General features: G+C 61.6%; 49 protein-coding genes, 1 pseudogene and 1 riboswitch (1 of these 51 cut by a window edge). Of the genes and pseudogenes, 19 read left to right on the top strand and 31 right to left on the bottom strand.

Going from position 1 to position 56,839, the window contains the following annotated elements; translation table 11 throughout:
• Positions 1-257: the 3' portion of a formyltetrahydrofolate deformylase gene (gene purU / locus BGO64_RS11240; protein WP_029313992.1), read on the top strand. The gene continues 580 nt to the left of window position 1, outside the view; only the last 257 of its 837 coding nucleotides appear in the window; its start codon lies beyond the left edge, outside the window; the stop codon is at positions 255-257.
• A gap of 57 nt (positions 258-314) precedes the next feature.
• Here purU and BGO64_RS11235 read toward each other — a convergent pair whose 3' ends face one another.
• Complete coding sequence (locus BGO64_RS11235; protein ID WP_286700676.1) at positions 315-1,583, bottom strand: DUF945 family protein; 1,269 nt, start codon at positions 1,581-1,583, stop codon at positions 315-317.
• A gap of 109 nt (positions 1,584-1,692) precedes the next feature.
• Positions 1,693-3,174, bottom strand: coding sequence for a cardiolipin synthase (cls, locus tag BGO64_RS11230; protein WP_010673520.1), 1,482 nt, complete (start codon positions 3,172-3,174; stop codon positions 1,693-1,695).
• A 96-nt stretch (positions 3,175-3,270) separates the two neighbouring features.
• On the opposite strand from cls, the gene BGO64_RS11225 reads away from it, so the two are divergent.
• The gene (locus tag BGO64_RS11225) at positions 3,271-3,813 is read left to right on the top strand and encodes a YceB family lipoprotein (protein WP_029313991.1); all 543 of its coding nucleotides are present in this window, start codon (positions 3,271-3,273) and stop codon (positions 3,811-3,813) included.
• 4 nt (positions 3,814-3,817) lie between these two features.
• On the opposite strand, the gene BGO64_RS11220 is transcribed toward BGO64_RS11225, so the two are convergent.
• The gene (locus tag BGO64_RS11220) at positions 3,818-4,258 is read right to left on the bottom strand and encodes a GNAT family N-acetyltransferase (RefSeq protein WP_010673518.1); all 441 of its coding nucleotides are present in this window, start codon (positions 4,256-4,258) and stop codon (positions 3,818-3,820) included.
• Positions 4,259-4,600: 342 nt separating this feature from the next.
• Here BGO64_RS11220 and BGO64_RS11215 point away from each other — a divergent pair, with 342 nt between their 5' ends.
• Positions 4,601-5,341, top strand: a complete 741-nt coding sequence (locus BGO64_RS11215) for a lytic transglycosylase domain-containing protein (RefSeq protein ID WP_286700680.1) — start codon at positions 4,601-4,603, stop codon at positions 5,339-5,341.
• 105 nt (positions 5,342-5,446) lie between these two features.
• On the opposite strand, the gene aqpZ is transcribed toward BGO64_RS11215, so the two are convergent.
• The 4 genes from aqpZ to BGO64_RS11195 all read right to left on the bottom strand — a co-directional run bounded on the left by aqpZ (position 5,447) and on the right by BGO64_RS11195 (position 8,608).
• Positions 5,447-6,133 (bottom strand): aquaporin Z, encoded by a 687-nt coding sequence (gene aqpZ, locus BGO64_RS11210; RefSeq protein WP_010673516.1) that lies wholly within the window; start codon positions 6,131-6,133, stop codon positions 5,447-5,449.
• Between the two features lie 300 nt (positions 6,134-6,433).
• Positions 6,434-6,955 (bottom strand): crossover junction endodeoxyribonuclease RuvC, encoded by a 522-nt coding sequence (ruvC, locus tag BGO64_RS11205; protein ID WP_010673515.1) that lies wholly within the window; start codon positions 6,953-6,955, stop codon positions 6,434-6,436.
• Between the two features lie 233 nt (positions 6,956-7,188).
• Entirely contained in the window at positions 7,189-8,097 is a 909-nt protein-coding gene (locus tag BGO64_RS11200) for a Gfo/Idh/MocA family protein (protein WP_286700675.1), read from the bottom strand.
• A 283-nt stretch (positions 8,098-8,380) separates the two neighbouring features.
• On the bottom strand, positions 8,381-8,608 hold the full coding sequence (locus tag BGO64_RS11195; RefSeq protein WP_053288171.1) for a hypothetical protein: 228 nt from the start codon (positions 8,606-8,608) through the stop codon (positions 8,381-8,383).
• A gap of 634 nt (positions 8,609-9,242) precedes the next feature.
• On the opposite strand from BGO64_RS11195, the gene BGO64_RS11190 reads away from it, so the two are divergent.
• From BGO64_RS11190 to BGO64_RS11180, 3 genes are read left to right on the top strand one after another with little or no spacing between them, the layout of a single operon-like run.
• A complete protein-coding gene (locus BGO64_RS11190; RefSeq protein ID WP_202044298.1) occupies positions 9,243-10,781 on the top strand; it encodes an OmpA family protein in 1,539 nt (512 codons plus the stop codon).
• 17 nt (positions 10,782-10,798) lie between these two features.
• On the top strand, positions 10,799-12,394 hold the full coding sequence (locus BGO64_RS11185) for a hypothetical protein (protein ID WP_161469719.1): 1,596 nt from the start codon (positions 10,799-10,801) through the stop codon (positions 12,392-12,394).
• Between the two features lie 2 nt (positions 12,395-12,396).
• Positions 12,397-13,230: a hypothetical protein gene (locus BGO64_RS11180; protein ID WP_104454538.1), complete on the top strand. Its 834-nt coding sequence runs from the start codon at positions 12,397-12,399 to the stop codon at positions 13,228-13,230.
• A 785-nt stretch (positions 13,231-14,015) separates the two neighbouring features.
• On the opposite strand, the gene BGO64_RS11175 is transcribed toward BGO64_RS11180, so the two are convergent.
• From BGO64_RS11175 to BGO64_RS11165, 3 genes are all read right to left on the bottom strand, one after another.
• Entirely contained in the window at positions 14,016-14,966 is a 951-nt protein-coding gene (locus BGO64_RS11175; RefSeq protein ID WP_286700674.1) for a transposase, read from the bottom strand.
• A 311-nt stretch (positions 14,967-15,277) separates the two neighbouring features.
• A complete protein-coding gene (locus BGO64_RS11170) occupies positions 15,278-15,751 on the bottom strand; it encodes a DMT family transporter (RefSeq protein ID WP_010675226.1) in 474 nt (157 codons plus the stop codon).
• Positions 15,752-15,765: 14 nt separating this feature from the next.
• Complete coding sequence (locus BGO64_RS11165) at positions 15,766-17,250, bottom strand: amidohydrolase family protein (RefSeq protein ID WP_261999804.1); 1,485 nt, start codon at positions 17,248-17,250, stop codon at positions 15,766-15,768.
• Between the two features lie 58 nt (positions 17,251-17,308).
• On the opposite strand from BGO64_RS11165, the gene BGO64_RS11160 reads away from it, so the two are divergent.
• Positions 17,309-18,214: a LysR family transcriptional regulator gene (locus tag BGO64_RS11160; protein ID WP_161469721.1), complete on the top strand. Its 906-nt coding sequence runs from the start codon at positions 17,309-17,311 to the stop codon at positions 18,212-18,214.
• Positions 18,215-18,303: 89 nt separating this feature from the next.
• Here BGO64_RS11160 and BGO64_RS11155 read toward each other — a convergent pair whose 3' ends face one another.
• The 3 genes from BGO64_RS11155 to BGO64_RS11145 all read right to left on the bottom strand — a co-directional run bounded on the left by BGO64_RS11155 (position 18,304) and on the right by BGO64_RS11145 (position 25,116).
• Positions 18,304-20,715, bottom strand: a complete 2,412-nt coding sequence (locus BGO64_RS11155; protein WP_286700673.1) for a YgiQ family radical SAM protein — start codon at positions 20,713-20,715, stop codon at positions 18,304-18,306.
• A gap of 196 nt (positions 20,716-20,911) precedes the next feature.
• Entirely contained in the window at positions 20,912-24,064 is a 3,153-nt protein-coding gene (locus tag BGO64_RS11150; protein ID WP_286700672.1) for an efflux RND transporter permease subunit, read from the bottom strand.
• Positions 24,064-25,116 carry an efflux RND transporter periplasmic adaptor subunit gene (locus tag BGO64_RS11145; protein ID WP_202015957.1) on the bottom strand — a complete coding sequence of 351 codons (1,053 nt, stop codon included), beginning with the start codon at positions 25,114-25,116 and terminating at the stop codon, positions 24,064-24,066. Before BGO64_RS11145 ends, BGO64_RS11150 begins: the two co-directional genes overlap by 1 nt.
• 210 nt (positions 25,117-25,326) lie before the next feature.
• Between BGO64_RS11145 and BGO64_RS11140 the strand changes: the two genes are divergently transcribed.
• Positions 25,327-26,883: a sensor domain-containing diguanylate cyclase gene (locus BGO64_RS11140; RefSeq protein WP_286700671.1), complete on the top strand. Its 1,557-nt coding sequence runs from the start codon at positions 25,327-25,329 to the stop codon at positions 26,881-26,883.
• Between the two features lie 34 nt (positions 26,884-26,917).
• Positions 26,918-27,787 carry a patatin-like phospholipase RssA gene (gene rssA / locus BGO64_RS11135; RefSeq protein ID WP_029313973.1) on the top strand — a complete coding sequence of 290 codons (870 nt, stop codon included), beginning with the start codon at positions 26,918-26,920 and terminating at the stop codon, positions 27,785-27,787.
• Positions 27,788-27,850: 63 nt separating this feature from the next.
• Here the strand turns inward: rssA and BGO64_RS11130 are convergent, their stop codons facing one another.
• Positions 27,851-29,212 carry a sodium-dependent transporter gene (locus BGO64_RS11130; RefSeq protein WP_286700670.1) on the bottom strand — a complete coding sequence of 454 codons (1,362 nt, stop codon included), beginning with the start codon at positions 29,210-29,212 and terminating at the stop codon, positions 27,851-27,853.
• A 195-nt stretch (positions 29,213-29,407) separates the two neighbouring features.
• The gene (locus tag BGO64_RS11125; protein ID WP_010673503.1) at positions 29,408-29,674 is read right to left on the bottom strand and encodes a helix-turn-helix domain-containing protein; all 267 of its coding nucleotides are present in this window, start codon (positions 29,672-29,674) and stop codon (positions 29,408-29,410) included.
• 258 nt (positions 29,675-29,932) lie between these two features.
• Here BGO64_RS11125 and BGO64_RS11120 point away from each other — a divergent pair, with 258 nt between their 5' ends.
• The 4 genes from BGO64_RS11120 (at position 29,933) to BGO64_RS11105 (ending at position 34,537) form a co-directional block, all read left to right on the top strand.
• Positions 29,933-30,520, top strand: a complete 588-nt coding sequence (locus tag BGO64_RS11120; RefSeq protein WP_286700669.1) for a hypothetical protein — start codon at positions 29,933-29,935, stop codon at positions 30,518-30,520.
• 305 nt (positions 30,521-30,825) lie between these two features.
• Positions 30,826-31,845, top strand: a complete 1,020-nt coding sequence (ompA, locus tag BGO64_RS11115) for a porin OmpA (RefSeq protein ID WP_010673501.1) — start codon at positions 30,826-30,828, stop codon at positions 31,843-31,845.
• 412 nt (positions 31,846-32,257) lie between these two features.
• Entirely contained in the window at positions 32,258-33,259 is a 1,002-nt protein-coding gene (gene ompA / locus BGO64_RS11110) for a porin OmpA (protein WP_039039303.1), read from the top strand.
• A gap of 219 nt (positions 33,260-33,478) precedes the next feature.
• Positions 33,479-34,537 carry an OmpA family protein gene (locus BGO64_RS11105; protein WP_286700668.1) on the top strand — a complete coding sequence of 353 codons (1,059 nt, stop codon included), beginning with the start codon at positions 33,479-33,481 and terminating at the stop codon, positions 34,535-34,537.
• Positions 34,538-34,611: 74 nt separating this feature from the next.
• On the opposite strand, the gene BGO64_RS11100 is transcribed toward BGO64_RS11105, so the two are convergent.
• A complete protein-coding gene (locus tag BGO64_RS11100) occupies positions 34,612-36,306 on the bottom strand; it encodes an NAD-dependent malic enzyme (RefSeq protein ID WP_039039301.1) in 1,695 nt (564 codons plus the stop codon).
• Between the two features lie 55 nt (positions 36,307-36,361).
• The gene (locus tag BGO64_RS11095; RefSeq protein WP_286700667.1) at positions 36,362-37,219 is read right to left on the bottom strand and encodes a helix-turn-helix transcriptional regulator; all 858 of its coding nucleotides are present in this window, start codon (positions 37,217-37,219) and stop codon (positions 36,362-36,364) included.
• 120 nt (positions 37,220-37,339) lie between these two features.
• Here BGO64_RS11095 and BGO64_RS11090 point away from each other — a divergent pair, with 120 nt between their 5' ends.
• Together BGO64_RS11090 and BGO64_RS11085 are read left to right on the top strand one after the other, a co-directional pair.
• Positions 37,340-38,719: an MATE family efflux transporter gene (locus tag BGO64_RS11090; protein ID WP_042015012.1), complete on the top strand. Its 1,380-nt coding sequence runs from the start codon at positions 37,340-37,342 to the stop codon at positions 38,717-38,719.
• Positions 38,720-38,870: 151 nt separating this feature from the next.
• Positions 38,871-39,119 carry a YciN family protein gene (locus BGO64_RS11085; protein ID WP_010673495.1) on the top strand — a complete coding sequence of 83 codons (249 nt, stop codon included), beginning with the start codon at positions 38,871-38,873 and terminating at the stop codon, positions 39,117-39,119.
• Positions 39,120-39,149: 30 nt separating this feature from the next.
• On the opposite strand, the gene BGO64_RS11080 is transcribed toward BGO64_RS11085, so the two are convergent.
• Complete coding sequence (locus BGO64_RS11080; RefSeq protein ID WP_010673494.1) at positions 39,150-40,289, bottom strand: GGDEF domain-containing protein; 1,140 nt, start codon at positions 40,287-40,289, stop codon at positions 39,150-39,152.
• Positions 40,290-40,532: 243 nt separating this feature from the next.
• Between BGO64_RS11080 and BGO64_RS11075 the strand changes: the two genes are divergently transcribed.
• A complete protein-coding gene (locus BGO64_RS11075; protein WP_286700666.1) occupies positions 40,533-41,930 on the top strand; it encodes a nucleobase:cation symporter-2 family protein in 1,398 nt (465 codons plus the stop codon).
• Positions 41,931-42,030: 100 nt separating this feature from the next.
• Positions 42,031-42,744, top strand: a complete 714-nt coding sequence (locus tag BGO64_RS11070) for a lipoyl protein ligase domain-containing protein (protein WP_286700665.1) — start codon at positions 42,031-42,033, stop codon at positions 42,742-42,744.
• Between the two features lie 200 nt (positions 42,745-42,944).
• On the opposite strand, the gene BGO64_RS11065 is transcribed toward BGO64_RS11070, so the two are convergent.
• On the bottom strand, positions 42,945-44,321 hold the full coding sequence (locus tag BGO64_RS11065) for an alanine/glycine:cation symporter family protein (RefSeq protein ID WP_053288163.1): 1,377 nt from the start codon (positions 44,319-44,321) through the stop codon (positions 42,945-42,947).
• Positions 44,322-44,428: 107 nt separating this feature from the next.
• A riboswitch (glycine riboswitch) is annotated at positions 44,429-44,539 on the bottom strand.
• Positions 44,540-45,045: 506 nt separating this feature from the next.
• On the opposite strand from BGO64_RS11065, the gene BGO64_RS11060 reads away from it, so the two are divergent.
• Positions 45,046-46,194, top strand: a complete 1,149-nt coding sequence (locus BGO64_RS11060) for a type III PLP-dependent enzyme (protein ID WP_010673490.1) — start codon at positions 45,046-45,048, stop codon at positions 46,192-46,194.
• Positions 46,195-46,259: 65 nt separating this feature from the next.
• Here BGO64_RS11060 and BGO64_RS11055 read toward each other — a convergent pair whose 3' ends face one another.
• The 3 genes from BGO64_RS11055 to yfcD form a co-directional block, all read right to left on the bottom strand.
• Positions 46,260-47,228: a calcium/sodium antiporter gene (locus BGO64_RS11055; protein ID WP_010673489.1), complete on the bottom strand. Its 969-nt coding sequence runs from the start codon at positions 47,226-47,228 to the stop codon at positions 46,260-46,262.
• A gap of 124 nt (positions 47,229-47,352) precedes the next feature.
• Entirely contained in the window at positions 47,353-47,823 is a 471-nt protein-coding gene (locus BGO64_RS11050; RefSeq protein ID WP_286700664.1) for a peroxiredoxin, read from the bottom strand.
• Between the two features lie 112 nt (positions 47,824-47,935).
• Positions 47,936-48,466 carry an NUDIX hydrolase YfcD gene (gene yfcD, locus BGO64_RS11045; protein ID WP_286700663.1) on the bottom strand — a complete coding sequence of 177 codons (531 nt, stop codon included), beginning with the start codon at positions 48,464-48,466 and terminating at the stop codon, positions 47,936-47,938.
• 177 nt (positions 48,467-48,643) lie between these two features.
• Between yfcD and BGO64_RS11040 the strand changes: the two genes are divergently transcribed.
• Complete coding sequence (locus tag BGO64_RS11040; protein WP_010673486.1) at positions 48,644-48,859, top strand: DUF1107 family protein; 216 nt, start codon at positions 48,644-48,646, stop codon at positions 48,857-48,859.
• 95 nt (positions 48,860-48,954) lie between these two features.
• On the opposite strand, the gene BGO64_RS11035 is transcribed toward BGO64_RS11040, so the two are convergent.
• The 9 genes and pseudogenes from BGO64_RS11035 to BGO64_RS10995 form a co-directional block, all read right to left on the bottom strand.
• A complete protein-coding gene (locus tag BGO64_RS11035) occupies positions 48,955-49,698 on the bottom strand; it encodes an amino acid ABC transporter ATP-binding protein (protein WP_010673485.1) in 744 nt (247 codons plus the stop codon).
• Between the two features lie 13 nt (positions 49,699-49,711).
• Positions 49,712-50,806 (bottom strand): amino acid ABC transporter permease, encoded by a 1,095-nt coding sequence (locus BGO64_RS11030; protein WP_010673484.1) that lies wholly within the window; start codon positions 50,804-50,806, stop codon positions 49,712-49,714.
• 9 nt (positions 50,807-50,815) lie between these two features.
• Entirely contained in the window at positions 50,816-52,003 is a 1,188-nt protein-coding gene (locus tag BGO64_RS11025; RefSeq protein ID WP_048208147.1) for an amino acid ABC transporter permease, read from the bottom strand.
• Between the two features lie 62 nt (positions 52,004-52,065).
• On the bottom strand, positions 52,066-53,085 hold the full coding sequence (locus tag BGO64_RS11020; protein WP_010673482.1) for an amino acid ABC transporter substrate-binding protein: 1,020 nt from the start codon (positions 53,083-53,085) through the stop codon (positions 52,066-52,068).
• A gap of 460 nt (positions 53,086-53,545) precedes the next feature.
• Positions 53,546-53,857 carry a DUF2845 domain-containing protein gene (locus BGO64_RS11015; RefSeq protein WP_029313965.1) on the bottom strand — a complete coding sequence of 104 codons (312 nt, stop codon included), beginning with the start codon at positions 53,855-53,857 and terminating at the stop codon, positions 53,546-53,548.
• The gene (locus BGO64_RS11010; protein ID WP_042015022.1) at positions 53,842-54,855 is read right to left on the bottom strand and encodes an ABC transporter permease; all 1,014 of its coding nucleotides are present in this window, start codon (positions 54,853-54,855) and stop codon (positions 53,842-53,844) included. Before BGO64_RS11010 ends, BGO64_RS11015 begins: the two co-directional genes overlap by 16 nt.
• Before the next feature lie 79 nt (positions 54,856-54,934).
• Positions 54,935-55,816, bottom strand: coding sequence for an ABC transporter ATP-binding protein (locus BGO64_RS11005; RefSeq protein WP_045523520.1), 882 nt, complete (start codon positions 55,814-55,816; stop codon positions 54,935-54,937).
• A gap of 137 nt (positions 55,817-55,953) precedes the next feature.
• On the bottom strand, positions 55,954-56,565 hold the full coding sequence (gene bamJ, locus BGO64_RS11000) for a BamJ family beta-barrel-assembly machinery protein (RefSeq protein WP_010673478.1): 612 nt from the start codon (positions 56,563-56,565) through the stop codon (positions 55,954-55,956).
• 191 nt (positions 56,566-56,756) lie between these two features.
• Positions 56,757-56,839, bottom strand: a pseudogene (locus BGO64_RS10995) (copper homeostasis protein CutC); the annotation flags it as partial.

The following is a 56,839-nucleotide window of genomic DNA, read 5'->3' as shown; positions in this document are numbered from 1 at the left end:
TCGGTGCCCGCCCCTATCGTCAGGCCTTCGACCGCGGGGTCAAGCTGATTGGTGCCACCGCCCACTTCGTCACCGACGATCTGGATGAAGGCCCCATCGTCGAGCAGGACGTGATCCACGTTGATCACACCTTCAGTGCCGATGACATGGCCAAGGCCGGACGCGACGTGGAGAAATCCGTGCTGAGCCGGGCGCTGGAACTGGTGCTGAACGAGCGGGTCTTCGTCTACGGCAACAAGACCGTCGTGTTCAAATAAGCGGCTGCGCGCCCCCAGAAAAAAGGCTCCCGAGGGAGCCTTTTCATTGCGCGGCACTCACGGGTGCAGCGGCAGACCATTGACGGTCACGGCCCCTTTGTCGAGCTTGAGCTCGGCCTGAAGCTGTGACTCCTGCGCCTTCAGATATCCCATGGCAGTGAATTGCTCCAGCATGGGGGCCAACTGGGGAACGGCCTGGCCCAGCTTCTCCCCAAGGTGGGCATGCAGCAGACCGGAGAGTGCCTGCATCCCCTCCTCGCTGCCCATCAACTGTGCCAGGGTGGTGGGCGCCAGCTTGGCCTCCCCTTGCAGACTGACAGGCTCACCGTTCAATCGCGCACTCAGATCCGCCAGTTCCAGCGTGGCCCCTCTCTGGAGCATCTTGTCCAGCGCTTCCTGGATGGCCGCTTCGTCCACCCGTTTGCTGCTGGCCTCTTGCAGCGTCTGATACCCCTCGAGATCCAGCCCCTTGAGGGAGAGATCCAGATTTCCCTGGGTCAGCGCGAGCCGGTCTTCCTCGCTCTCCATGTTGAGGGTCGCCACCTTCATCTGATAGCGAGTGGAGAGCGTCTGAAGATCGTCCCCCACCAGCTCGGTGGCCGTGGTCAGCCCCTCCAGCGTGATCTTGACGTTCCCCGGCTGGGTCAGGGAGAAAGCCGTGAGGGTCGCATCGCTGCGGGGAGAGAGCCAGAGTCCGCTGATCTCGGCCATGTCGGCACTGCCCTTGAGATCCGCCAAGGCCAGATCTGTCTTGCTCTGGGCATCGTGGACAGTCATCCCCAACCAGTGGGCGGTGAGATGGCCATTGCCGTCGAGATCCCCGCGATAGTCGCCGTTCAAGGGCAGGAAGGTGAACTCGTTGAGCCCCTCCTTGACCTTGAAGTCACTCACCCAGAAGCGGGAGCTGTTGCTCATGGTCCAGAGGCTGCTCGCCGATTCTGCCCCCAGTTGCCACTGCTGCATCCCCAGGGTGGTCAGGATGGGCGCCAGCGTGCCCTGTGCGGTATCAAGCTGGAGGTGACTCTTGATATAGAGCGGCAACAGGCGGCTGTTGAACGCGAACTGCATCTCGATGGGTTCGCTTCCCGCCAGTTGGGGATCAAAACTCGCCAGCGTCTGGGGCGGCACCACCACCTTGAGTACGCCGTCGCGGGTAAACAGATTCTCCGTCTCTGGGCTCCAGGTGACTTCGATCCCGCTCTCCTGCTGCGCCCTGGCGATCTGCTCGGCCAGGATCCGGTCGAACGTATTGCCCGTGTACCAGCAGGCGCCAAGCCCTCCCACCACCAACACGGCTCCGACGGCCAAGGCCACTTTTTTCTTCATCAGTTCTGTTTCTCCACAATCGTTCAATGGCGGGTGCATGGGCGCACTCTACGGGGAGGATGGGCATCAACACAAGCCAGACAACGGCTTGGGGCCCACGCTCTGGCTGTCACAGCAGGGGGCTGAACAGGTAGAAGATGTTCTCAAGCAATTTTTTGTACCAGGGGCGGGCACGCCACCTGGTCAGTGACATGGGGGTCGCCTCCAGCATGTAGCCCTGCACCAGCTGGTTCATCTCGGCGACAAACACCGGGTTGTCGATGAGCAGGGTGATCTCGAAATTGAGCCAGAGACTGCGCCGGTCGAGGTTGACCGTGCCCACCAGGGCGAAATCATCGTCCACCAGCACGCTCTTGGTGTGCAGCAGTCCGGCATCATAGCGGTATATCTCCACTCCTGCCGCCAGCAGATCCTCCATGAAGGAGTTGCTGGCGTGGTTGGCCATCAGGGAGTCGTTGCGCGCAGGCAGAACTAACTGCACCAGCACGCCGCGGGCCGCCGCCGAAGAGAGGGCCGCAGCCAGCGGATCGTCCGGCACGAAATAGGGGGTGGTCAGCACCAGATGGTGACGAGCCTGGTAGATGGCGAGCAGCAGGCTCTGCTGGATGCAGTCACCGCCGACGAAGGGGCCTGAGGGAATGAGCTGGGCCCGATAGTTGGTCTGTGGCCAGGCTTCCGGCTCATGTTGCAGACTGTCGAGCAGCCGTTCGCCGGTCTCCATCTCCCAGTCCCAGACGAAGGTGGACCACATCAACGGCACCACGGGGCCCTGCACCCGGATCATGATGTCGACCCACTGGCCGACCCCGGCATCCTGCTTGAAGAAACGCGGATCCACCATGTTCATGGAGCCGGTATAACCAACCTTGTCATCGATCACCACCAGCTTGCGGTGCATGCGCAAGTCCTGGCGCTGGAAGGGGATTCGCCAGGCGCCGACCGGCAACACTTCCACGACTTTGACGCCGGCGGCGCGCAAGGTTTTGGGCCAGGAGGAGCGGAAGAAGGTCTTGCTGCCGATGGAGTCGAGCAAGACACGACAATCCACGCCGCGTGCCGCCACCTCCATCAACGCCTCGCACACCTCGTCCACATCCCCGCCGGGGTGCCAGATGTAGAACTCCAGATAACAGGATTGGGAGGAGCCCCGGATGTCGCGCACTATCTCCTCTACGATGCTCTTGGGCTTGTGCAGCAGGGTCATCCGGTTGCCCGAGAGCATGGGCATGGCCAAGCGCCCCTGGATCAGATCGTGGAGCGGGCGTGCCTTGCTGCCCACCTCACAGCAGTGCTGGGGGAAGAGGCGCGCGAGCTGGCGGATCCAGATGGCGTAAGGACGGTACATGGCCTGGGCCCGCTCCGCCCGCTTGCGACCGAGACGAATCTCGCCAAACAGCACGTAGAAACCGACCCCGGCGAAGGGGATGGCATAGATGAGGGCCAACCAGGCGAGGGATACCCCGATGGGACGTCGCTTCATCACCACCCGCAGGGAGATCCCAGCCACGATCACGGTGTGAAACAACAGCAACAACCAGCCGAGAAAGCGGGAAAACAGCAACTGAATGTCGTATTCCAGACCGTCGAGCAAGGCGACTCCTTGGTGTATTGGACAGATGGCACGGGCAGACCCCACAGGGTCGGGATGGTATGCTATGGGGCACACCCATTCTATCAGGTCGTTAGCATGATCCTGCAATCTATGCTGCTGAGTCTGGCCATGCTAGGTCAAGGCTCATATGACATCAATGAGCAGCAGATAAATCAGTACCTGCAGTCCCAGGTGCAAGTGGACAAACAGCTGGAGTTGCCCGGCATCATCAAGGCCCATGTGCAACTCGAGCAGAGCGATGTGCAGATTGGTCGCCAGAGCCCGGATACCGCCAGGGTGTTTGGCAAAGGCAAGTTGAAAATCGCGCTCCCGGATCAGACCGAGTACGACGCGCGCCTCAACATGACCTATGAGGCGAGGCCCCGCTACGACAAGGCCAGGAGTGCGCTCTTCCTCGACAACATGAAGCTCATCGATTACAAGCTGGAGCCTGCCGCGGCGGAACAGAAGTTTGGTTTCATGCTGAGGATGCTGCTGCAGAGCATGGAGAAACGGCTGGAGACCCAGCCTGTCTACAAGCTGGATGACAAGGACCCCAATCAGGCCTGGCTCAAGGAAAATCTGCTGGGGCTGGAGCTGTCACCAGGCAAGATCCACCTGCTGACCAAACCCCAATAAGATCTCAGTTGAAAACAGGCGCCTTCGCCTGGCGCACCAGCAGCTCGATCTGGTAACCCTGTTCGTGCTGCTGGTGATAGAGGGAGTGAAGGGGCCCGTCGAGTTCATGCAGGGGAAGGTGGTCAAATCCCGCCTTGAGGTAGAAGGGTTTCTCGAACGGCAGGGCGTGACAGATCACGGGCTTGTCGGAAAGATCGCGGCAGGCATGCTGCAGCAGGCGGGACCCCAGCCCCAGGGACTGGTAGTGCGGGAGCAGACGAAAGCCGCACAAGTGGTAATAATCCTGTTCATCGCGCAAGCGCACCGCCCCCACCAGCCAGTGCGCGTCACGGACCACAAAAATCCGTTCTGCCAAATCCGGCACATAGTGGGAAAACGTCGTCTCGTAATAGTCTCTGATGAGGGAAAGATCCGCATCACAGTATTCTTCGAATCTGAGCTCCATCGCTCGCCTGCTTGTCATGCCCATTTCGCTCTGGCCATACCGGCCCTCTCCTGCTCGCTCGCTGGCTCCACGAAGAGATCAGACCAGAGTGGAGCAACAGCAAGATAACACGGCTTTAACTTACAAAAAAGCCAATAACTCGATGGAAAAGACGAGGTTGCGATCATCCGCCCCTTGACGCCATGAGCCGCGCCCCTTGTCCTGAGTGAGCACACAGGCGGGACGTCCCTCTGCCATCACATTTCCAGCCTCCCCTGTTCACGGGCACTTGTTCTGCGCCATCCCGAATGCTTTACTCAACGTGGCTAACGAGGCTTAAGGAGCAAGCCGTTGAAAGCATGGATGTTGCTGGGCATGATGCCGCTGTTTTCCCACGCAGCCCCGGCTCAGATACCGCCACCGGCAGAGGTGGTGATCCTGACCCCGGAGACGGCTGTCTCCTCCCTGGTTCCCACGCCGCGTACCGTGGCACTCACCACGGCGCCGCTCCCCTCCCCTGAACCCGCTAAGCCTGCAAGCCGTCAGATCCAGGTCTACAAGTCGGTACAAAAGAACGGGGTCATACGCTATTCCGACATGATGCCGGAGCAGGGTCACTACGAACTGCTGTTGTTCAACGACTGCTATGCCTGCGATCCGGCGTCCAAGGTCAACTGGCGCACGACAGGCCTCTTCCTCTATGACTACGCCAGCACCATACAGGCGGCAGCCAAGGCTTATCAGGTCGAGCCTGCCCTCATCCGGGCACTTATCCATGCCGAGTCCGCTTTCAATCCTCTGGCCGTCTCCCGCAAGGGCGCCATGGGACTGACCCAGCTGATGCCCGCCACGGCGCGCGAGCTCGGGGTCGGCAACGCCCTGCTGGCGGAGCAGAACATCTTTGGCGGGGTGAAATACCTGGCGGGTCTGCTCAAGCAGTATGACGGCAATGTGGCCCTGGCCACCGCCGCCTACAATGCAGGCGCCGGTGCGGTGCAAAAACACGGCGGCATACCGCCCTATGCCGAAACCCGGGCCTATGTGGAACGGGTCAAGCTGCTGCATCAGCGCTACAAAGAGATGCTGAGCGCCAAGGGACTGTGATCATGCCGCACCCTATCGTCAGCATGGCGCCCTGCCCGGTATTCCTTCAGGCATAAAAAAACACGCCCGGGGGCGTGTCGATACCACACGTTAACTAGCAACACATCACTCTTTCGTGGCGATCACACGATAGGCCAATGCACCCAGAATGGCACCGACAATGGGGGCAACCCAGAACAGCCAGAGCTGGCCCACGGCCCAGTCACCGACAAAAAGCGCCACGCCAGTGCTGCGCGCCGGGTTGACCGAGGTGTTGGTCACCGGAATGCTGATGAGGTGGATGAGGGTCAGGCACAGACCGATGGCGATGGGAGCAAACCCGGCCGGCGCACGGCTGTCGGTGGCACCCATGATGACAAACAGGAAGAAACCGGTCATCACCACTTCACACACCAGTGCGGCCAGCAGGCTGTAACCACCGGGGGAATGCTCGCCATAGCCGTTGGAAGCAAAGCCGGCGCTCACATCAAAACCCGCCTGTCCGCTGGCAATGACATAGAGCACGCCACCTGCCACGATCCCGCCAAGCACCTGGGCCACGATGTAGGGCAGCACGTTGGAGGCCGGGAAGCGGCCACCGGCCCAGAGCCCGACGGTCACGGCCGGGTTAAGGTGGCAACCCGAGATATGACCGATGGCATAGGCCATGGTCAGCACGGTCAGACCAAACGCCAGGGCGACGCCCAGCAGGCCGATCCCCACATTGGGGAAGGCGGCAGCCAGCACGGCGCTCCCGCAGCCTCCCAGTACCAGCCAGAAGGTTCCCATAAATTCAGCAGCGAAAGGTTTCACTCTTGTCTCTCCCATGATGATTAACACGAGAGCCAGAAAGGCTCATACGGACACTGTTATTGAACAGGCGCCATATTATGGGAGTGTGGCGGAGCAAGACGAAACCGACCCGGCTCATCGCGGATATGTGATGAAGGTCACAAGTTATTGATAAAGTAGAAAGATATCCCCCCGCCCGGTGCGCTTCTCCACGGGAGTCCTATGGAGGGACGCGACAGATTGTGACCCGACCAGCGATTTTGCCAGCAGCTCCGGCACCCGGCGCTCTCCTGACAACACCGGATAGCCCTCCTCCAGGGATCAGCGATAACGGCCGCGCACCGATCCGCTGGCCCGCCCGGCCATGCGAATGAGGCTCTGACGGGTGTGGAAGTGGCAGAGCGCCACCCCGAGGGCATCCGCCGCATCCGCCTGGGGGGTGGCAGAGAGTTTGAGCAGATGGGTCACCATGTGCTGCACCTGCTCCTTGGCGGCGCCACCGGTGCCCACCACCGCCTGCTTGATCTGGGTGGCAGAGTACTCGCTCACCGGCAGCAGGGCGTTGACCGCCGCGACGATGGCGCTGCCACGGGCCTGGCCGAGCTTCAGGGCCGAGTCCGCGTTGCGCGCCATGAAGACCCGCTCGATGGCGAACTCGTCCGGCTTGAACTGGGTGATGATCTCGCTCACCCCGTCATAGACCTGCTTCAGGCGAGACGGCAGCTCCCCCAGATCGGTGCGGATGCAGCCCGATCCCAGGTATTCCGCCTTGCCCGCGACGATGCGAATGACCCCGTAGCCGGTGATGCGCGAACCGGGATCGATCCCCAGAATGATGCTCATGAACGGAATACCCCGCCCACTGCGGTCAGCCATCTCATCTTCGACACCTTCTTCATTGCGATCTCTTGCCCTGCTGCTCTTGATGGCCGCCAAGATAACAAACCCGCCTTCGCTTGGCTCGCTCGCTGGCACCTTTCCCGGCTGACTGCGCAAGGAGCCACCATCTCATACAGTGCTCTGCCGCTTCTCTGGCAAGTGATGCCTGCCGGCGTCACCAGCCCCTTGCCTCCGGGTCATCCCTTTGCCAGGGCGACGAGGCGCTCTGCCAGTCGATGGCTTTTCAGGTAGCTTTCGACCAGCGCCCCGTCTGCCCGCCCGGCGTCAATCTGCCCATACCAGTGCTCGAGCATGGCGACAAAGCCTCGGCTCGCCAGCACGGGCTGCCAGTCGCCCGGTGCCAAGGTCTGCACTGTGTTGTCTCGCGCAAGCAGGCCACGGGTGCAGTTCTCGATATGCAATGAGAGGTTGTCGCCATAGGCATCGATGCGCTCCTCGGTCATGCCGGCGCTGCGATTCATGCTGCCGCTCACTGCCATCTGCCCGCTCTGCCAGGCGACGCTCACCCCGGCCAGCAACTCGGGCTGCTCACTGCTGCGTCGCAGCACCGCATGCAGCTCCCCGTCCGGCTCGCCGCCATAACAGCAGAGGCTGTCGAGCACATGGATACAGTCGTCGAACAGGAACTGGCGAGGCGCCCCCGGCAGGGCGTGCCTGTGCTTTTGCCAATGGAGCTCGGTCAGCGGCTGGCCGCGTGCGGCGGCCATGGCGGGCAGATAGCGACGGTTGAAGCCCACAAACAGCGGGCAGTCCCTGGCGATGGCGAGATTGGCGAGCGCATCCACCTCTCCTGCGTTGTCACACAGCGGCTTGTCCACAAAGGTGGGAATGCCGGCACGCAGGCACAGCTCCGCCAGTTTGCCGTGCACGGCGGTGGCAGCGTGGATCATCACCGCATCAGGTCGGCTCGCCAGCAGCGCATCGACCTCGGTAAAACACTCGCCAATCCGGTACTGGCGCGCCAGTTTGCCGAGCACCGAGGGACTCCGGGTACAGAGCAGCGGGGTGACTCGCTCGTCGTTTGCCAGCAGCGGCAGATAGGCCTTCCGGGCGATATCGCCAAGGCCAATCAGGGCAATGCGCATGGGCACTCCTCTCAAGGGGATAACCAGATAACTGCCTGCACGATCTCAGGATTTCCCTCGCAGATCCAGCCTTGGCGCCATCTCGCTCCAGGTGCCTTCTGATGCAATGCGGCATCGCCCCGCGACACCCTGGCCACCTTCCTCCATCGAAGCGCCCCCCGGCAGCGCGGCGCTTGAGCGGCAAACCGCGATAGCAAAACAGGCAGGGCGACAACTGTCGCCCTGCCTGTTACACCCGCACACACCGCCGCACTCGGGCGATTGGCGCTCTTCTCACGTCGAGTTACTCTGCCGACCTGGCCTGCTCTTTGGCATCCCGCCACTTGCCAATCCTGGCGCCCAGCTCGGCGCAAAGCATGGCGCTGACCATGGCACCTATCATCCGGGTCATATCCGACATCTCTGTTGCAACCGGAAGCAGGGGCACGATCAGGTTAAAGGCGATGAGCCCCATCACCAGCCCGAGCCCGCTGCCTACCTTCTCTCTTCGGGATCGCGTTGTTATCGCCATCTGATTGCTCCTGACCAAACCCTTTCGACAATATTATCAAGCAATGCGTTCAACAGAGGTCTTGCAATGCTTCGCACTGCCTGTGCCCCACTCTATAAACTGTTGTCAGACATATTTATCGACAATTAATCCATTATATAAACGGGCTGCCAGACGTTATTCTGCCCATGAACATTATTTCGCCAGCACTGTCAGTGGGGGCAACCACATACTTCCCCCAACAGCCCTCATCCTCAATAGCGATAATCGGCCTGCGCCTTTCACAAATCACAAGAGCGTCACAATAACCCTCTTTGTGTTCAGCGTCGGGGAGATGGGCAAAGATATTGGAAAGTTGATGTTTTTCCTATGGTTGCATCACTTTTCCACTCGCATGATCAGGCTCGTTTGGCTTATCATAGCCACTCGATACCTATTGAACCGCATAGATAATTGCCTCTTCTGACACTCAGGACATATCAGACACAGCCGCTTGCGAGAATGAGCACGCCTGGCGCCGATATTAAACATCAGCCCGCGTTAATATCTTTTATATCAGCAGGTGTCGATATTTCACTCCACCCGAAGACGCTTTTCTCTGGCCTCACTGGCATGTCTGAATCTCGCTATTAAATATAAATGGCAAGGAATCGCTATGGATAAATCGTTTCGTCTTGCACCTCTCAGCTGTGTATTGATTGCCGCCGTGGGTTGCAGCTCCCAGCAGATGCAAAATTTCAAATCCACGGTCAATGATATCGGCAAGGATTACGGCATGCCGGTACTTTGTGGGGCTGGCATGATTGCAGGAGGGGCTGCTGGCTACGCCATCAACGGGAAAAAAGGGGCTGTCGCGGGGGTTGCCCTCGGTGGGGCGCTGGGCTGCGCGGCAGGCTATATGTGGCAGTCCAGGCTACAAGAGCTTGACCGGATAGCAAAGGAAGAGAATCTCAACATCGCTACCGAGAAACTGACCGTTGCCGAGCCAGCCGCAGTGACCGGTGTCCCTCAGGACGCCGGCCTTGTGGCCCAGATCCCCGATTCCGGCATGTTCTCGAGTGGTTCTGCCCAGCTTACAGAAAGCGGCCTGCGCGTGGTCACTAAACTGGCCCAGCTCTATGCCAAACCCGCAGCCGCAGACGCCTCGGATCAGCGCCGTATCCTCCTCGTCGGCCACAGTGACGCCACCGGCCCTGCAGAACTCAACCTGCGACTCTCCGAGCAACGTGCGCGAGCCGTCGGCAAGGTCCTGGTCGCATCGGGGATCCCGGCCTCTTCCATTTACTATCAAGGCGCGGGTTCGTCGCGTCCCATCGCAGACAACAGCGACCCCTTGCTTCGCGGTCAGAATCGCCGGGTCGAAATTGTAGAACTGGCGAACGAGCAGGCTCTGGTCATGCGGGCCCAATCCGAAGAGAACAACACCCGCTATCTGCGTTATGGCGCTTCCGATACCGCCAAACCGCGTGTGGCTGCCACCAAACCGGCGGCTCAGTCCGCAAGCGGTTCAAGCAAGGTGGCGGCCACGTCGCAAACCGCCCCTCGCCAACCCGCCGCCAAGCAGAGCGCCTCAAACACCAGCACGGCCAAGGCCCTGCCCGATGCCAAGGCCGCAGTGGACTTCGGCGGCAAGCCTGCCGGCACCTATCAATGGAACATGGCTCAGAACATCAAACCCAAGGCGAGTGGTTTTGCACTGATCAGCAGCGCATACGCAAGCGACATGCCGATGTCGAGCTGTGAGGCAGATAAGCCACGCAGTGCAGGCCAGGTGCTGAGCATGGCAGACGACAAGCCTCTCCCGCGCCATGCCACCAAGGAGTACATGCCCGGCTATAACAATCGCGTCTGGGCCAATACCGTCAACGGCCACCTGGTGACTGTCTCTCCGGTTTCCATCTTGCGTGACAACGCCCAGGTCGATCGTCAACCGATCCTGCAAGTCGTTCAGGGTTACAAATCCTCGAATCAGAAGAAGCCCCAGACCCTCAAGGCGGTGGCCAACACCTATGAGGGCGAGAGTGAGGTGCTATACCGCGTCTTCACCAGCGATCCCAAGGCGTCGGTGTCCTGCATGGACCTCGTGTTCAGCAAAGGCAACGCCAAGGTAAGCCAGGGAGCCCTGTTCTATCCGGCAGGTTCCGAGGCTTATGTGGCTTCGTACCTGCCCATTCCCGCCACCCATTCCAAATAAGAAAACGGAGAAACTTAGTGGAAGACTTTTCTTTGGCAGCGCTCAAGACGCTGATCCTCGCCAACCAGATGCTGACCGTTGGCATTGTTTCATTCCTCGTCAGCGCCGTGGTGGTGTGGCGGCATTGGGAGCATGTCTCCTACTTCCTGATCCGGGTATGGCACAGCCTGCCGCTGATCGGCACAGTGGCCCGTCTCGCCCGCAAGCCGGCCTCGGTCGATGGCGATGGCTGGATCAACCATGAAGTGACCCTGTCGAATGTGTACTACCGCGAATACAAGAAGCATTTAAAGGGAACAGATGCCTACAACGCCTCCCTCGACTACCTTGCCAAGGCAGGAGAGGCCGGCCGCTCCCCGCGCCCGGCGTGGGTGCTTGCTCTGGTGCTGGTGCTGGTGCTGGTCGAGGCAATGGGCTTTGCCTACGTGCTGGCAGGCTGGATGAACATGGATGCCTCCACCAATGACCGTCACCTGCTGGCAGCCGCAACGGCTCTGCTGCTCGCCGTCGCATCCGCATTCCTGGCTGAAGTGGCCGGACACTCCCTGCATCACAACAGCCTGATCGCCCGGGCGCGTCACTGGTGGCAAGGGGAAGAGCCCTCAAAACGCTCCCGTACCCTCAAGGCAAACAAGGCCATCAATCTGGAAGACTCCTTCTCGGACTCTGACAAACCTGACTACGAGCAGTTGCTGGCACGCCTGAAAGACGTGAATTCAGGTGTCAGCCGCAAGTTTGTCTGGCTGATTGTCTGTGCTTCGTTTGTTGCCTGCATGGCCGTGGGCGCCTTCGTGGTGCGTTCAGCCACCCTCGACAGCATCGAAACCGAGATGGTCAACAACATGCGCGCCGAAACAACGGCACAGAGTGACAGCAGCATGGGGTCGCCGTTTGATCTGCCGGAAGAGTCTCAAGCCATCAACAACGAGGCGGAAGAGGCCACCATCGAAGACAAGATGCAGGCCATCCGTGAGGCCAGCCTGACCACCTACGTCATGCTGTCGCTCATCTACATCGCCATCCAGGGGATCAGCATCTGGCTTGCCAGCAAATACCACTTTGCGGGCACCCATTCCAAAACAGCCTGGCGTCTGACACACGAATACGCGACCGCCGAAGAGATGCTGGACGCGATGGACCAGCAACGCACCGCCATTGCCAGCCATGCCGATGACAAGCTCCGCCGCTTGCAGACCCTGTTGTCGAGCCGTGACCATACCAACTCGGGTGTGCTGGGGGCGCTGGAAGGGGAGAAATCCGCCCATCGCAATTTCCTGGCCTTTATCGAGTACAAGGCAGGCACCGTGCCGCCCAAGCCGGCCCCTCAGGCGGCCCCCCAGGTCGCACCGGCAGCGCAAGCCGAGCCGGCACCCGCCGTACAACCGGCTGTTGCGCAGGCAGAGGCGGCTCTCCCGCCCACCACTGACGCCCCCGGCCAGACCGGCGCTGCCGTCAAGGCCGCCGATTTCCATGATGTCACTGGCCTGCCCGAAGAGAGTCTGGCAGCAGCCAGCCGCGCACTGGGGGTGGACGAAGCGCAGTTGCGTGATATCCGTGAACAGCAGATGGCCCTCAAGACCCTGGGCCTCTTTCCCACCAAGCAGAGTGCCTAATCGTGAAGATCACCCAGGTATTGCTACTGGCGTTGACGCTGCCTTGTGCAGCGTTGGCGGCCGAGCGTAACGACATACAGAGCTGCTATGAGCGCAATGGCCTGACCGACATCAAGCCTGCGGGCACCGGTCGCGAACTGGTGGTCATCATCGACCAGACCATTCCGATGCCTGACGATCTGCAACGCAGCAGTTGGGGGCAGATCGAGCGCTTCGTGCAGGCTGGCGATCGCGTCAAGCTCTATACCTTCTCCGCCTTCTTGCCTGGCGAATACCTTCGCCTCGCCTACGCGGGGCAACTGGATATGCCGCTGGAAGGGGAGATCCGGGACGATGTCAGCATGCGCAAATTGCGCGGCCTGGACACCTGCCTGACGACGCAGACCAAGGTCTTTCGTAACGGCTTTGGCAAACAGTTCGTGAAAGCACTGCGTGATGCCCGCCAGGACATCCCCAAGAGCGAGATCATGAACTCGCTGCGCAAGGTGGGTGAAGATATGAAGGCCGAGCAAGGCGTCAATGACCGCGTCGTGTTCCTCATTTCGGACATGCTGGAGCACTCCGATTACACCAGCTTCTATGCCACCAACAAGATCAAGCAGCTCAATGTCGGTGACGAGCTCAAGCAGGCCAAGAGCAAGGGGCTGTTTGCCGATCTGCAAGGCGCTCGCGTCTACGTCACGGGCGCCGGGCTGGTGACCGACGCGGTGAAACACGCCTATCGTTCCGGCAAGACCATGGATGCACTCGGTGACTTCTGGTCACAGTACTTCGAGCACTCCCATGCCACCCTGGTGAACTTCGGCGCCCCCAGCCTGAGCACGGATTTGCAATAACCGTCGCGTTCACAGGCAGAGCCCGCGCTTCTGCCCATCACACAAGGGCGACCAACTGGTCGCCCTTGTTATTTTGCCAACGCGGCCCCCATTCGAGATATCGGCCAACCCGCCCCTTGGCATCAGGTTTGGTCATGTGAGCCAAAGGTGGATCTCCATATTTGCCGACTCTTGTAAAAGATCCCCAAGGGGCGTCGTCATCTCCCCCCTTCTCCATGGACCGAGCAAGATAAGCTCCCTTTTTATTTGGGACAGCCATCTTTGTGTACGGATTGTTCCATTGGAGGAACCATATCACCCACTCTGTTTCACTGATGCAAAAATCACCTGCTCAAGCAACACCCACGGTGTCGCAGCGTTGTGAAAAAACGGCCTGATAACAAAGGGCCGATAGCCCCTATTCCCCAACCCGCCTTACCAGGACAGCCATCTTTTGGAGAAAGAGTTATCAAGACAGCCATCTTTTAGAGAAAGCTCTCATCCAGCGCCCAGCACAACTCGTCATCCAGCATTTGCGATGGTATTTGTGGAACTCGGGGGGATTAAAGAGAATGTCTTGGCATCGATGACGCCAATTCATGGCGCCTTATCAGGACAGCCACCTTTTGGAGAAAGCCTTCATCCAGCGCCCAGCACAACTCGTCATCCAGCATTTGCGATGGCATTTGTGAAACTCGGGGGATTAAAGAGAATGTCTTGGCATCGATGACGCCAATTCAGATGCGATCACACAGGCGGGGTGCTGGCGCGATACCGGACGTTGCTATGACACAAGTATTCATCACTCAAAGGGATGGTTGATAACACCGTCGCTGGCCACAGTGCCAGGCAAACTGCTGACAATGCTCTTTGTCACCCACCACTCTGATACCCTGGCGCCGAAACAGCGTCACTTGCTTGAGCCAGCGCACCTCGTCCAACCCCAGCCGCACCAGGATGGGGGCAAGAGAAGCCGGGATATGACCCCGTTTGTCCACTCGGATGGCGCGACCTGTCCAGTCCACCAGCATCAGGTAATCCGCAAAGGCATATGGCAGGCTATCGGGTCGCGCGTCGTGCGCGAATGGCAACAGCAACGGCGGCAATGGGGCGGCGGACGGCTCGCCATCGAGACGCTGCTTGAGGCTGGTGTAATCGCTCTGTTCAGGCCGGTCGGACAATCCCGCTCGTATCGGATTGAGATCAACATAGGCCATGCAGGCCAGCAGGGCTGGCTCGGTGAGCAAGGCCTGGCTCTTGAAGCGCCCTTCCCAGAAATGGCCCTTGCAACCATCTTCCCGATTGGACTGCCGAGCCAGGTTTTCGTTGAGCAACCGCACAAACCAGCTGATGGAATGTAACCGCTCCCGCCACTGCCCTATCAGTTGTTGAACCACAGCGAGTTCAGGCTCAATCAGGGATTCCCCCTGATACCAGCGTCGTACCAGCAGCGGCCACTGGAATAGCGCCGCCCAACGCTCGGCCACCTCCCGCTCGCTCCAATTGGCAGCGGTATCCGGCTCGACCTTGAGCACCAGGTGATAGTGATTGCTCATCACTGCATAGGCACACACACCGATGGCAAACAGTCGCGACAATTGGCCCAACTTGTCCACTACCCACTGACGCCGATGCTCGTAACTTTGGCCGGAGTGGGCATCTTCCCCGCACAGAAACGCCCGCCGCACACAGCGACTGACCACATGATAGTAAGGCGTATCCTGCAAACTGATTTGACGTGAACGGGCAATGGTCATGGCTCACCCCCTGGGCTGTGACACCTCAAGCCAAGTACAGGGCTACGCCGCTGTCAAAAAGGTGGGTGTCCCAGATATCAGTGACCCTGGGGGATGCCTTCCTGGCAGGCCAGGTCCGCGGCCGGATCCTGGTAAATGTCCAGGGGTGATAACTGACGCGATATGAGCCGGCTCGCCTGACCAGGTCAGGCGAGCCTCTTTGTGTCCCCCTATTCAGGTCATGGAACTGAGCCGGAATGCAAACCCCATCAGCAGAACGCCTGCCCCGGGGCAGACGTTCGTGAAGGTCAAAACATCAGAAGGCCGCTTCATCAGTGCATAAGGCGCTCAGCTAACCGATCACCGAACAACATGATGACGAGCCCGGTCAGCATGACCAACATTCCACCCAGCTTTATCAAAGATACCGGACGCTGGATGGTGCCAAGCAGACCGAAATGGTCGATGACCTGGGATGAGAGCAACTGTCCGACGATGGCCAACCCAAGCAGGGCTGACAACCCGATTTTCGGTGCGAGCACGACGTAGCTGAACAGCGCGCAAGCACCGATCAGGCCGCCAGCCAGACTCCACAGAGGCTGTGATGGAATGGCCGCAAGCGAGGTGAATAATCCGCCACGCAGCAGCGAGAAGACCCCGAGGCTGAATGCACCGGCCGCGAAGGAGAACAATGCGGCGGTGACCGAATCGCCCCCGAGTCCTCGTGCCAGCTGGCTATTCAGAGTTGTCTGCAGCGTGATCCCGAGACCTGCGGCAAAAGCGATGACGTAATACAGTGTGCTCATGGGTTGCATACCTGTCAGTGTGCCTGTGCCAGCGGCAGGAAGGCGTCAGCAAAAATGTCAGGCTCATACCCGGCGGCGGCAAACAGATGCTCACGGGACTCATCAATGGCGGCGCGAAGGCGCGTGCTGTCTACGCCAAGCACCTTGCCATGCTGCTTGACGATGCGCCCGCCAATAATGACGGTATCAATGTTGCTGCGCTCTGTCGCATGCACCACGGTGCCAAAGGCATTGCCGGACGGGTAGAGGTTGATATCGCCAACATTGATCAGAATGAGATCCGCCTGTTTTCCTGGCGTCAGGCTCCCTACCTTGTCCAGCAGCCCTGCACAGGCAGCACCATCGACAGTCGCCGATTTGAGAAGTTGGGCAGCCGGCAGCGTGGTCAGCGAGTGGTCGGAGCCGCAGCAGTGCTGCTGATGCATGCCCATCACCCGTTGCAGGTAAAATGCCACGCGCATTTCCATAAACATATCAGTGCTGTAAGAGGTTTCATTGTCGACGCTGAGGCCAGGGTTGATGCCATGACGCTGCGCCGCCTGGATGGCAAACATACCGTCCTCGATGCCATAGTGCGCATCGGAGCGCGGGCAGACATTCACCCGGACACCGGCTTCTCGCAGGATCTTCCATCCCTCATCTGGCAGTGACGTACAGTGATTGAAAATATTGTCCGGGCCGAGCAGACCGCGCCGATGCAGTGACTCCAGCTCAGACGCCATAAAAGAACCAAAGAATTCAGTGACGATCGGCAGTCCCAGCCTGCGAGCCTCGGCCCACAATGCAGGCTCCAGCTGGGCCATGACAGCAAGGGAAACCAGGCTCTCTGGGTTGTCCTTGAAATATTTCTCTTGCAGGCGTTGCCAGTTACCCGGCCAATGAGCCTTGTCCCATTCCCCCGATACCGGTGCGCCGGAGGCGTGTATGGCACGGATCCCTGCATCCAGCAGGGCCTCGACGGCGGCGTCCGAATGGGCTGCGGTGCGGCTGTTATGGGAATTGTCAATGACGGTGGTGATGCCTGCATCAATGCAGCCCAGTGCCGTCAGCAGGTTGCCGATATACATATCGGCAGGGCGATAGTACTTGGCGAAAGAGAAGTGCGTGGCGTTGCTGTAGTCTTCCAGACAAGTGGCATTCGGATTGATGCGGCGCAGTTGTCCCTCCCAGGAGTGGCGATGAGAATCCACCATCCCCGGCATGGCGATCATGTTCGTAGCATTGATGATACGGGCACCATTCGCCTCCAGATTCTCGCCTATGGCCGTAATGGTTGATCCACTGATCAGAATGTCTCCACGTTCAATGTTACCCACGCTCTCATCCATGCTGAGGATCGTGGCCCCCTTGATCAAGATTGAATCTGGTATTACATCTTGATTATTAACAATATTTCTAACGTATCCGGTCATTTCAAGAGCCTCTTTTCTAGCCAATGGCAAAAAGATACGGCACTCTATTACCCTGAAAAAGATGACCAAACTGTTTTCATAATTCATGATTTTCGAATAATCATGGGAACTATCGGTAGAGTTATCGTCTCAAGGGAGAAGGGCTGTGGATCGTATTCAGGCTATGCAGATCTTTATGCGGGTTGCTGAGACCGGAAGCTTCGTGCAGGCAGCAGAGACCCTCTCACTGCCTTCCTCGACAGTCAGCAGTACGATTAAAAACCTCGAAAAATACCTGCAGGTGCGCCTGCTGAACAGAACAACGAGGCGGGTGAACCTCACCCCTGAAGGCCTGCAGTATCTTGGCCAGTGCAGGGAAATACTCTCATTGATTGAACATGCCGAGTCCAGCCTGACGGAGGCTATCAAGCGGCCACAGGGGCGTTTGCGGGTTGATATGCCGAGCGGGATAGCACACTCCATCGTCATGCCGAATCTCAGAGACTTTCACCAACGTTATCCAGATATCTACCTGATGATAGGTGTGAGTGACCGGCAGGTTGATCTTGTTCAGGAAGGTGTGGACTGCGTGATCAGAACAGGAGAGCTGAATAACTCCACCCTTGTTGCTCGTCCCCTTGGCCGGTTTCGGTGGGTAACCTGCGCCTCGCCTGAATACCTTCACGAAAACGGTGTTCCCCAGTCCCCTGAAGAACTGTCTGTGCACCAGGCGGTCCACTACTTTTCGGGCCTCGCCAGGCATGCAAACGAAATGCGCTTTGTCCGCGGTAAAGAGACTCTATCGGTTACTGTGAGCGGCACCGCAGCCGTCAATGACACGGGGCTTTATATCAAGATGTGCCTCGATGGCTTTGGCCTCATCCAGCTTGCCGAGAATGTTGTACTGGAGCACCTGCAGGCAGGAAGGCTCATCGAGGTGCTAGCAGATTGGCAACCGCCATCGGTGCCAGTCACATTGCTTTATCCCCATCAGCGTTTTCTGTCTCCTGCCGTGCGTGCATTTGCTGACTGGATTGCCGAACTTGTCCACAAGACCAGCCCGGGAAGATGAATACCATCTCCATACATACGATTACCTTAAATAAAAAAGGCGACCATCTGGTCGCCTTTTTTATTTCTATCGCTTTACAGTCAGGAAACTCACCGTGCCGGTCGCTTGGATCCATTTCCTTTGGCCGCAAGCTTGCCGCCCTGAGTGGCAGGTTTGGCACCCGGCTTGGCAGAGCCGGCGCGAGTGGGCGCCTTGCCTTTGTCAGCGGGTTTCCCCTGCCCTGCCGATTTACCCTGACTTGCACCCTGCGCGACGGACTTGCCGTTGCCCGCCCCTTTCTGGAGCTGGGAGCCCACCGGTTTGCCATTGCCCACCTTGCCGCCATTTCTGCTGGCTGCTGGGGCATTGGCTGCACCGGCCTCGCTGCGGGCGGCCTTGTTGCCAGCCCCGTTGCTGCGCTGATGGGTGATGGCACTGTGGCGGGTCAAGGCAGGTTTCAGGCCCTTGCTGCGGCTGCGCTCGGCCTTGGCTTCGCCACGGCCTTCCGGCGGCACCAGGCAGTCGGGGCCGTTGCCGATCAGGTGACCCTTGCCCATCTCCAGCAGAGCTTCGCGGATCATCGGCCAGCCGGCCGGATCGTGGTAGCGCAGCAGCGCCTTGTGCAGGCGACGGCGACGCTCCCCCTTCACCACGAACACGTCCCCACCCTGGCGGCTCACCTTGTTGAGCGGGTTTTTCTCGGTGTAATACATGGTGGTGGCGTTGGCGAGCGGCGACGGGTAGAAGTTCTGCACCTGATCGAGCTTGAAGCGGTTGGACTTGATCCAGAGCGCCATGTTCACCATGTCTTCATCCGTGGTGCCCGGGTGGGCGGAGATGAAGTAGGGGATCAGGTACTGCTGCTTGCCCGCCTCTTTGGAGTACTTGTCAAACAGCTCCTTGAAGCTGTAGTAGCTGCCCATGCCCGGCTTCATCATCTTGGAGAGCGGACCCTCCTCGGTGTGCTCCGGCGCGATCTTGAGGTAACCGCCGACGTGGTACTTGGCCAGCTCCTTGATATAGCGCGGATCTTCCACCGCGATGTCGTAGCGCACGCCGGAGGCGATCAGGATCTTCTTGATGCCCTTGAGGTCGCGCGCCTTGCGATAGAGGTTGATGGTCGGGCTGTGATCGGTGTCCATGTGCGGGCAGATGGTCGGCCAGACGCAGGAGGCGCGGCGACAGGTCTGCTCGGCCTTGGGGCTCTTGCAGCGCAACTTGTACATGTTGGCGGTGGGGCCGCCCAGATCCGAGATGACGCCGGTAAAGCCCGGCACCTTGTCGCGGATCTCTTCGATTTCTTTCAAGATCGACTCTTCCGAGCGGCTCTGGATGATGCGCCCCTCGTGCTCGGTGATGGAGCAGAAGGAGCAGCCGCCAAAGCAGCCGCGCATGATGTTGACCGAGGTCTTGATCATGTCGTAGGCCGGGATCTTCGCGTTGCCATAGGCCGGGTGCGGCACCCGCTGGTAAGGCAGGCCGAATACCCCGTCCATCTCGTCGGTTTCGAGCGGGAAGGCGGGCGGGTTGACCCAGATGATGCGATCGCCATGGGCCTGTGAGAGCGCGCGGGCGCAGCCCGGGTTGGTCTCGTGGTGCAGGATGCGGGACGCATGGGCGTAGAGTACCTTGTCTTCCTTCACCCGCTCGAACGCCGGCAGCTTGACGTAGGTCTGCTCCCACGGCTTCTGCTTGGGCGGCTGCACCAGGATGGGCTTGGCCTCCTGCGCAGCCGGCGCAGTGCTTTCGTCGTCTGCGCAGGGGGCCCCTTCCATATAGGGGTTGGGGATGGGATCGATGCGGCCAATCTGGTCGAGCTTGCTCGAATCCACCCCGCGCCAGCCCGGCAGCGGCTCCTTGCGAATGACAGCAGTGCCACGAATGTCCTGCATGGTGTCGATGGTCTCGCCGCCTGCGATGCGGTGCGCCACCTCGATCAGCGGCCGCTCGGCGTTGCCATAGATGAGGATGTCGGCCTTGGCGTCGATCAGGATGGAGCGACGGATGGTCTCGGACCAGTAGTCGTAATGGGCGATGCGGCGCAGGGATGCCTCTATGCCGCCGATGACCACAGGCACCTCTTTATAGGCCTCTTTGCAGCGCTGGGTATAGACCAGGGTGGCGCGATCCGGCCGCTTGCCGCCCACGTCCCCCGGGGTGTAGGCATCGTCGTGGCGCAATTTTTTGTCGGCGGTGTAGCGGTTGATCATGGAGTCCATGTTGCCCGCCGTCACCCCGTAGAAGAGGTTCGGCTTGCCCAGGCGCATGAAGTCATCCTTCGATGACCAGTCCGGCTGGGCGATGATGCCGACCCGAAAGCCCTGGGATTCGAGCATGCGGCCGATCACCGCCATGCCGAAGCTCGGGTGATCCACGTAGGCGTCGCCGGTCACCAGCACGATGTCGCAGCTGTCCCAGCCGAGCTTGTCCATCTCCGCGCGGGACATGGGCAGGAAGGGCGCCGTGCCGTAGCACTCGGCCCAGTAACGGGGATAGGAGAAGAGGTTGGTAACCGGCTGCATTTTGACCACCTGGAACAATTCGGGTCGCGCATTATACCGGCAGAGCAAGGCGGGGGCGACGGCTTTTTGCCCCTACAGAACGCGAGGGGAAGGGGCGTCTTCGAGCGAGCGCGACAGGTCGGCGTGACAGACTCCGATCTCATCAACAAACAGGGCGCCCATTGGCGCCCTGTTTGCTGTCATCCGGGTCGGCACGCTAGGCCGCCGGTTTGTCACGCCCCTCGGGGGCCACCGCCCCCGGCACCGGGGAGGGACTGGCCGGGGTTACCGTGGCCAGTACCTCGTCCACCAGTCGGTCCCGTGCCCCCGTCATCCCCGCGCGCCTGGCGATCAGGTGATAGATGGCGGGCACCACCAGCAGGGTCACCAGGGTCGCCAAGGACAAGCCGAAGAAAACCACGGTCCCCACGGCCATCCGGCTCTCGTACCCCGCCCCCATGGAGAGCATCAGGGGCACGGCGCCGATGATGGCGGTGAGCGAGGTCATCAAGATGGGGCGCAAGCGGCGCACCGACCCCTTGATGATCGCCTCCTCGAACCCTTCACCCCGCTGGCGCAGCTGGTTGATGAACTCCACGATGAGGATGCCGTTCTTGGTCACCATGCCGATGAGCATGATCATGCCTATCTGGCTGTAGATGCTGAGCTCCTGCCCCGTGAGCCAGAGGCCGAGCAGGCCGCCGAAGATGCCGAGCGGCACCGTCATCATCACCACCGCCGGGGTCAGCAGGCTCTCGAACTGGGCCACCAGCACCAGATAGACCACCAGCAGGGCCAGGCCGAACACCAGTGCCATCTCCCCCTGGTTGTCGCGATAGTCCTTGGACTCGCCGGCATAATCCACCGACATGCCGGTGGGCAGGTGATCTGCGGCCCAGCCATCCAGGAAGTCGAGCGCCTCCCCCAGGGTGTGACCGGGGGCCACGTCCGCGGTGAGGGTGACCGCCTTCTGGCGCTGGTAGTGGTTGAGGCGCTGGGGGCTCGCCACCTGGGTGACGGTCGCCAGGGTGGAGAGGCTCACCATCTCGCCGCTCGCGGCCTTGAGATAGATGCGGCTCACATCCGAAATGCCGTTGAACTGGGTCTGGTTGGCGCGCAGATAGACATCATACTCTTCGCCCCTGTCCACATAGGTGGTCTGGCTGACGCCGCCGAGCAGGGCCTGAAGGGAGCTTGCGATGGTGGAGACCGGAATGCCGAGCTGGGTGGCTCGCTCCCGCTCTATGGTCACCTGCAGCTCCGGGGTCTTCTCGGCATAGTCGAGATCCGGGCTCTGCATCAGCCCGCTCTGGGCCGCCGCCTCCTTGAGCGCCAGCCCCTGCTGGTTGAGCTCGCCGTAATCGGAGCCTTGCAGCACGAACTGCACCGCCGCGGTGGAGCCGCCTCTGAACCCCGGCTGGAAGGTGCGGATCATCACGTCGGGGATGCCGGCGAGGCGACCGCTCAGGGAGCGGCCAAACTCGGTGGCCGTTTCGTCGCGCACCGCCCAGTCACTGAGCTGGATGATGGCCATGCCGGTCTGATCGCCGCCGCGCCCGAAGGCCGGGGTGCTGAAGCTCATGGCCTGCACCACCCCCTTGCCGAGCAGCGGCAGGATGGCGGCCTCCACCTGCTGCATGTTGCGCTTCATCCGCTCGATGCTGGTGCCCTCCGCCCCTTTCACGAACACATAGAGCACGCCCCTGTCCTCGGTCGGAGTGAGGCTCGCGGGCAGCTTGCCAAAGAGGACGCCAATGCCGCCAAGGCAGAGCAGCAACACCAGGGGCATCCAGACGGCGCGGCGCAGCACGGCCCCCAGCACGCGGCGATAACGCTCCTCCACCCAGCCAAGTCCCTTGTCCAGGGTGGCGGTCAGGGCGTTGGGTTTGTCCACGGCACGCATCAGCCAGGAGCCCATGGCCGGGGTCAGGGTGAGCGCCACCAGGGAGGAGAAGAGCACGGCCAGGGAGAGCAGGATGGCGAACTCGGTGAAGAGGCGCCCCACCATGCCGTCCATGAAGGCGATGGGCACGAACACCATCACCAGCACGGCGGTGGTGGCGATGACGGCAAAGCCCACCTCCCGGGTGCCGTGCCAGGCCGCCATCAAGGGGGACTCGCCCCGTTGCAGGTGGTGGTGGATGTTCTCTACCACCACGATGGCGTCATCTACCACCAGGCCGATGGCGAGGATGAGGGCCAGCAAGGTAATGAGGTTGATGGAAAAGCCCAGATACCAGGCACCGATGAAGGCCGAAATCAGGGAGACGGGTACCGTGATGGCGGGGATGAGGGTGGTGCGCCCCTGCCCGAGGAAGAGATAGAGCACGGCGACCACCAGCAGGGCGCAGATGGCGAGTGTCTCGTATACCTCGTCGATGGCCTGCTTGATGAAGATGGTGGAGTCGTAGTCGACCTCAAGGGTTGCCCCTTCCGGCAGGAAGCGCTGCATCTCCACGAGCTTCTTCTCGATGCCCTGGGCCACCGCCAGGGGATTGGCGGTGGACTGGGCGACGATGCCAATCCCCAGGCTCTCGCGGCCGTTGCGCTGATAGGCGCTGTCTTCGTTCTTGGCCCCCACCTCCACATCCGCAATGTCCGCCAGATAGATGCTCTGACCATTGGTGGCGGTTTTGACCGGCAGGGTGCGAAAATCTTCCGCACTGTGATAGAGCCGTGCGATCTGCACCGCCATGGTCATGGTGTTGTTGCGGATCTCCCCGCCCGGCAGCTCGATGTTCTCCCGCTTGAGGGCATCCTGCACGTCGGCCACCGTGATGCCGCGGGCCGCCATGTCGGCGGGGCGCAGCCGCACGTACATCACCTGGGTCAGGTCCCCGGAGAGGGACACCTCGCTCACCCCGTCCACCAGGCTCAAAGGGTCCACCAGCATGCGATTGGCGTAATCCGTCATGGCGGTACGATCCATCTGGGTGCTGCTGAAATTGAGCCAGATGGCCACATCCCCGTTGCCGTTGTCCTTGGTCACCATGGGCTCGTCCGCCCCGTCTGGCAGCTTGGGTCTGGCCCGGGAGATGGCGTCACGCACGTCGGAGGTGCCCTCCAGCATGTTCCAGCCGAGCTTGAACTCCACCGTGATGGAGGAGCGCCCCTTGCGGGTCACCGAGTTGATGTTCTTGATGCCGCTGATGCCGGAGAGCTGATCCTCGATGGGCTTGGTGACCTGGCTCTCCATCACCTCGGGGGCCGCCCCCTCATAGGTGGTGGTGATGGAGACGGACGGAGTCTGCACATCCGGCATCTCCCGCACGGTGAGTTTGCTGAAGGCCACCAGGCCGAACACGGTGAGCAGGGCACTGATGACCACCGCCACCAGGGGACGGCGTACTGAGATATCGGAGAGCCACATCAGCCTTTCACCTCGCCCAGATCACGTACCTGGGCGCCGTCGCGCAGATTGACCAGCCCCTCCACCGCGATGCGATCGCCGACGCTGAGCCCCTTGAGCACCCAGACGGCCTCGCCATGGGTGTCGCCAAGCTCCACCGGCACGCGCTTCACCCGTCCGTCCGCCTCCAGGCGATAAACGAAGCGCTGCTCGCCGGCGTACTCCACCGACTGGGCGGGGATCAGGGTCATCTTCTGGGGTGGCAGAGAGAGATCCACGTTCATCAGCATGCCGGGGCGCAGCTGGCCGCCGGTGTTGGGCAGGATGACGCGGGCCTTGATGTTCTGGGTGTCGCTGGAGATCCGGCTGTCGAGGGTCTCCAGCACGCCGGAAAAGGATTGATCCGGCCAGGCCGAGCTGGTTGCCGTCACCGCCATGCCGGGGCGCAGCAGGGAGAGGTAGCGCTCGGGCACCGCCAGATCGAGCCGCAGTTTTGCCAGCTCGTCCAGATGCAAGAGCACGTCGCCGCTGTTGACCAGGGCTCCTTCGCTGAGATCGATGAGGCTGACGGTGCCGTCGAAGGGGGCGGCCAGGGTGCGCAGGGAGAGCTCGTAACGAGCCGCATCGACCCGGGCCTGGGCCTGGGCAACAGTCGCCTCTTGCCCCTCCAGCTCCGAGGTGGTGACGGCGCCTCGCGCCACCAGCTTGCGCATGTCCCGCAGCTTGCGGGCCTCGTCGCGCACGCTGGCGCTCTGCTCGGCCAGCTCCGCCTGCTGCTTGCCCGCATCCAGGGCGATCAGGGTCTGCCCCTGTTTGACCTGCTGGCCGGAGCTCACCGCGATGGTGGCAATGCGGCCGGTCACCTCGGGGCTGATGGCCACGGAGCGATTGGCCGCAAGCTTGCTCACCAGCTTGATGGAGGGCTCGGCCAGACTCTGCCTGACGGTTTCGGCCCTGATGTTGATCTCTCTTGGTGCTGGCTTGCTGGCGGGTTCAGCCTGCCGCAGATGCCAGGCGCCCGCCGCCAGCAATAGAAGAAGAGGGAAAAGCCACAGCCACACGCGCGTTTTCATCACAAGATCCATGCAGTCAAAGAGAGAGGAAGAAGAGATAGCTTCATCAAGGATGGCACCATGTTACCCCCTGACTATGCCGTGACTATGTATAAATGTGACAAAACGTAACAGTCCGGTGAGAAGATCATCAAAAACGCATCTTGTCGGCACGCGCGTCAGGGTTCTGCCTTACACTGATGCCGACTCTCGCCATCTTCCGGTACGCCCATGTCCATTCCCTCCCCCGCCTTTGCCAGATACCGATTGCAGTGGCTGCTGCTGGGCCTCGGCCTGCTGCTGCTGTTGCTCGCCCTGCAACATGCGTTTCGCCAGGTTACCGAGATCAACAAGCGTGACACCATCAACGCCGCGACCCAGCTCAGCAGCCAGCACCAGCGGATGGAGACCTTCCTTGAGGCCATGCGCGGCCAGGCGGAGGAGCGCCTGCGCAGCAATCCCCAGTCCGTGCTCTCTCGCCAGCTCTATCAGGCGCTGCAATCCGACGGGGAGCACGGCATCAACCTGGATCGCATCTCCGTCGATCTGCCCCCCGCCCTCATCGGCAACCTGACCGGGCAGGGCCCGCTGCCCCACGACGGCAGCGAGCGGCAAGCCAGAATACATCTCGCCCTCAGCCTCTCCCCCCTGCTCGCCACGGCCAGCAAGCTGCTGGACAGGGACGTGGCCTGGATCTACTTCACCGGTACGGACAATTTCATCTACCTCTATCCCTGGGTGCCATCCAGCCAGTTTCGCTTCGATCCCGTGATTTACAGCAAGGCCTACTGGCAGGAGGCGATGGCCAGGCATCCCCACCTGGAGCACGCCATGCTCTCGCGCCCCTACCAGGATTTTGCCGGACGGGGGCAGATGATCACCCTCTCCCAGCCCATTACCCAGGGCGGCCAGATCATTGGCCTGCTCAGCATCGACATCCAGACCGTCACGCTGGCGCAGACCCTGCACCGCCTCGCCCCCCGGATTGGCACCCTGTTCCTGCTCAACGCCCATCAGCAGATCCTCGCCAGCAGCCAGTCCGGTACAGCGCCGCCCCCGGTCAGGACGGCGCAGTCAGCGGAATATGAGTGGCAACAGGGCGCCTTGCAGCTCGTCTATCCCATCCCGGAGACTCCGCTCTCCCTCATCCATCGCATCCCGCTGCTGCCTCTGCTGCAGACGCTGTTGTGGCAATCGGCAACGGCGCTCATCACCATTCTCTGTCTGGTGGTGGCGACCGTCTCCAGCCTGCGTGCCCAGCGCCTCAACCGGCGCCTCAACTACCTGTCGCACCACGATGCCCTGACCGGCGCCTTCAACCGCCACTACTTCGATGCCTTCGAACACCGCCAGGCCCTGGCAGGCCGCCAACGCATCGGCGCCATCATGTTTGACTGCGATCACTTCAAACAGGTCAACGACCGTTTCGGCCACGGGGTGGGCGATCAGGTCCTCATCCGTCTGGTGCAGCTCTGCCAATCCCTGCTGACCCGGGAGTGCCACCTGATCCGCTGGGGCGGCGAGGAGTTCCTGCTGCTCGTCGCCGATGAAGCGATCCCTCTGGCCCCCTTGGCCGAGCGGCTTCGCCTGTGCATAGCAGAGCATCCCTGGAGCGCCATCGCGGCCGAGCTGAAGGTGACCGTCAGCATGGGCCACTGTCGTCAATCACCAGCCATCTCCTTGCAGGAGGTGATCCGCCGCGCCGATATCGCCCTCTATCAGGCCAAGGCCAACGGCCGCAATCGCAGCGAAGCGTGGCGGGATGACGGACAGGAGAAGCCGGAGTAAGCTGAACTCCCACTTCATGTCAGGAGACGCAACTGTGTCACGAAAACCCCGTCTGGGATTGGCCCTGGGCAGCGGTGCGGCCCGAGGATGGGCCCACATCGGCATCATCCGTGCCCTGGAGCGACTGGGCGTCAAGCCAGATCTGGTGGCTGGCTGCTCCATCGGCAGCTTTGTCGGCGCCGCCTATGCCGCTGGTGAACTGGACAAGCTGGAGAGCTGGGTGCGCGGCTTCAGCCGCCTGCAAGTGATGGGACTGCTCGATCCCGCCCTCTCCGGCGGCCTGTTTCGCGGTGACAAGGTATTTGGCATCGCCGCCGGCCATCTGGGGGATCCCGCCATCGAAAGCCTGCCGCTGCCCTTTGCCTGCGTCGCCACCGAACTTGATACCGGTCGCGAGATCTGGTTGCAGGAAGGGCCGCTTCGCCAGTGTGTGCGCGCCTCCTGCGGCATGCCCGGCCTGCTCACCCCGACCCGGGTGGAGGATCGCTGGCTGGTAGACGGGGCCGTGGTCAACCCGGTCCCCATCTCCCTGGCCCGCGCCATGGGAGCCGAGGTGGTGATCGCCGTCAACCTCAACACCGATATGCACCAGCCCTGGACCGACGAACCGGACGAGCCCGTGCAGGGGGGGCTGCTCAGCCAGTGGTTGAACCGGGGCGAGCGCGAGCCCAGTACCCCCGGCATGTGGGGGGTGATGACGGGCTCCATCAACATCATGCAGGAGCGCATCACCCGTGCCCGGATGGCCGGGGATCCCCCCGAGATCCAGCTCTGCCCGCGCCTTGGCAACCTCTCCATCATGGATTTCCACCGCGCGAGCGACGCCATCAACGAGGGGGAAGCCTGTGTCGAGCGCAACCTGGAGCAGCTCAAGGAGGAGCTGTCACGACTCTGCCTGATATGAAGGCATATCGGGGTAAAAGACAAAAAGAGCGCCAATAGGCGCTTTTTTTTCGGGTTACGCGGCTCAGAACAGCCCCAGCCCCTTGAGCATCACCACCAGGATCAGCAGCGGCGACACATAGCGGATGATGAAAAACAGGGGGCTGAGGATGGGCAGCGCCAGCTTGCCTCCATTGGTCAGCGCCGTCGTCATCCGCTCGAATCCCCATACCCAGCCCACAAAGAGGCAGAGGAAGATGCCGCCAAGGGGCATCAGCACGTTGGAAGAGACGAAGTCGAACAGATCGAAGAAGGTTTTCCCGCCAACCTGCACATCCGCCAGCGTGCTGCTCGAGAGCGCACAGGTCGAGCCGACCGCCCCCAGCACCAGCAGGTTGATCAGGGTCGCCCTTGTGCGGCTCATGTGAAAGCGCTCGGAGAGCACCGAGACCGGCACCTCCAGAATGGAGAGCATGGCCCCGGTGGCTGCGATGGCGGAGAGCACGAAGAAGAGCACCATGAAGAGGTGTCCGAAGGGGATGCTGGCAAACACCGCGGGTATGGTGATGAACAGCAGGGAGGGGCCTGCGCTCGGCTCGAAGCCAAAGGCAAACACCGCCGGGAAGATGGCGATCCCCGCCAGCATGGAGACGAAGAGATCCGCGCACATCACCCGTACCGTGGTGAGAGGGATGTGCTGATCATCGCGAAAATAGCTGCCATAGGTCATCATGCAGCCCATCCCGATGGAGAGCTTGAAGAACGCCAGCCCCATGGCCGTCAGCACGACGCCTGCGGTCACCTTGGAGAAATCCGGCGAGAACAGGAAATGCAGTCCTTCGCTCGCTCCGGGCAGAGTCAGGCTGCGCACGCCTATCACCAGCAGCAGGATGAAGAGCAGTGGCATCAACCGCTTGGTGACCGCTTCGATCCCCCTGGAGACCCCCATCAGCAAGATCCCCCCCATCAGGGCCAGCACCAGCCACTGCCAGAGCAGACTCTGCAAGGGATCCGTGATGAGTGAATTGAAGGCAGCCCCCGTGACGGCGGGATCGGTGGAGAGGATCTCGCCGCTGGCCGCCTTGAAGATGTAGGCAAACACCCAGGCCGCCACCTCGGAGTAGAACGACATGATGAGGAAGGCCGCGCTCACCCCCATGGCGGCGATCAGCCACCAGGGTTGCCCCTTCGGAGCCAGCTTGATGAGCCCGCTGACCGCATCCGTCCTGGCCTCGCGCCCCAGCATGATCTCGGAGATCATCACCGGCAATCCCACCAGCAGGGTGGCGATGACATAGACCAGCAGAAAACCGGCGCCACCGTTCTCACCGGTCAGATAGGGAAACTTCCAGATATTGCCGAGCCCGACGGCAGACCCCAGGGTCGCGGCCAGCACGCCAAAGGTGCTGGTAAACCCATCTCTGGCTTTGGTAATGGGTTGGCTCATCGTTGTCTCGCTGTGTGGATCACCGCCTGAATTAAAAGGGTCGGAGTGTTCCGTGGATTAATCCAGCCCGACAAGATGATTTAGTGAAAATCGCCGCTGGCCGCACACAACGCATTATTTAATTAAATAATCATCCATTTTGATAAATAAAAAATGCCGCCTCGAGGGCGGCATTTTTATCAAGGTTGAACTGAATCAAGCCTTGGCAATATCGTCCGGACCGATCTGGCCGATTTCGGCGACTTTCTTGTCAGCCAGCAGCCAGAGGGTGAACTTGTGCAGATCGGGGTGGTGGGCCAGGGCAACCAAGAAGGCGCCTCCGACTTCACGGTAACCCAGTTCATAGTTCTTCAGGGTGGTTGGGGGGACGCCCAGCAGATCGGCAAACTTGGGACGGCTCAGGCCTACCGCTTCGCGGATCTGACGGATCTTCTTGCCAACAGTTACGATATTTGAATTCATGTGTTCCATACTCCGTTCGGCGGATTGACTCCACCTTTATTTTTCGCGACGACTCGTAGTCAAGTGTATCAGTTTTGAACGGACTCGTTATGGTCGAGCCTCTATCTATAATCAGCGTCTTTCGACGACAACCCTTCACAAACCTCGGGGATGGTAATCGCTGCGTCGCCTCAGGTAAACAGTCTCGAAAAGAAACCTTTCTTGTTGCCCGGCCATCCCTCGTATAATTCGCCGGTTATTTCCAAGAGAGTCATCAACATGGCATTTCCCGGCATCATTTCCCGTCTTCATTCCGACCCGAACTCCCTCCCCCGTCAGCTCGCCCAGGGTCTGCAGACCCGGGCCGAGGCGTTCTGGTTGCCCATGGCCATGCAGGGGGACGCCACCACCGTGCTGGCGGCCCTCCCGGACAGCTGCAGCCTCTATCTTGAAGGCCAGGCGACGCTTCCCCTGCGCAGCCACGACGGCGTCGTGGCAGAAAACGGCACCCTGGCACTGGGCAATGGTCACACGATGACGCTGGCCAGGGAGAAAGGCGATGGCGGCATCGTGCCGGAAGAAAGCCTCGCCGAGATGGCCCAATGGCTGGAAGCAGGTCATCGGCACTTCATCTGCTCCACCGCCGTCCAGCCCGTGGCGCGGGCCATCCTCAACATCTGGCCTCTCGATCCCTACCTCGCCCGTCACTTCTTGCTCAGTTTCACACCCTTGCTGTGCGAAGCAACTGAGGCAGACTATCTTGCTGTCCTCTCGGTCAGGGCGGGTGACGCCACCCCGCGGCACGCTTGGGCTGAGGCTTATATGAAGCTTGAGAAGAAACTGCATCGCGCCTACTTGGATCACTAATAAATCCCAAGAAACAGCCAGTTATCCCTACGACACAATTTGCCCCATCCCTTATCTGTGAGCTTGATCATGTTTTGAAATGGGCATAAAGTGCGCCACGTCATCGGAATGACGTCGGCTGTTCGTGGCGGAGTATGCATTGTCGACAGTGCAACCCGCGCACTTGTGCACCCAGATACGTGCCTCCTGGATGGATCTAGGATCCCTGTTCGCACCAACGTCGTTGGTCGACAGAGCCAGCAGCTTACATAAATTACAAAGTGCGAAGCACGTGAACAACGTGCCATCTCAACGAGGATTATTTTATGATGAAAATGGCTCCTTCCCTGATCGCCATCGCTATGGCCACCATGGGTGCAACTGCAGCTCACGCCGCTGACGACATCTACTTCGGCGCCGGTGTTGGTGCAACTCACTTCAACGGTCTGAACAAGATCGAAGGCGTGAACGTTGGCGAAGAAGATGCGGCTGCTGCCAATGCCTTCGTTGGTTACAACTTCAACGAATACTTCGGTTCCGAGCTGGGCTACCAGTACACCGGCCGTGGCAACACCGACGGCAACCGTTACGAGAGCCAGGGTGCCACCCTGTCCGGTATCGCTCGTCTGCCGCTGGGCAACGATTTCTCCCTGTTCGGTGAAGCTGGCGCCTACTGGGGCCACACCGACGGTCTGGGCACCAGCGATACCAAAGTATCCCCGCTGGCCGGTGCCGGTGTGACCTACAAGGTCAACGACGCGCTGGATCTGCAAGCTCGCTACCGCTACATGTGGGACGTGGCTGACCTGCACGCCGACAACGTACGCTACAAGTCCAACCAGAGCGTTGCGACCCTGGAAGCCGTTTACCACCCGTTCCGTACTTCCTACGTAGCGCCTGCTCCGGCCCCGGTTGTTGAAGAAGCACCGGCCCCGGCTCCGCAAATCGTTGAGAAGAACTTCGCCCTGAACTCCGACGTGCTGTTCGCCTTTGGCAAAGACAGCCTGAAGGCCGAAGGTGTGCAAGCCCTGAACGCTCTGTACCAGCAAATCGTTGAGTTCCAGCCGAAAGACGGCAACGCCGTTGTTGTTGGTTACACCGACCGTATCGGTTCCGACGCTTACAACCAGAAGCTGTCTGAAGCTCGTGCCCGCACCGTTGCCAACTTCCTGGTCAGCAAGGGTATGGCTGCCAGCAAGGTTGCCATCGAAGGTCGCGGCGAAGCCAACCCGGTCACCGGCACCAAGTGTGACGGCGTCAAGGCCAAGGCTCAGCTGATCTCCTGCCTGGCTCCGGACCGTCGCGTAGAAGTTCGCGTATCCGGCGTACAAGAAGTTCAAAAGTAATCTGACTTCGCTCAGGTAACGTAAAAAAGGGGATGCCACGGCATCCCCTTTTGCTGTCTCTCTCCTCCCCACAGCGACACTATCTGTCTCACCTTTTCTCCCCTTTGCTCCCCTATTGCGGCCCCGCGACACCGGTGTCGGCGCTGCATATCTGTGCAGAAACTTGATCACGCTGATTCAAAAGAATACAGTAGCAACGCTTGTAAGACATTGGATGAACTATTAAAAGTGCTCAGTGCCCGGTTAGTTGTCCATGGAGAAACAGCTTCATGAGAATCCAGGTTTCCATCCATTTTTTATTCAAGCCGTCCGTGATCCGCTCACGGTGTCGCACATGAAGTGTCATCTGCGACCGGTATAACAAAGAGTGCGCAGTACGCCCATAGCACGGCAACTCAACGAGGATAAAACGATGAAAATGAAAATGGCACCAACCCTGATTGCTCTGGCCATTGCAGCCATGGGAACCACCACCGCTCAGGCGGCCGACGACTGGTACACGGGTATGGGTGCAGGTTGGGCCTATGGCCACGACCTGGATACCTTCGGCCAGGATGCTGACAAGGACGCCACCGCGCTCTCCCTGTTCGGCGGTTACAACTTCACCGAGAACTTTGCCGCCGAGCTCGGCTATCTCTATGCCGGCAAGGCCGGCGTCGATGGCGTCGACTTCAAGACCCAGGGTGCCACCCTGTCCGGTATCGCACGCCTGCCCATGAATGACATCTTCTCCGTCTTCGCCGAAGGGGGTGCCTACTTCAACCACGTCAACGGCAACGGCCAGAGCGACAACGGCACCTCGCCGCTGGCGGGTCTGGGTCTGACTGCCAAGCTCTCCGACCTTATCGACCTGCAGGCCCGCTACCGCTACATGTGGGATCTGGGTGACGATCAGAAAACCTGGAAAACCGACATGAGCGTCGCCACCCTGGAACTGGTGATGCACCCGAACCGCACCACCTATGTGGCACCGGCCCCGGCACCGGCTCCCGAGCCGGTTCCCGAGCCCGTCATGGTCGACAAGAACTTCTCCCTGAGCTCGGACGTGCTGTTTGCCTTCGGCAAATCCACCCTGAAGCCGGAAGGGGCTGCTGCGCTCAACACCCTGTATCAGCAGATCGTCGACGTCCAGCCGAAAGATGGCAGCGCCGTGGTGGTCGGTTACACCGACCGCATCGGCTCCGATGCCTACAACCTGAAGCTGTCTGAAGCCCGTGCCCGCACCGTGGCCGACTTCCTGGTTGGCAAGGGTCTGCCGGCTGGCAAGGTATCCATCGAAGGTCGTGGTGAAGCCAACCCGGTCACCGGTACCCAGTGTGACGGCATCAAGGCCAAGGCTCAGCTGATCGCCTGCCTGGCACCGGATCGCCGCGTCGAAGTGCGCGTCACCGGCGTACAGGAAGTGCAGCAATAAGAGGTTGACCACCTGTTGCAAAAAGGGGCCATTCCGGCCCCTTTTTTAATGCCCGCACGGCACCACCAACGCGGGCCGCCCACCTGCCTGCCCCACCGATTCTCCATACAGATGCGTCACTTAAATGGTTAAAGCGCTCACATCGCCTATACATAATGTTGGCTATACATAGCAAAGGGCTGGGAGCCCTATAACACCCAACATCGACGAGGATACGCGATGAACATAAGACTGAAACCTGTGTGGATTGCATTGGCACTGGCGACGAGTGCCGCCCAGGCGGCACCTGTTCACGACTGGTATGTGGGGGCTGGGGGTGGCTGGGCCTTTGCCCATGACATCGATGATTTCAGCCAGGGTGTCGGCAAGGACGCGACCGCCATCAACGCCTTTGTCGGCTACAACTACAACGAGAACCTGGGGACCGAACTCGGTTACCTCTCCACCGGTGACTGGGATATCGCCGGCCAGGACTTCAACAGCAAAGGGGCCACCCTGTCGGTCATTGGCCGTTTGCCCCTGGGGGACATCTTCTCTGTCTTTGCCGAAGGAGGCGGTTATCTCTATCACGTCGACTCCGTCAACGGGGGGGATGACAACCTGGCTCCCCTGGCGGGTCTGGGACTGACCGCCAGACTGAGCGACTGGGTAGACATCCAGACCCGCTACCGCTACATGGTGCGAGTCGGGGACGATCCTGACAACGACAAGGTGGGCAGCGGTACCAAACGCTGGGTCAGCGACATCAGTACCGCCACCATCGAGCTGGTGCTTCACCCCAATCGCACCGTCGCCGCAGTGCCGTTGGCCGCGCCTCTGGTCGTGGCACCGCCGCCCCCGACTCCCGAGCCGGTGGATCAGACCTTCAACCTGAGTTCGGATGTGCTGTTTGCCTTTGGCAAGGCGGAGCTCAAACCGGAGGGGATGCAGGCACTCGACGCCCTCTACCAGCAGATCGTCGACGTCAAACCCAAGGATGGCAACGCCATGGTGATGGGCTACACCGACCGCATCGGCTCGGATGCCAACAACCAGGCACTGTCGGAGGCCCGTGCAAGCACGGTCGCCAACTTCCTGATTGGCAAGGGGCTGCCCGCAGACAAGGTGAGCATCCAGGGCAATGGCGAGAGCAACCCGGTCACCGGCACCCAGTGTGATGCCATCAAGGCCAGGGCTGCCCTCATCGACTGCCTGGCCCCGGATCGCCGGGTCGAAATCCGGGTCACCGGTGTCAGCAATCCCGCCGAGCCCGCCCCCGCCGAGCAACCGGCACAATAACCTCCTCTTCCTTCACAGCCGTGCACAAAAAAGGGATGCCGAGGCATCCCTTCTGCATGTCTGTCCCCTTGGGATCAGAAGGAAGTACGACGATAGCGGCGGTACTCGGGGCGCCAGAAGTTCGCCTCGATGGCCTGATCGATCACATCATCGGGGGTCTGCACCGCCTTGCCCTGCAACATGGCGGTCTTGGCCACCATCTTGGCGATGTAGCGGGAGACCTGATGGATGTCCGCCAGATCCGGCAGCAAGGAGCCCTCTTCCCCCTTCACCAGGGGTGAACAATCCGCCAGGGCACGGCTGGCCGACATCAGCATGGCATCGGTCACCCGGTTGGCACCGGAGGCGATCACCCCAAGGCCGATACCCGGGAAGATGAAGGAGTTGTTGCACTGGGCGATGACGTAGCGCTTGCCCTTGTACTCCACCGGTGCGAACGGGCTGCCGGTGGCGACCAGCACCTGGCCGTCGGTCCAGCGAATGAGATCCGCCGGGGTGGCTTCCACCCGGGAAGTGGGGTTGGAGAGCGGGAAGATGATGGGACGGGCACAGTGCTTGTGCATGGTCTTGACCACCTCTTCGGTAAACAGACCCGGCTGGCCGGAGACCCCGATCAGGATGTCCGGGCGACCGTGCTCCATCACCTCCAGCAGGGAGATGTTGTCCCCCACCGGCCACTCCTTGATCCGCTCGACCGGCTGGGAGAGCTTGCGCTGGAAGTCGAGCTGGTTGGGGATCTTGTCGGTGATGAGACCGAATCGGTCCACCATGAAGACCCGGCCCCGCGCCTCGGCGTCGGTCAGCCCTTCGGCCTTCATCTGCGCCACGATCTGCTCGGCGATGCCGCACCCGGCACTGCCCGCCCCGAGGAAGGCGACCCGCTTCTCGGAGAGCTTGGCACCGGAGGCCTTGCAGGCGGCGATGAGGCTGCCCAGGGTCACCGCGGCGGTCCCCTGAATGTCATCGTTGAAGCAGCACAGCTCATCCTTGTAGCGGTTGAGCAGCGGGGTGGCATTGCCCTGGGCGAAATCCTCGAACTGCAGCAGGATATCCGGCCAGCGGCGCTTGACCGCCTGGATGAAGGCATCGACGAACTCGTCGTACTCTTCGCCGGAGATGCGCGGATGGCGCCACCCCATGTAGAAGGGGTCGTTCAGCAGCTGCTGGTTGTTGGTGCCCACGTCCAGCACCACCGGCAGGCAGTAGGCCGGGGAGATGCCGCCACAGGCGGTGTAGAGGGAGAGCTTGCCGATGGGAATGCCCATGCCGCCGATGCCCTGATCCCCGAGGCCCAGGATGCGTTCGCCGTCGGTGACCACGATCACCTTGACGTTCTGCTTGGTGGCATTTTGCAGCATGTCATCGATCCTGTCCTTGTCCGGATAGGAGATGAAGAGGCCGCGAGCACGACGATAGATGTTGGAGAACTCCTCACACGCCTTGCCGACCGTCGGGGTGTAGATGACCGGCAGCATTTCGGTGAGGTGGTTGTTCAGCAGGCGGTAGAAGAGCGTTTCGTTGGTATCCTGGATGTTGCGCAAATAGATGTGCTTGTCCATGTCGTTGCCAAACGCCATGAACTGGCGATAGGCACGCTCTGCCTGCTCTTCGATGGTTTCGATGTTCTGGGGCAGCAGACCTTCCAGGTTGAAGCTGCTGCGTTCTTCGCTGGTGAAGGCGCTGCCCTTGTTGAGCAACGGCGTCTCCAGCAGGGCTGGACCTGCGTAGGGAATGTAGAGGGGACGTTTCTGATTATTATCTTCAAACATGGATCTGTACCTTGACTGTGTGGCCCGTCGATCCTATGGGCTTGAGCCAACAATTTCAAAGGGTTTGCACCTCCCTTGCGAAAGGTTTGCGACCCAGTCGACGAAAGGCCCCCGGAGTCTGACCCGTCAGACGCCGAAAACGGTTGGCAAAGTTGGCGCCGTCGCTGTATCCGACCCGGGCCGCCAGCTCGGCCAGCGGCCAGTTGGTGTAGAGCAGCAACTGGCGCGCCTTGTTCATGCGAAGTCCGGTGAGCCAGGCCATGGGGCCCATGCCGAACACCTGCTGGCAGAGCCGGTGCAGATGGGGCACCGAGCAGGCCATCTGGTCGGCCAGCAGGGCCACGCTCCAGGGCTCGTCCAGACGTGCCTCCACCCGCCGAAACAGCGCCTGTAGCCGCAACTCCGGCGTGCCGCGCACCTCCCCCTGCAGGGTCCGCTCCAAGAGCGCCAGCAGCAGGCTCAGCAGCTGGGGCTGGAGCGGCGAACGTATTCCCTCCCCCTGCATCAGGCTGAGCAGGTGGTAGAGCTGCTCCCCCTCCTCCCCCTGCCAGATGCGATGGCCAAGCCGGTGCAGATGCTGCCAGCGCGGCACGTCGTCCAGCAGGATCCAACTGGTATGCCAGGCTTCCCCCACCAGCCTGAGGCCCCCCGGCACGGCGGCCGGGAGAAAGACCAGGGCTCCCGCCGGGATGGGCTGCACCCCGCCATCGGTGAGCAGGGCGCCCCCCTCGTCATGGCTCACCATCAGGATGTGAAACTCCGGTCGGTTGCGGCGGATAAGGTAGTGCTCCCGTATCGTCGAGAGGCCGGTCAGGAAGACGCCCGCCTCCCCAAGCAGGGGCAGCCCTTCGCGTCCCAGCATCCGCTCTTCGCAGGTCGGGGCGATTTCCAGACACTCGCTGATAAATGGCATAGCACCTCAACAGGATAGTTTTGCACAAGAAAGCCGAGAGAGGCTCACAGTGAAGCCTCCCGATATCACCCCTATCATACCCACGACAAACCCTGATTTTTACCAACCCGGTTAACATAAATGAATTATTGGCAAGCGATTTTAAAACAAACCACCGATCGCGAGTTCATGACGCGACTGTGGCGACTGGCCCTGCCGGTTTCGCTGCAATCCATGATGTTCTCCCTGCTCGGCCTCATCGACATCATGATGGTGAGCCAGCTCGGCACCACGGCTGTGGCGGCGGTCGGCTTGGGCAACCGGGTCTTCTTCTTCAATCTGCTGGTGATAGCGGGGCTCTCGGGCGGGGTCTCGGTGTTGGCGGCACAATATTTCGGCCGTGGCGAGATGGCCGGGGTGCGCCGCTCCCTGGCCCTGGCCCTGGTGGGCGCCCTGGCGGTGAGCCTGCCCTTTGCCCTCGTCTATGTGTTCTCACCGGGCAGCGTGCTCGGGTTTGCCAGCCAGGAGCCCGCGCTGCGCGAGCTGGCCGACGAGTTCCTGATGATCACCGGCGCCACCATCCTCTGCACCGCCGTGGTGGTGCCCCTGGAGTCGGCCCTGCGCTCGGTGGGCAATGCCGCGGCGCCGACCCGTATCGGCATCATCGCCATCATCGCCAACGTCATCCTCAACTATGCCCTCATCTTCGGCCATTTCGGCGCCGAGGCCATGGGAGTAGCCGGTTCCGCCTGGGGCACCACCCTGTCGCGTCTGCTGCAGACCGCGCTGCTGCTTGCCTATGTGTGGCGTGCCGAGCCCCGTCTCATCCCGCGCAAGCAAGACTGGCTCGCCGCCTTCAGGCGCAAGGAGGTGGTGCGCTTCACCCTGATCGCCCTGCCGCTGTTGCTGCACGACGGGCTCTGGGCCTTCGGCATGCTGCTCTACGGCTTCCTCTACGCGCACCTCGGCACCGACGCCCTGGCCATCATGACCACCCTCGGCACGCTGGAGAGCATCCTCATCTCCCTCTTCTTCGGGCTGGCGGTGGCCTGCTCCACCCTGCTCGGTCACCGGCTCGGGGCAGAGGAGTATGACGAGGCCTGGCAGCACTCCCAGCTCTTCCTGCTGCTGGCCCCCGTCGGCGCCCTGCTGGTGGGGACCGCCGTCTGGCTGATGCAGGGCAGCCTGCTGCAATGGGTCGGCAACCTGCCGGGCGAGCTGATGACTGAGGCCGGCCAGGTGCTCGCCATCATGTGTCTGGGCATGCTGCTCAAGGTGTTCAACATGGTGGGGATCGTCGGGGTACTGCGCTCGGGGGGGGACGTCAACTACAGCATCTTCATCGACATCGTCGGCATGTGGTGCATCGGCCTGCCGCTGGCCTGGGTGGCGGTCAGCCTGCTGGGCTGGCCCCTCTCCTGGGTGGTGGCGGTGGTCCTGCTGGAGGAGCTTTCAAAAGTGCTGCTGGTGCAGCGCCGCATTCGCCAGCGGCGCTGGCTGCGCAATCTGGTGCTGGGATAAGGGAAGAGCGCAAAGCGGGAAAATGCGGGGTCATATCAATGACAGAAAATCCCGCTTTGCAGTATGCTGGCCCCCTCTTCAATCAGAGGCGGGGTGCGCCGGCCATGCCGCCCCTTGTGCCCCTGCCCAGTAGTCGTTTAAGGAGACGAGCATGCAACCACAAAAAGAGCGGATCACCGAGACTGCCCTGCTGGAGATGGCCAACAAGATCATTCGTGAACACGAGGACTTCATCCACGGCATGCGCGCCGACTCGGTGGAGCAGAAGGGGGACATTCTGGTGTTCAAGGGGGAGTTCTTCCTGGCTGAAGACGGCACCCCGACCGGCAAGACCATGGCGGTGTTCAACATGTTCAAGCTGCTGGCCCAGCAGCTCTCCGGCAAATACACCCTTGCCTGACGCCAGCCCCGTCATCACCGGATGCCGCCCTCAGGCGGCATCCGTTTTTGTGCGCCCTGCATCGCCCGCGGGTTTGCCGGCCTCGGCCACCACGCAGTTGCGACCCGCCATCTTGGCCATGTAGAGGCACTCGTCCGCCCGGTTGAGCAGATCCTCCACCCCCTCGCCACGCTGGGCCAGGGTCAGACCGATGCTCACCGTCACCTCCAGCAGCTCGTCGGAGGTGGGGCTTTTCACCAACCTCGCCTCCACCGCGACCCGCAGCCGCTCCGCCACCCGCTTGGCTTGTGCCAGATCCGTGCAACCGGGCAACAGGATGGCAAACTCCTCCCCGCCGTAACGCCCGAGCACCATGCCGGGCTCCAGTTGTTCCGACAGGGTGGCCGCCACCTCCTTGAGCACCGCATCCCCCGCCAGATGGCCGAAGGTGTCGTTGATGCGCTTGAAGCGGTCCAGATCCAGCAGCAGCACCGCGAAGGGAGCCTGTTTGCGGATCATGGCGGCCCTCGCCTTCTCGAGCTGCTTCATCAGCAGGCGGCGGTTCATCATGCCGGTCAGCTCGTCCGTGGTGGATTCCCGATAGAGTTGCAGCAGCATGTTGAGCTGGCCGCACTGCACCCAGGCGCTGGCGATGGCAAAGAGCCCCAGCAGCCAGACCTGATTGAGGGTCTGCACGCTCCAAAGAGGCTGGCCCACCAGCAACCAGTTGCCCGCCAGCATGGTGGCCAGAATGCCCCCCGCCAGTTGCAGGCTGAGGGAGAGGGGAATGGGGAAGATGGCGAACAGGCTGATGAGCAGATAGGGGAAGGCCATGTAGCCCGCCTGCATCTCCTGATCCGCGCCGAAGCTGTGCAGGCAGATGAGGGAGAAGAGCATCATCACCGCCATCAGGTAGCCCAGCGCCAGCTTCATGCGCTCGCGCTTGAAGTGGATGAGATAGGAGAGGGGGATGAGGGGCGAGAGGGCCAGCAGGCAGAAGATCCTGACCTGGAACAGCGCCTCGAACTGGATGGCTGGCAGGGTCAGCCAGTCCACCAGGGCCCAGCTCGGGAGCCCCGCCATCAGCAGACAGGTGAGCAGCCGCAGCCGCACCGTCATGAAGCCCATCCGGGTCAGGGTAAAATCTTCGGAGTGGGCGCGGGCACTCCAGAACTCCGACAGCTTCAGCATCCAGAGTCTCCATCTTCGAACCGAGGGCTCATTCTACACCGTCCCCATCCTGATGCATCAGCCTCCCTCCCCTTTGTGAGGGATCGGTCTCACACAAACCGGCGGATCTTAATCGCCACAGGAAAACGTTTCAACCCATCAGGAAATAAACGAGTTTGCGCTCAATTAGCGCTGGAAAGCGCGATGCCAATCACTAAAATAGCGCCCAATTTTCTCCCCTCCCCCCACACATTCGAGGTATTTATGGAACAGGCTGCCGCCCCAAGCGCCATCCGAGAGGCCCATCCCCCCAGGCGAGCCCACAGCGAACTGGTCTACGGCATCGAGGATGTCCCACCCTTGCCCCAGACCCTGTTCGCCGCCCTGCAGCATATGCTCGCCATGTTTGTCGCCATCATCACCCCGCCCCTCATCATCGCCAATGCCCTCGGCCTCCCCGCCGACGACACCCGCTACATCGTCTCCATGTCCCTGGTCATGTCCGGCATCGCTTCCTTCGTTCAGACCCGCCGTTTCGGCCCCCTCGGTTCCGGCCTGCTCTCGGTACAGGGCACCAGCTTCAACTTCCTCGGTCCCATCATCGCCTCCGGCCTCGCCCTCAAGCAGGCGGCCATGCCCACCGACGATCTGCTGGGCACCCTGTTCGGCACCATGCTGGCAGCGGCCCTCACCATCGTCGTCATGAGCCGCTTCCTTCACCTGGTCAAACGGATCATCACCCCGCTGGTGACCGGCATCGTGGTATTGCTCATCGGCCTGACCCTCATCAAGGTAGGGCTCATCAGCATGGGGGGCGGCTACGGCGCCCTGGCGGACGGCAGCTTCGCCAGTCACACCAACCTCTTTCTCTCCCTGCTGGTGCTCGGCCTCATCGTGCTGATGCAGCGCAGTCGCAACCCCTGGCTGCGCCTCTCCGCCATCATGATCGCCATGCTGGCGGGCTATGCGGTGGCACTGCTGCTGGGCAAGGTGGCTGCTCCCACCTTCGACGGCCCCCTGATGATGGTCCCTGTTCCGCTGCACTACGGGCTCGGCTTTGACTGGCAGTTGTTCGTGCCGCTCGCCATCATCTTCGTGGTGACGGCGCTGGAAGCCATCGGCGACATGACCGCCACCTCCGACATCTCCTGCGAGCCGCTGGAAGGGCCGGTCTACATGGCGCGGATCAAGGGGGGCGTGCTGGCCGATGGCGCCAACTCCATGCTGGCGGCGGTCTTCTCCACCTTCCCCATGTCCACCTTCGCCCAGAACAACGGCGTCATCCAGCTGACCGGGGTGGCCAGCCGCCACGTCGGCCTCTTCATCGCCGCCATGCTGGCCCTGCTCGGCCTGTTCCCGGCGGTGGCGAGCCTGGTGCAACAAATACCTGAACCCGTGCTCGGCGGCGCCACCATCGTCATGTTCGGCACCATCGCCGCCGCCGGGGTGCGCATCATCTCCCGCGAGGAGCTGGACCGCCGCGCCCTGATGATCCTGGCGGTGTCGCTCGCCATGGGTCTCGGAGTGGCCCAGGTGCCCGAGGTGCTGCAACACCTGCCGGAGCTGGCCAGGAGCGTGCTCTCCTACGGCGTCGCCACCGGCGGCCTCACCGCCATCCTGCTCAATCTGCTGCTGCCCAGGCGCGCCGCCGCACAGGCCTGACACTCCGCCATCCTTGCACCAAAGCCCCGCCACGCGGGGCTTTACCTTGTTTGCCCCCGCGCGTACTGTGCTTGGCAGCCTCTGCCAAAGGATGCCTTTCATGCCTTATACCCTGCTGCCCCCGCCGCTCGCCCACCAGACACCCGACCAGATCCTGGCCGAGGAGCAGCGCTGGCTGCGGGAGTGCGCCGGTGACGGCGAGCTCAGAGCCCTCCTCTGGCAGGGCCCCCAATGCCTCATCGTCACCCGCAAGGACACCCGTTTGCCCCGCTACCAGGCCGCCTGCGAGCAGCTTGCCGCCGAGGGCTGGCCGGTGTTCGTGCGCGACAGCGGCGGCACCGCCGTGCCCCACGGCGCCGGCATCCTCAACCTCTCCCTCATGCTGCCCCGCACCACCACGGATCTGGCCCACTACTACCGACTGCTGGGGGCGCCCCTGCTCGCCCTGCTGGAGGAGTACGGTCTTGCGGGCAGCTACGACTTCGTGCCCGGCTCGTTTTGCGACGGCCAGTACAACCTGGTGATCGGGGGGCGCAAGGTGACCGGCACCGCCCAGCGCTGGCTGGCGCCGGGCCGGGATCACGACGGCGCCGTGCTGGCCCAGGCCATGCTGCTGGTGGCGGGGGATGTGGACGAGGGCACCCGGATGGCGAGCCGCTTCTACGAACTGGCCGGGGGCAAGCTGCGCTTTGCTCCGGGCACCTCCACCACCCTGGCCCACGCCATTGGCTGGCAGGGGGAGGAGGCGGCCCTGGTGAGCCGGGTGAGCAAAGCGCTGGCGCAGCGGCTCACCGGAGATATTCCCTCCCCCTGACCCCTGGGGGCAACAAGCGCCGCCATTCATTGCGTAAAATGCAAAAAAGCCACGATGAGCGTCGTGGCTTTTGCGCATTTCGCACAGATATTGTCAGAGGAGCCGGGATCAAGCCCCGGGTTTTGCCATCCCAGCCCGGATCCCGGTTGACACCATGGACAGGAGCCCGGTGACAGGACTTCCCGCAGGCCCGCTTCTCATCAGGCCGTCTGCGGCTCGGGCTCGGACTCCGTATCCCGGTCCCGGCTGAAGTAGGCGCGGGTCTCGGCAATCACCACGTGGCGCAGGCCGATGAGGCCGATGAGGTTGGGCACCGCCATCAGGCCGTTGACGATGTCGGCCAAGAGCCAGATCAGGTCCAGATGGAGGAAGGCACCGCTCGCCACCAGCACCAGATAGATGAGGCGGTAGGGTTTGATCGCCTTCACCCCGAACAGGTACTCGGTGCAGCGCTCGCCGTAGTAGTTCCAGCCAAGGATGGTGGTAAAGGCGAAGAACAAGAGGCCGATGCTCACCAGATACTGGCCCACATGGGCATCCAGCCCCTGGGCAAAGGCCAGACTGGTCATGGCCGCACCGCTTGCATCGCCGCTCCACACCCCGGTCACCACCAGCGTCAGGCCGGTCATGGTGCAGATGATGAGGGTGTCGATGAAGGTACCGGTCATGGAGACCAGCCCCTGCTCCACGCAGGAATCGGTCTTGGCCGCCGCCGCCGCGATGGGGGCCGAACCCAGGCCCGACTCGTTGGAGAAGACCCCGCGCGCCACCCCGGACTGGATCGCCAGCATGATGCCGGCGCCGACGAAACCGCCGGTGGCCGCATGGCCGGTGAAGGCGCTCCCGATCACCAGCATGACCGCATCGGGCAGGGCGCCTGCATTGTTCACCAGCACCCCGGCACAGGCGACGATGTAGAAGATGGCCATGAAGGGCACCACCTTGCTGGACACACTGGAGATGGACTGGATACCCCCCAGGGTCACCAGCGCCACGATCAGGGTCAGCACCACGGCGGTCACTTCACGGGGCACCGAGAAGGAGAGGCTCATGGCATCCGAGATGGCGTTGACCTGGGGGAAGGTGCCGATGCCGAAGAAGGCGACGCCGATGCCGAACAGGGCAAACAGCTTGGCGAGCGGCCTGGAGCCGAGCCCCTTCTCCAGATAGTACATGGGGCCACCCGCCATCTGGCCGTTGGCGTCCTGCTGGCGATATTTCACCGCCAGCAGGCACTCGGCGTACTTGGTGGCCATGCCGAACAGGGCGGCCATCCACATCCAGAACAGGGCGCCCGGGCCGCCGAGCTTGATGGCGGTGGCGACCCCGACGATGTTGCCGGTGCCGATGGTGGCGGAGAGGGCGGTGCACAGGGCACCAAAGCTGGAGACATCCCCTTGCTTGCCCTGCCCCTGATCGCGGCCAAAGACCAGCTTGAGGGCCAGCGGCAAACGCACGATCTGAAGCAGACCCAATCGCCAGGTGAGATAGATACCGGTCCCGACCAGCAGGATCAGCAGGGGGGGACCCCAGATAAAGCTATCGATGGCGGCGAGCGCCGATTGAATTGATGACATGCATCCTCCTTAAAAAACAACGATTAAGGAGGAGAAGGATGATCTTCCCATAGGTGTCGCGATCGGCCAGAGGCGATCGGATGCGGGCCAAGCCCAGGTACAACCATCCCATCCCCTCTGTCCTTTTGCCTGAGAGTTTCCGGCGCCAGATTGCGATGCAATCACGGTACCTTGCTCCTTCGGCGCCCGATTCAACGGGTCTCTCCAGAGTATCGTCCAGTAGCAGTCCACACCGGTTGCCCGGTACCTGAAAGATTCACTTCTTCGGTGGATGGTTGCCCATCGCTCTCCTGCTACCTTCATCCGAACTAGTTTGGATCAGGAAGCGGGCATGGTAATCCAAAAAATGTGAGCTGTCTCGCACTCCCTGGCCCCGGCGCCCCCTTTTTACCTGGCCGCAACCCCCGGGCCTGATGTTATTAGTTCGTTAACTATCAACAGCTTATCAAGCTCCCTTCGGAGGAGCTCCCCATCACGGCCCTGATCGCTCCCCGTATCAAGAGCCTGTTTCGTCTCGACCAGAAAAACTTGCCGACATATCCAATCAAAATGCTTGCACACAAACTCAATAAGCCGATAATCCCGCGCATAACTAAGCACTTTGCAAGGGAGTTATGCAATGTGCCTGGTGGGTCCCTCCGGACCGCTCGCCTGAGCCGGCCGTCGCCGGTTCAATCGCATATGGCTTGGGCATATCACGCCCCCTAAGGACTATCAAAAGAGAATGAACGAGACCCTGGTCGCACAAGATTACCGTCAGTTGGTTGAACAATTCGGCTCCCCCCTGCTGCTGCTCGACAAGGCAGCCGTCCGCAAACAGTATCGGGCCCTGGCGGCCGCCCTGCCCGATGTGCGCTTGCATTATGCACTCAAGCCCCTGCCCCACGAGGCGGTGGTCTCTGTCTTGAAGGAAGAGGGGGCCTGTTTCGATCTGGCCACCAATGGCGAAGTGGATCTGGTGCGCAGCCAAGGGGTTCGCCCGGGACGCTGCATCCATACCCATCCCATCAAGCGTGACAGCGACATCCGTTATGCCCTGGAATTCGGCTGCACCGTGTTTGTCTATGACAACCCGCTGGAGCTGGAAAAGTTCCTGCCCTACAAGGATGAAGTGAAACTGCTGCTGCGGGTCAGCTTCCCGAACCCCGAGACCAAGGTCGATCTTTCCAAGAAGTTCGGCTGCACCCCGGAGCAGGCACTGCCGTTGCTGCAACTGGCCCAGGCCAAGGGGATCAAGGTGATGGGGCTGTCGTTCCACGTCGGCTCCCAGGTGCCCCACGCCCGCCGCCACGTGCAGGCCATCGACGCCTGCCGCGAGATCATGGAGCAGGCCTGGGAGCTCGGGCTCAAGCCCTGGGTGCTGGACATCGGCGGCGGCTTTCCGGTGGACTATGACGGCGGCGAGTTCGACATCGACGGTTTCTGCGCCCCGATCCGCGAGGCCCTGGCCAAGCTGCCCGCCACGGTACAGAAGATTGCCGAGCCGGGCCGCTTCATCAGCGCGCCGGCCATGACCTCGGTCTCCAGCGTGATGGGCAAGGCCCACCGCGGCGACAAGATCTGGTACTACCTGGATGACGGTCTCTACGGCAGCTACAACGGCCAGCTCTACGACCACGTCACCTACCCGGTGAGCACGCCCTATGCCCACGGCGAACTGCACAATGCGGTGCTCTCCGGCCCCACCTGCGACAGCGTGGACGTCATCCGCGACAGCATCATGCTGCCGGATCTCGAGATCGGCGAGCTGGTGGTGGGTCGGGTGATGGGGGCCTACACCTGGGCCTCCGCGTCCACCTTCAACTTCTTCCCCAAGGCGAGCATCCTGATCCTGGACAGCGCCCAGAAGCAGAAGCTGGTTGCCGTGGCCTGAGACCAGGCCCCGCGCACAAAAAAGAGGGGACGCCGCGGCGTCCCCTCTTTCATTTCATCGTCAGACTAGATGAACTGGCTCGTCAGCAGCCAGCCGGTGTAGGCGACGAAGCAGGCGAGCAGCACGCCCCCCTCCAGCCGGTTGATGCGCCCCTGCCCCTTGCGGCCCAGACACATCACCAGCAGCAACAGGGTCAGCCCCATCATGATGCTCCAGTCGCGGGAAAGCACTTCGGGCGCCACCTCGAGCGGGTGGATGCCGGCGGCGATGCCCACCACGGCCAGGGTGTTGAACAGGTTGGAACCCAGCACGTTGCCAAGGGCCAGATCGTGCTCGTTCTTGCGGATGGCGATGAGGGACGATGCCAGCTCCGGCAGGGAGGTCCCCACCGCGACTATGGTCAGGCCAATCACCAGATCGCTGATGCCAAAGCCCTGGGCGATGGTCACCGCCCCCCACACCAGCAGACGGGAAGCCCCGATCAGCAGCACCAGGCCGACGATGAGCCAGAGGATGGCGCTCTTGAGAGACATACCCTCGGAGACGATGTCCTCCTCGGTATCCGTATCCAGCGCATCCCCCTTGCCGTTCATGCCGGCCCAGATGGACCAGCCCATCAGCACTGCGAACACGGCCCCCAGAATGGCGGCATCCATCCGGCCCAGATTGCCGTCGATGAGCAGGGCGCCGGAGAGCAGGGTGATGCCGAGCAGGATGGGGATCTCCTTGCGCACCACCTGGGAGGCGACGGCGATGGGGCTGATCAGGGCGGTCAGACCCAGGATCAGGGCAATATTGGTGATGTTGGAGCCATAGGCATTGCCGAGCGCGAGCCCGGGATTGCCCTGGGAGGCCGCCAGCGCGGAGACCACCATCTCGGGGGCCGAGGTACCAAAACCGATGATCACCATGCCGATCAGCAGCGGCGGCATACCGGCGTAACGGGCGGTGGCGGCGGCGCCGTCCACGAACTTGTCGGCACTCCAGACCAGCAACGCCAGTCCGGCAATCAGGGCAACAAAAGCCAGGGTCATATTGTTCTATCTCATCCACGGCAAACACGAGAGCCAGGCAAGTTGCCTGGCTCCATCCAAACGCGGCCTCAGTGTAACGGGGCCGCTTGCTATTTCAAGGTGTAATCAAACACCGATTAATCTTTCACAGCGCCGCCAGCAGGCTCTGGGCATCCGACACCTCGAACTTGCCCGGCGCCTCCACGAAGAGCCGCTCCACCACACCATCGTTGGCGATGAGGGCAAAACGCTGGGCCCGCACGCCGCCGAAGGCCCCGGTCTCCTTGGCCAGACCCAGTGCCCGAGTCCAGCTGCCGTCGCCGTCCGCCAGCATGGTGATGGCAGAGGCGTTCTGGGCCTCTTGCCACGCCTTCATCACGAAGGCGTCGTTGACCGACAGACAGCACAGTTCCACCCCCTTGGCCCTGAACTGATCGGCCAGCACCACGTAGCCCGGCAGGTGAGCGTTGGAGCAGGTGGGGGTGAAGGCGCCGGGCACCGCAAAGAGCACCACCCGCTTGTCGGCAAACAGGGCCCGGGTATCCTTCACCTGCTTGCCCTCGGCGGTGATAAAGGTAAATTCCCCTGCGGGCAGGGATTGACCGACCGTGATCATGATGACGCATCCTTCTGTGGTTCAAAGAGGCCCAGTCTACCCCATTCCACCAGAAGGCGAAGGGGTCCATCGAGCAGCAACAAAGCGATCGGGGAGCGAACGCCTGTCGCCCCTATTTCTGGCCACCTGGCAGGCGCCTTGCCTGCCAGGTGGCGATGGCGAGCAGGGAGTCGGGCGTGAACTCGCCCGCCCGATCGGCTATCTCGCCCAGGCTCATCCAGTGCACCTCGCTCACCTCTTCGGCCTGCAGTTGCAGCGGCCCCTGATAGTGACAACTGAACAGGCCGCCCCAGACCCGGTAGCGGCTGCCGCTCGCCTCCCCTTCGGCATAGAAGGTGCCGTAATCCTGCAGGGGCACGTCGCGGATCCCCAGCTCCTCGGCCAGCTCACGCCGGGCGGAAAGGGCCATGGCCTCCCCCGTGGTCACCACGCCACCGGCGCAGGCATCCAGCATGCCGGGGCAAAAATCCTTGCTCGGGGTACGCCGCTGCACCAGGATGCGCTCAGCCTCATCCAGCACCAGGATGTAGCTGGCACGATGGCGCAGGTTTTCCTGACGCACCCTGGCGCGCTTGGCCACCCCGATCACCCTGTCCTGCTCGTCTACTATGTCCACCCACTCCACGTGCGGCACCTTTGTCATCTCTGCAATGGCCGCAGTATATCGGGCCCCGGACCCGGACTCTCACTACTTTTTCAACGCCGGGGCTGCACGCCAGTCGATCACAAGACAGATTCATACAAATCTTTATCAAGTGTCACATCAGTGTCACGGTCCGTCGGCATAGTGTGCTCTGTCCAAACAACAGGGTCTCTTGCCATGAAGGTGTTCAAGCAGTGGTCTCCCCGTCGAATTGCTCGATATATCAAGAGCTTCCATCATGGAAGTTTCATGGTTGAAGCACTGGGGCGGTTTGAGTTTCAAGGGGGGATCATCGATGTGAAGCCGTTGAGCTGTCATCAGGCGCTGAGCCTGGCCCGGCAGATCAACCTGGCCGTGCGCGATCTGCGCACCACCACCCTGTTGCCGGGCTGACATACTCCTTTCTGTCTGTCGTCGACTTCCATGTACACATTTGCCCGCCGCTCATTCGAGCGTGCGGGCTGTTTTTCTGAAGGTTGTGCCCTGCCTCAGTGCTGCAGGATCTGGGAGAGGAAGAGCTTGGTCCGATCGGACTGGGGGTTGTCAAAGAACTGATCCGGCACGTTCTCTTCGATGATTTGCCCCCGGTCCATGAAGATCACCCTGTCCGCCACCTGCTTGGCAAACCCCATCTCGTGGGTGACGCAGAGCATGGTCATCCCCTCGTGGGCCAGCTCCACCATCACATCCAGCACCTCCCGCACCATCTCGGGATCCAGCGCAGACGTCGGCTCGTCAAACAGCATGACCTGGGGATTCATGCACAGACTGCGGGCGATGGCGACCCGCTGCTGCTGGCCACCGGAGAGCTGCCCCGGATACTTGAGCGCCTGTTCGGGGATCCGCACCCGGCGCAGGAAGTTCATGGCGATCTCCTCGGCCTCCTTGCGCGGCAACTGCTTGACCCAGATGGGCGCCAGGCAACAGTTCTCCAGCACGGTCAGATGGGGGAAGAGGTTGAAGTGCTGGAACACCATGCCCACCTCCCGGCGCACCGTCTCGATGTTCTTGAGATCCGAGGTCAGGGCCGTGCCCTTGACCAGGATGTCTCCGCTCTGGTGCTCTTCCAGCCGGTTGATGCAGCGGATCATGGTGGACTTGCCCGACCCCGATGGTCCGCAGATGACGATCTTCTCCCCTCTGCCCACCTGCAGGTTGATGTTGCGCAGCACGTGAAACTCACCGTACCACTTGTTGACCTCTTTCAGTTCGACAACTGCGTCCGTTTTCATATCAGAACGACTCCTAATGCTTGTGGCCCGTGTTGAGTTTGCGCTCCAGATAGATGGAGTAGCGGGACATGCCAAAACAGAACATCCAGAAGATCATGGCGATAAAGACATAAGCTTCGGTGGAATACCCCAGCCAGGCCGGATCCGCCAGGGCCACCTTGGAGATGGCCAGCAGATCGAACAGCCCGATGATCAGCACCAGGCTGGTGTCCTTGAACAGGGAAATAAAGGTGTTCACCAGGGAAGGAATGGTGATCTTGAGGGCCTGGGGCATGATGATGAGGCCCATCACCTTCCAGTAGGAGAGCCCGAGGGCATCCCCCGCCTCATATTGCCCCTTGGGGATCGCCTGCAGCCCCCCTCTCACCACCTCGGCCACATAGGCCGCCTGGAACAGGATGATGCCGATGAGCGCCCGCAGCAGCTTGTCGAGCTCCACCTCGGTACTCATGAACAGTGGCAGCATGACGGACGCCATGAAGAGCACAGTAATGAGCGGCACCGCCCGCCAGAACTCGATGTAGACGGTACAGAGGCTGGAGATGACCGGCATGTGGGAGCGACGCCCCAGTGCCAGCAGGATGCCGAACGGCAGTGCTACGACTATGCCCACCACCGCCAGCACCAGGGTGAGCATCAGCCCGCCCCAGCGGTTCGTTTCCACCACCTCCAGCCCCGCTCCCCCATGGATGAGGAAGAAGGCGATGACAGGGAACACCAGCAGGGTGAAGAGCGCCAGCCACCCCTTGCGCGGGGTCTTTGGCCAGATGAGCAGGGCCAGCAGCGCCGCCAGACCGGCGAAGGTCAGGTTGATGCGCCAGTACTGATCAGCCGGGTAGAAGCCATAGAGATACTGCCCCAGCCGGCTCTCGATGAAGATCCAGCAGGCACCGCCCTGGACGCAGGCCTCGCGGCTGCTCCCCTGCCAGGTGGCCGAGAACAGCGCCCAGTCCAGTGCAGACCAGATGAGTGGCAGCAACAGATAGGCCAGCACCAGGGTCAGCAGGCCGTTCCACCAGTTGGGGAAGAGGTTCTGCCTGATCCAGGCGAGCGGCCCCCGACGGTGGTTGGGAGGCGGCAGCGCCTCCTGCAATTCATTCACGAACATGACAGCTCCCTAGCGCTCAACCAGCGTCATTCTGCGGTTGTAGATGTTCATCAGCACCGAGGTGGTGATACTGATGACGAGATAGACCCCCATGGTCATGGCGATGACCTCGATGGCCTGCCCTGTCTGGTTGAGAGTCGTCCCCATGAACACCGAGACCAGATCCGGGTAGCCGATGGCGGTCGCCAGGGAGGAGTTCTTGGTGAGGTTCAGATACTGGCTGGTCAAGGGAGGAATGATGACCCGCATGGCCTGGGGAATGATCACCAGCCGCAGCGTCTTGGTGGGCGAGAGCCCGAGGGCGGAAGCCGCCTCCGTCTGCCCCTTGCTGATGGCCAGGATGCCGGATCGCACTATCTCGGCGATGAAGGCCGCCGTATAGATGGTGAGCGCCAGCAAGAGGGCCGCGAGCTCCGGCAGCACCGTCAGCCCGCCCCGGAAGTTGAACCCCTGCAGCGCAGGCACGCTCCAGCTGAGCGGGCTGCCCGCCAGCAGGAAGGTGATGCCCGGGAGCAGCATGACCAGGGCGGCCACACAGCGCCAGAACGGGAAGATCCTGCCGGTCAGGGCCTGACGGCGGCGAGCCCAGCGGCCCAGCCCCCAGCTCAGCAGCACCGCGAGCACCAGTGCCCAGAGCACGTAGCCGAATCCCTCTTCGAACAGGGGCTTGGGCAGATAGAAGCCCCGCACGTTGAGGAAGGCGAGCCCGCCTATATCCACGCTCTGACGCGGGGAAGGCAGGGTACGCAGCACCGAGAAGTACCAGAAGAAGATCTGCAGCAGCAGCGGGATGTTGCGAAACGTCTCTATGTAGACGGCCGCTATCTTGGCCACCAGCCAGTTGCGCGACAGGCGCGCGACCCCGAGTGCGAACCCGAGCAGGGTGGCAAACAGGATGCCGAGCACGGAGACCAGCAGGGTGTTGAGCAGACCCACCACGAAGGTGCGACCGAAGGTATAGGTCTCGTCGTAGGGGATGAGGCTCTGCAAGATGCCGAAACCGGCCGTGTTGCCCAGAAAATCAAAGCCTGTGGTGATACCACGGGTGGCCAGATTGGTCAGGGCATTGTTGACGATGTAGAACAGAAACCCGATAACCGCCGCGATGGCCAGGCACTGGAAGAGCAGCGCCCGCACCTTGGCGTCATACCACCAGCGGCCCTGTTCTTTCCTATGGTTTGATGCGTGTAACGCCATGAGGATGACTCCGACAAAGCCAGGGATAACATGGGGGGCCAGGCCCCCCGGTGACTGTCGACTCAGCGGATGGGTGGCGCGTACATCAGACCGCCCTTGTTCCAGAGGGCATTGATGCCGCGATCAATCTTGAGGGGGGAGCCGGCACCGACGTTGCGATCGAAGGATTCACCGTAGTTGCCGACCTGTTTGACGATGTTGTAGGCCCATTTGTCATCCAGCCCCAGCACAGTCCCTTTGGGCTCTTCCAGCCCCAGCAGGCGACGGATGTCAGGGTTGGTGGACTTGAGCATCTCGTCCACGTTGGCACTGGTGACCCCGGCCTCCTCGGCATTGAGCATGGCGTTGAGGCTCCAGCGCACCACCTTGAACCACTGATCGTCACCCTGACGCACAGCTGGGCCCAGCGGCTCCTTGGAGATGACCTCCGGCAGCACCACGGCTTCCTCTGGCTTGGTGAGCTTGATCTTGAGGGCATAGAGCTGGGACTGATCCGAGGTCAGCACGTCACAGCGGCCAGCTTCGAAGCCCTTGACGGTCTGATCCGAGGTATCGAACACCACTGGGGTGTACTTCATGCCGCCATTGGCGCGGAAATAGTCGGCCAGGTTGAGCTCGGTAGTGGTGCCGGACTGGATGCAGACGGCGGCACCGTCAAGCTCCTTGGCGCTCTTTACCCCGAGGGACTGCTTGACCAGGAACCCCTGCCCGTCGTAGTAGTTCACCCCGGCGAACGTGAGGCCCAGCGACCCATCCCGGGTCAGGGTCCAGGTGGTGTTGCGCGAGAGCAGATCCACCTCCCCGGACTGCAGGGCGGTAAAGCGCTCCTTGGCGGTGAGGGAGACATACTTGACCTTGCTGGCGTCCCCCAGCACGGCGGCGGCCACGGCGCGGCACACGTCCACGTCGAGCCCGGTCCAGGTTCCCTTGGCATCCGGGTTGGAGAACCCGGGCAGGCCGTCACCGACCCCGCACTGCACGAATCCCTTCTTCTTGACGGCATCCAGCGTACCGTCCGCCCACGCATTGGCTGCCATCAGCGACAGCGCCATCACCATACCTGCCTTGTGTATCTGCTTCATGTCACTCTTCCCTGTGGTTTGATTCGAACAGGCATCAAAATCTAGCGAGATGCCATCGTTTCCCTGCTTTTTGGCAGCTTATCCAGCCGCAGAAAAACCTGTCAATCGGTGCAATCCGGCCCAACCATGGTGCAACAGAACAAAATATCTGAACGGGGGAATATGCACTCTCAGAATCAAAAGTAGACCCTTATTTGCCAAATAGCCTGCTGCTTAAAACCCTTCTTGGCATGAGGATTATTTTTCGAAAATAAATCGGCTGCACCGCATTGGGGCAGCCATTTCTGCTGACAACTGACTCATCAGATTCGGTTTTATGCCAAAAGCACCAGAGTGAGGCAGCATGACCCCATATGGAAAAATGGCGAGAACAGGCAGGGAAAAGCAAATAAACAGGAGCTAAAAGGCGGGGAAATGGCGACCTCATCTCCCGCAGGCTGGGCTTCAGAAAACCAGGAGGTCATCCTCCCCGTGGACCATCCGCAATGTCGGTGATGACGCCGTTTTCGACGGTGACAAACTGCATGAATTCCCGCTTGCCGAAGTTGTAGGTCCAGCGCTCGGCATACTTGACCGTCACTCTCGCCCCGAAGCCGTTCTCCTCGAAGCGGGTGAGATCTTCCTTGAGCATCGGCTGGCCGCAGCGAACCAGCAGCTCTGCCGTGGTGTCTCCCTCGGTCAGCAAGGCGTTCTTGCAACGCAGGGTACCTGCCTGCACAGGCAAGGCGGCCACCAGCAACAACCACAGAACAGGTTTCATTTTGCACTCCATTTGAACAGCATGGTTCCCAGCGAGATGCACACCAGGGCGAACACCATGACCTGGCCCAGAGGGCCTGCCACCTCCTGCCATCCCGCCCCTTCCAGCATCACGGCGCGGGCTGCTTCGATGATCTGGCTGAGGGGCAGCCTGGCCGCAAGCTGCTGCAGCCAGGCGGGCGCGCCTTCCAGCGAGAACCAGACACCGGATAAAAACATCATGGGCAAGCTGATGAGATTGAGCAAACCGCTCGCCAGCTCCTCGTTCTGCAGGCGAGCGGCGATGAGCAGGCCAAGGGAGGCCATGGCCGTTCCTCCCGCCAGGGCGATCACCAGCAGCAGCCACCCCGACCCGATGAGGGGCACATCCAGCAGCCAGTAGGCCGCGCAGAAGACCAGCAGGCTCACCACCAGGGTGATCAGCACCCGTGACAGCAACTGGGCGAAGAGAAACTCCAGCGCGCCGAGCGGCGTGGCTCGCAGCCGTTTCAGCACCCCGTTCTTGCGATAACGCACGATGACAAACCCGACCCCGAACAGGCCGGAGAACATCAGGTTCATGCCGATCACCCCGGGCAGCAGCCAGTCGCCGTAGCGGATGGCGCGCCCGCTCAGGGTCTCTCTTTGCAAGGGCACCTGCACCGCCTGGCGCAGCAGATACTCGGCCATGGCCCCCTGAGGAGCGTCCGGGTTTATCCAGTAACGCCCCCCGGCGGGTGAGAGCAGCAGGTCTAGCTGATGGTGACGGACCTTGAGCTGGCCTCTTGACGCCTCGTCATAGGGGATGATCTTGAGCAGCGGCACGGCGCGCAGCGGGGCATAGGTTGCGGGTAGTTCCCCCACCACCCCGATCTGCACCAGCGGTTTGGGCGGGCCGGAGAAGATGAGGGAGAAGCCGATGACCAGCAGGAGCGGGAAAAGCAGGTTCCACACCAGGGCCGCGCGATCGCGTACGAACTCGAGGGTGCGGGCATAGAAGAGCGCCCCGATGCGCTTGAGGGATCCCTTCATCGTCCACTCCCGGGATTGGATGTCGGCAAGGCGTACCGCAGCACGGGGGCCACGGTCAGACAGAACTCGGTCATCCCTCTCATGCGCCGCTCCGCAGGCTGTGGCCGGTCAGGTTCAGGAAGAGATCCTCCAGATTGGGGGAACGCACCTGCATGCCGGTGAGCGGCACACCAAGATCCAGCAAGGCTGGCAACAGGGTCGCCACGTCGGGGCAACAGAGCTCCACCTGATCGCCGACCGGACGCAGGGGATAACCGAGCCCAGCCAGGGCCGGGTGACCCCCAAGGCGCACCAGTACGCCGTCGAAGTGTTGCGCCAGCAAGGCAGCCGGCGTATCCAGACTGAGCAGGTGGCCGTGATCGACGATGGCAATCAGATCGCACAGCTGCTGCGCTTCGTCCATGTAGTGGGTGGTGAGCACCACCGTCTTGCCCTGGGCTTTGATCGCCTCTATTCGCTGCCAGAAGTGGTGGCGCGCCTGGGGATCCAGTCCTGTGGTGGGCTCATCCAGAAACAGCAGTTCGGGATCCCCGAGCAGGGCCAGGGCCAGCAGCAGGCGCTGACGCTGGCCCCCCGAGAGCTTGCGACTGTCCCTGTCGATGAACTCGCCCAAGGCGCACAGATCGATGAGCAGCTCCCGTGGCAAGGGATTGGGGTAGAGGCTGGCGAACAGGCGCAGGGTATCGCGCACCGTCAGGAAATCCTGTAGCGCCGTGTGCTGGAACTGGATGCCGATGCGGGAGCGATAATCCGGGCCGCGCGGGGCGCCGTGAAACAGGATCCGGCCGCTGTCCGGAGTGAGGATCCCCTCCAGCAGCTCGATGGTCGTGGTCTTGCCCGCCCCGTTCGGGCCGAGCAGGCCGAAACAGCTGCCGGCGGGAATGGCAAAACTGAGCCCGTCCACCGCCTTGACGCCGGGGAAGTGCTTGACGAGATCGACGACCTCGATGATGGCTGCCATGGCGTGTCTCCCTCACATGGCCGGAATGGACGACGCTCTGACTATATCCAAATCCCCGCCGAAGGCACATGGCCCGTTTGGGCGGCCCAAAAACAAACGGCGACCCCAGGGTCGCCGTTTGCATCACGCCAGCCGGATCACAGGATGTCCAGCAGCTCCACTTCGAAGACCAGAGCGGAGTACGGCGGGATGGAGCCGGCGCCACGGGCACCGTAGGCCAGATCCTGCGGAATGTAGAGCTTCCACTTGGAGCCAACCGGCATCATCTGCAGCGCTTCCACCCAACCGGCGATCACGCCGGTCACCGGGAACTCGGCCGGTTGGCCGCGCGCAACGGAGCTGTCGAACACGCCACCGTGGGTGAAGGTACCGTGGTAGTGCACGCGCACGGACTGACCGGCAACCGGCACGGCGCCATTGCCTTCGACCATGACTTCATATTGCAGACCGGAGTCGGTGGTCTTCACTTCGGCGCGCTTGGCGTTGTCGGCCAGGAAGGCTTCGCCTTCGGCGGCAGCGGCCTTGGCGGCAGCTTCCTGCTCTTCCTGCATGCGGGCGGTGATGACCTGGAAGGCATCGTTGATATCGTCACGGCTGACCGCGAACTCCAGGCCGTTCAGGGCATCTGCCAGACCTTGTTGCAGGGCCGGGATATCCAGACCGGCGAAGGCTTGCTGAGCCAGTTGGTCGCCCATGTTGCGGCCGATGCCGTAGCTGGCCTTCTGTTCGATAGAGTCGTATTGGGACATTGAGAGGTTGCTCCGGGTCCTGATGGTAAAAGAGACGGGATGATAACAGACTTTTTTGCACCGTGCTGCCAAGACGCCCCTCAATTGCCCGCCGGTGGGAGACGCCTCACATCGGCCCCCTCATCCCCACCCCTTCTCCCGCAAGGGGAGAAGGGAGCAAAACAGAGCACCATGCCGCCGCACGGCCTGTATCAGGCCCTGTCCAGCAACGCCCGCACCGCTGCGACCTTGGCGCCGTCGGTGATGTTGACCCGGCCGTCGTCAGAGGTGCCCA

The organism is Aeromonas sp. 62-46, assembly GCF_001898585.1.
Taxonomy (GTDB): domain Bacteria; phylum Pseudomonadota; class Gammaproteobacteria; order Enterobacterales; family Aeromonadaceae; genus Aeromonas; species Aeromonas caviae.
Note: the sequence above shows the minus strand (reverse complement) of the source record. Positions and strands in the feature narration are given on the sequence as shown.

What these genes read in the sequence shown, in the direction of transcription:
- BGO64_RS11235 (WP_286700676.1), bottom strand. Translation starts at nt 1,583, where the DNA reads ATGAAGAAAAAAGTGGCCTTGGCCGTCGGAGCCGTGTTGGTGGTGGGA.
- BGO64_RS11225 (WP_029313991.1), top strand. Translation starts at nt 3,271, where the DNA reads ATGATCCTGCAATCTATGCTGCTGAGTCTGGCCATGCTAGGTCAAGGC.
- BGO64_RS11220 (WP_010673518.1), bottom strand. Translation starts at nt 4,258, where the DNA reads ATGGAGCTCAGATTCGAAGAATACTGTGATGCGGATCTTTCCCTCATC.
- BGO64_RS11215 (WP_286700680.1), top strand. Translation starts at nt 4,601, where the DNA reads ATGTTGCTGGGCATGATGCCGCTGTTTTCCCACGCAGCCCCGGCTCAG.
- ruvC (WP_010673515.1), bottom strand. Translation starts at nt 6,955, where the DNA reads ATGAGCATCATTCTGGGGATCGATCCCGGTTCGCGCATCACCGGCTAC.
- BGO64_RS11200 (WP_286700675.1), bottom strand. Translation starts at nt 8,097, where the DNA reads ATGCGCATTGCCCTGATTGGCCTTGGCGATATCGCCCGGAAGGCCTAT.
- BGO64_RS11195 (WP_053288171.1), bottom strand. Translation starts at nt 8,608, where the DNA reads ATGGCGATAACAACGCGATCCCGAAGAGAGAAGGTAGGCAGCGGGCTC.
- BGO64_RS11190 (WP_202044298.1), top strand. Translation starts at nt 9,243, where the DNA reads ATGGATAAATCGTTTCGTCTTGCACCTCTCAGCTGTGTATTGATTGCC.
- BGO64_RS11175 (WP_286700674.1), bottom strand. Translation starts at nt 14,966, where the DNA reads ATGACCATTGCCCGTTCACGTCAAATCAGTTTGCAGGATACGCCTTAC.
- BGO64_RS11170 (WP_010675226.1), bottom strand. Translation starts at nt 15,751, where the DNA reads ATGAGCACACTGTATTACGTCATCGCTTTTGCCGCAGGTCTCGGGATC.
- BGO64_RS11165 (WP_261999804.1), bottom strand. Translation starts at nt 17,250, where the DNA reads ATGAATTATGAAAACAGTTTGGTCATCTTTTTCAGGGTAATAGAGTGC.
- BGO64_RS11155 (WP_286700673.1), bottom strand. Translation starts at nt 20,715, where the DNA reads ATGCAGCCGGTTACCAACCTCTTCTCCTATCCCCGTTACTGGGCCGAG.
- BGO64_RS11150 (WP_286700672.1), bottom strand. Translation starts at nt 24,064, where the DNA reads ATGTGGCTCTCCGATATCTCAGTACGCCGTCCCCTGGTGGCGGTGGTC.
- BGO64_RS11145 (WP_202015957.1), bottom strand. Translation starts at nt 25,116, where the DNA reads ATGAAAACGCGCGTGTGGCTGTGGCTTTTCCCTCTTCTTCTATTGCTG.
- BGO64_RS11140 (WP_286700671.1), top strand. Translation starts at nt 25,327, where the DNA reads ATGTCCATTCCCTCCCCCGCCTTTGCCAGATACCGATTGCAGTGGCTG.
- BGO64_RS11130 (WP_286700670.1), bottom strand. Translation starts at nt 29,212, where the DNA reads ATGAGCCAACCCATTACCAAAGCCAGAGATGGGTTTACCAGCACCTTT.
- BGO64_RS11125 (WP_010673503.1), bottom strand. Translation starts at nt 29,674, where the DNA reads ATGAATTCAAATATCGTAACTGTTGGCAAGAAGATCCGTCAGATCCGC.
- BGO64_RS11120 (WP_286700669.1), top strand. Translation starts at nt 29,933, where the DNA reads ATGGCATTTCCCGGCATCATTTCCCGTCTTCATTCCGACCCGAACTCC.
- ompA (WP_010673501.1), top strand. Translation starts at nt 30,826, where the DNA reads ATGATGAAAATGGCTCCTTCCCTGATCGCCATCGCTATGGCCACCATG.
- ompA (WP_039039303.1), top strand. Translation starts at nt 32,258, where the DNA reads ATGAAAATGAAAATGGCACCAACCCTGATTGCTCTGGCCATTGCAGCC.
- BGO64_RS11105 (WP_286700668.1), top strand. Translation starts at nt 33,479, where the DNA reads ATGAACATAAGACTGAAACCTGTGTGGATTGCATTGGCACTGGCGACG.
- BGO64_RS11100 (WP_039039301.1), bottom strand. Translation starts at nt 36,306, where the DNA reads ATGTTTGAAGATAATAATCAGAAACGTCCCCTCTACATTCCCTACGCA.
- BGO64_RS11095 (WP_286700667.1), bottom strand. Translation starts at nt 37,219, where the DNA reads ATGCCATTTATCAGCGAGTGTCTGGAAATCGCCCCGACCTGCGAAGAG.
- BGO64_RS11090 (WP_042015012.1), top strand. Translation starts at nt 37,340, where the DNA reads ATGAATTATTGGCAAGCGATTTTAAAACAAACCACCGATCGCGAGTTC.
- BGO64_RS11085 (WP_010673495.1), top strand. Translation starts at nt 38,871, where the DNA reads ATGCAACCACAAAAAGAGCGGATCACCGAGACTGCCCTGCTGGAGATG.
- BGO64_RS11080 (WP_010673494.1), bottom strand. Translation starts at nt 40,289, where the DNA reads ATGCTGAAGCTGTCGGAGTTCTGGAGTGCCCGCGCCCACTCCGAAGAT.
- BGO64_RS11075 (WP_286700666.1), top strand. Translation starts at nt 40,533, where the DNA reads ATGGAACAGGCTGCCGCCCCAAGCGCCATCCGAGAGGCCCATCCCCCC.
- BGO64_RS11070 (WP_286700665.1), top strand. Translation starts at nt 42,031, where the DNA reads ATGCCTTATACCCTGCTGCCCCCGCCGCTCGCCCACCAGACACCCGAC.
- BGO64_RS11065 (WP_053288163.1), bottom strand. Translation starts at nt 44,321, where the DNA reads ATGTCATCAATTCAATCGGCGCTCGCCGCCATCGATAGCTTTATCTGG.
- BGO64_RS11060 (WP_010673490.1), top strand. Translation starts at nt 45,046, where the DNA reads ATGAACGAGACCCTGGTCGCACAAGATTACCGTCAGTTGGTTGAACAA.
- BGO64_RS11055 (WP_010673489.1), bottom strand. Translation starts at nt 47,228, where the DNA reads ATGACCCTGGCTTTTGTTGCCCTGATTGCCGGACTGGCGTTGCTGGTC.
- BGO64_RS11050 (WP_286700664.1), bottom strand. Translation starts at nt 47,823, where the DNA reads ATGATCACGGTCGGTCAATCCCTGCCCGCAGGGGAATTTACCTTTATC.
- yfcD (WP_286700663.1), bottom strand. Translation starts at nt 48,466, where the DNA reads ATGACAAAGGTGCCGCACGTGGAGTGGGTGGACATAGTAGACGAGCAG.
- BGO64_RS11040 (WP_010673486.1), top strand. Translation starts at nt 48,644, where the DNA reads ATGAAGGTGTTCAAGCAGTGGTCTCCCCGTCGAATTGCTCGATATATC.
- BGO64_RS11035 (WP_010673485.1), bottom strand. Translation starts at nt 49,698, where the DNA reads ATGAAAACGGACGCAGTTGTCGAACTGAAAGAGGTCAACAAGTGGTAC.
- BGO64_RS11030 (WP_010673484.1), bottom strand. Translation starts at nt 50,806, where the DNA reads ATGTTCGTGAATGAATTGCAGGAGGCGCTGCCGCCTCCCAACCACCGT.
- BGO64_RS11025 (WP_048208147.1), bottom strand. Translation starts at nt 52,003, where the DNA reads ATGGCGTTACACGCATCAAACCATAGGAAAGAACAGGGCCGCTGGTGG.
- BGO64_RS11020 (WP_010673482.1), bottom strand. Translation starts at nt 53,085, where the DNA reads ATGAAGCAGATACACAAGGCAGGTATGGTGATGGCGCTGTCGCTGATG.
- BGO64_RS11015 (WP_029313965.1), bottom strand. Translation starts at nt 53,857, where the DNA reads ATGGAGTGCAAAATGAAACCTGTTCTGTGGTTGTTGCTGGTGGCCGCC.
- BGO64_RS11010 (WP_042015022.1), bottom strand. Translation starts at nt 54,855, where the DNA reads ATGAAGGGATCCCTCAAGCGCATCGGGGCGCTCTTCTATGCCCGCACC.
- BGO64_RS11005 (WP_045523520.1), bottom strand. Translation starts at nt 55,816, where the DNA reads ATGGCAGCCATCATCGAGGTCGTCGATCTCGTCAAGCACTTCCCCGGC.
- bamJ (WP_010673478.1), bottom strand. Translation starts at nt 56,565, where the DNA reads ATGTCCCAATACGACTCTATCGAACAGAAGGCCAGCTACGGCATCGGC.